The sequence below is a fragment of the Paenibacillus sp. Y568 genome (genome assembly GCF_059445545.1).
Map to the genome: position 1 here is coordinate 1 of NZ_JCAIUM010000005.1, position 57671 is coordinate 57671.

Here is a 57671-nt window from a genome sequence, read left to right on the forward strand (position 1 = left end):
CTCATTTAAAACAAACTGACGAGAAATTACTTTCTCTATCAAATGATTTCTCATTTGTTTTGACTTCACTTTCGTGAAATCTACTCACTCGTTGTTCAGTTTTCAAAGACCAATTTGTTCATTTTGTTAGTCGCCATGTAATGTCTGTGACAACTTTTATATCATAACATGTCCGGTTCGTTTGTGCAAGCTTTTTTTTCGTTTAAGTTTCATTCGAGTTTGGCTTGCCGATTCAATAAATGTGTTATTTACTGGCCGGACTTAGAATATACCATGTCTATCATTAGGTTGACAAGTTGTAAAAATTGACAGTTAACTAGATCCTTTTTAATAGTCTTACAACCTACTCTCTAAGAATAACATAACGATATTACACGCCTACGTATCTCCTATTAAAACAATATACTTTCACTTCTCTACCATACCCCTATCTGAATTGCTGGAAACTTGAAATATTCTATTCAGTCTTCTCTACCATCATCAATATCCTTCTAAGCAATACCGCAGTCTTACAACTACCTTCACTATAGCAACACCCCAAAAGTCATATCTCCACTCATATTAATCATAATAACTTCTATATAAGGGAAGACTACTTTCATATTTTTAAGTGGAGGTGTATGGATTGAATACAAACGAATCAACTGAATCGACGCTGTCGATTGCTGCCTTAGGCGGTGTTAATGAAATCGGGAAGAATATGTACGTGCTCAGATATGGTGATGATATCATCGTCATTGACTGTGGCTCCAAATTTCCTGATGAAAGCTTATTAGGGATTGATCTAATCATTCCTGATATATCTTATCTACTGGAGAACCGCGACAAAGTCAGAGCCTTAGTTGTTACTCATGGTCACGAAGATCATATTGGTGGTATTCCATATATTCTAAAACAGTTGAATCTACCCGTTTATGCAACACCATTAACTCTGGGCTTAATTGAAGTGAAGTTAAAAGAGCATAGTCTTCTAGGCAGTACAAAAATGATAACGATCAATTCCAAATCTACATTAGAGATCGGAAAGATCAGTTTAAGTTTTTTTAGAACAAACCATAGTATCCCTGATTGCCTCGGTGTCGTATTTGATACTCCAGAAGGAACGGTTGTACATACAGGAGATTTTAAGTTCGATTTAACACCTGTAAATGACGAATATCCAGATCTGCACCGTATGGCTGACATCGGTAAAAATGGTATCCTAGCTCTGTTGTCTGAAAGCACGAATGCAGAACGCCCAGGGTTCACCCTCTCTGAACAACTCGTTGGGGAGAATATTAAAGAAGCCTTTATTAAGGCAGAACAGAAAATATTTATATCAACCTTCGCTTCCAATGTTCATCGTCTACAACAAGTGATTGATGCAGCAGAGATAACTCATCGAAAGATTGCTTTGCTGGGAAGAAGTATGGTTAATGTGGTATCTATTGCTCATGAACTAGGTTATTTAAATATTCCTGAAGGCATGTTAGTCGAAGCAAATGAAGTCAGCTCCTATGATCCTCACCAGATGGTTATTCTATGTACTGGAAGCCAAGGAGAACCTATGGCTGCTTTATCCCGTTTAGCTAGTTCTGACCATCGACAAGTAGAAGTATTAGCAGGTGACACTGTTATCCTAGCTTCCACACCAATCCCCGGAAATGAGCGGAATGTGGCACGGGTAGTGGATAATCTATATCAATTAAAGGCTAAGGTTATTTACGGATCGGCTTCAGTAACAGGAATGCACGTATCGGGTCATGCCAGCCAAGAGGAACTTAAGTTAATGCTGTCATTAATGAAGCCTAAGTATTTCATTCCCATTCACGGGGAATTCCGAATGCTCCATCAACATCGTTTGTTAGCGGAATCGGTAGGCGTTGAACCAGATAACATCTTCATTATTAATAATGGTGATGTCGTCGATATTACCAATCAAAAGGCTATTCAACGTCGAAGCATACCTACCGGGAATACACTCGTTGACGGTCTCGGAATCGGTGATGTTGGAACGATCGTCCTTCGAGATCGTAAATTATTGTCCGAAGATGGCATTCTTATCGTCGTGGTCACGCTTAGCAAGAAAGAAGGTAAAATCATATCTGGGCCCGAAGTCATTTCTCGTGGGTTCGTATATGTGCGTGAATCAGAGGGTTTATTGGATGAAGTAAGCCGGATTACAGTAGAAAGCATCCATAAATTACAGGAAAAGAACATCACCCAGTGGGGAATATATAAGCAAACCATTAAAGAGTCCGTGGGGAATTACTTGTATAGTAACACTAAGAGAAGACCCATTATCCTCCCGCTTATTATTCAAGTCTAGATTGAGCTATTTAGACTCTCAGATAAAGGACACTCCAAACGGACACTACCTCATCGAGGATTGTGTCCTTTTTTTGCTAATGATCAAGTGCTATACTCAGGTATCCAGAGACTCATTCAATGAGTCATAGATGAACTTTAATCTAGTCTCGGTACTGTTTTTATTATCACCAGTGAGCGTTGGCCACTACGATTCGCAAAAATATCATAACATCTTAAGTTTCAGTTATTCCGTCTCTACAGAAACAATCTAACGTATGGTCGTTCACCATACCAGACGCTTGCATAAATGCATAACAGATGGTGGTGCCAACAAACTTAAAGCCTCTTTTTTTCAGAACCTTACTCATCGTATCTGATATAGGTGTGCTCGTAGGAACTTCAGAGCGGCTTGTCCATTGGTTTACGATCGGTTCACCATCAACAAAACGCCACATAAAGCTAGAAAAGGAACCTTCCTCACGTTCGATCTGCTGATACACACCAGCATTATGAATAATAGCACGTACTTTCAACTTATTACGGATAATTCCTGAGTCCTGAAGAAGTTGTTCCACTTTCGATTCATCATAAGCAGCTATTTTTATAGGGTCAAAATGATCAAATACCTCGCGATAATGTTCTCTTTTCTTCAAAATTGTATACCAGCTCAACCCTGCCTGCATTCCCTCTAACATTAACAATTCGAATAGTTTCCGATCATCACGTAGTGGCATTCCCCACTCCTTATCATGATAATCCATATATAAAGGATCTTGATTCACCCAGGCACAACGTTGCTTCAATTGTTCCATTTCACGCATACTCCTCTCATCGAGCTATCGCTCTATCTCAATGTATCTCATTTAGATTTGGAAAACCTTAAACTCAGATAAGACTAGACTTGCTTGGACATGATAAAATAATACTATCAAATCAAAGGAGCGATCCAATACATGAAACAAGAACTTATTGAACGATTTATTTCCTACGCCAAAGTAGATACGCAATCTAATGAAGATATGGATACATGCCCTACGACCTCTGGACAACTGACTCTCGCAAATATGTTAGTGGAAGAACTAAAGAGCATCGGCATGGAGGAAGTAACGGTTGATCGCAACGGATATGTTATGGCTACACTTCCCTCTAATACAGAGAAAGAAGTCGATACCATCGGATTCTTAGCTCACCTAGATACTGCCACAGATTTCACTGGAACAAATGTTAATCCGCAGGTGATCGAGAACTATGAGGGAGGAGATATTACTTTAAATGAATCCTTACATATTGTCATGTCACCTACAGAATTCCCTAGTCTAGCAGAATATACGGGCCACACATTAATTACAACGGATGGTACAACGCTTCTTGGCGCGGATAATAAAGCAGGAATTACAGAGATTATGACAGCTATGTCCATCTTGATTCAACATCCCGAAATCAAACACGGGAGAATAAGAGTCGCTTTTACCCCTGACGAGGAAATTGGGAGAGGACCAGAGAAGTTTGATGTCACTGCGTTTAATGCTACCTATGCTTATACAGTCGATGGAGGTCCTCTTGGCGAACTAGAGTATGAGAGTTTTAATGCAGCAGCTGCCAAGATCACTTGCAACGGAAGTAATATTCATCCAGGAACAGCCAAGGGCAAGATGGTGAACTCCGCCAAAATAGCGATGAAACTCCAAAGCATGCTTCCGGTTATGGAAGCCCCTGAATTCACAGATGGCTACGATGGGTTCTATCATTTGCTTGAAATGCAAGGTGATGTTGAGCAGACAACACTTCATTACATTATTAGAGACTTCGACAAAGAGAATTTTCAGGCTAGAAAGGCGAACCTCGAACGGATTGTAAATGAGCTTAAAGCGGAATACGGTCCAAAGAGCGTAGTGCTAGATATGAAGGATCAATACTACAACATGAAAGAAAAGATTGAGCCTGTTAAACACATTGTTGATATCGCGTATGAAGCGATGAAGAATTTAGATATTGAACCTATTGTTAAACCTATTCGTGGAGGTACAGATGGCTCACAGTTATCTTATATGGGCCTTCCTACACCGAATATTTTTACTGGAGGAGAGAATTTCCACGGCAAGTTCGAGTATATATCCGTAGATAACATGGTCAAAGCGACACAAACGGTGATTGAAATTATTAAATTGTATGAGCAAAAAGCTTAAACTAGTAATACTGCCATAGGTCACTGGTAGATCATACACTATAATTTACTTCGACCTTTCTATTCATAACGTATATTTTATATGCGGCCATCATTGGCTCAATAGAAAAAGAAGGACACGGCTCTAGTTCAGAGGCCGTGTCCTTCTTCTATATATACTCATTTAATCTTTTGACTCGGATTTATTTCCCAAGGGCTTCGTTAGTAATCGTACGATATACGATTTCAGATCCACGATACGAGTATGATCAGGCTCTTCATCGGTACCGCTAATGATCAATGGAACTAATGACTCCGTACGGTTAAGTGCCCCGTGGCCACCCCCACCTTTATGCGTAGGTGAGCTCTCACCCGCAAGTTCGTATCCCGACTTCGCTGTGACTACTAAGAAGTCTCCCTCATGGGAATTTAAAGCGCCGTACAGTCTCTTTAATGCATCAGGGTATTCTCTATATTGAACTGTGTCTTGATCTTTATCCAATTGTAGATCTAATACCTCGGGATGATTGCCTATGGTCCATGATTGTCCGTAAGCGTCTATCGTCTTCCCAGTTGGCTTATATCTGAATTCTTTCGTTGTGCCTCCCTGCAGCACTTGAATCCATCCGTTTTGTTTCCAAGCAATGAAATCGATACGTGCCTCATCTTTTAACCTATTAGCCATACTCCGGAGTGAATCTGTAGTATTCAATTTATACACATAGGCCATCGTTTCATTCACAGCCAGCGCGATTTCTGTATCCCTGGTAGTGTGTGCACCTGATTGTAAAATGGAGTAGTTATGCAATATCTGTGGCAGCTCAATAACCGGTTGTTTGCTTTTCGGCATAATAGCACTCATGCCACTGTCCCCAACAATCATGATGACGGCTTCGTCCAACGCCTCTTTTGGAGAACCAAATGAGTTCAATACCGTCTGAAGTTGCTTGTCCATTTTAATAACACCATCGAGCACTGAGGGACCCTTCTTATGTAGCTCTTGGTCTAAATCAGGTAAATAGACATACAGAAAGTCAGGCAGCTTTTCCGTCTGCACTAAATGCTTCACAACTTCTACAGCATAGTCATTATTGAATCCCATTCGCTTAGTTAACGCATCAGGTAATTCCTTTACACCTTCTAGTGGATTCGAAAAGGAACCTAACGACAGAAAATCAGGTCCTTTCACTTTTATTTCTTCGGGTAATGAGGTTGGCTCTTTAATCCACTTAGGGACAGATATTGTATGTTCCACGTTTCCTCGGTATATCAATCCATTGACAGAACCTGTTTTTAGACCCTTTTTGTTCAATTGCTCATAGATGGTTGCGGTTTGTGTATTCAGATGATCCCCGTTTAAATGAATCATAGCATCACTCATGACAGGGTCTATTCCATGTTTAAGGATTTCCATTGGCCCGGTTCCATAATTAATGACTTGATGATCTTTCGCTGAATACCAGATCAGACCAGGAACATGATGTTCGTTAGGGTACGTCCCCGTAATTAAAGAACTATCGATTGCAACAGACATTGTTGGAAAAGAACTCACGAGATTCTTATGATACTTGCCATGATCTATCAGGAATTTCAATGTAGGGAGCTTGTTTTGCTGTATTCCTTTATCAATGGATTGAGCCATTAGAGAGTCTACTAAGATCAGAATGACTTTTTTCGCTTTGTGTTCCGTTTGGGACTTCACATGGAGCAGATCGTCTTCCTTGGGCTTAGCTTTACTCCCATAACATCCTGAACAAATGATGAGCGGCACAACGATCCAAATCAAATATCTGACGATACGCACTAGTACCACACCTTTTCTGTAGTCTTTTCAACTCAGTTCTTAAGTCAATATACTTCAGTTTGTTCGTTTGTAAATTTAAGTATACAAGGAAAAGTTGGGCAGTTTATTTGGAGGGATATTCACAATATATAAGGTTATGCTAATCATAAAATTTCTAGGGAGTGAATAGATTTGGATTTTCTGAACAGCCAAGAATCATTAACAACCATTGAATGGGTCCTTCGAGGCATTATTAGTTTTGTATTTCTGCTATTGGCAAGCAAAATAATGGGCCAACGCTCGATTTCCCAATTAAGATTTCTCGATTTCATTATTGCCTTAATCCTTGGGAATATTATCGCTCACCCACTTTCAGATGAGAAGTTAGGTTTAAAGGGTTCTGTGACTACGACCATTGTTCTCATTATTTTATATGTTGTAGCGACATGGTTGAGCCTGAAATGGCCTTTATTCAAAAGATATCTCGATCCACCACCCATTACGGTTATTAACAATGGACAAATTCATTTTAAGAACCTATCCAAAGCTAGAATCTCGATTGAATTCTTATTTAGTGAACTACGCAAAGAAAAGGTAGAGAATATAGAAAAGGTAGCTCTAGCCGTTTGGGAACCCGGTGGTACCATTTCTATTTTTATGAATACGCAAAGCCAGCCACTTACCCCTGCAGATATGAAATTAAAGACCCAACCCTTTAACATCATAAGACCCATCGTCATTGATGGCGTAGCCGACTTATTCCTTCTTCATGAGATCGGCAAGGATATGAACTGGCTTGAGAAAAAGGTGTCTCCTACCCATACAAATATTCGCGATTGTGTATTAGCTACTGTTGATGAAAATGAACAAGTGAAAGTTTACTCTACTCCTACCTGAGGTCGACCTTTACTTACCTCTTATATCTGAAAAGTCAGACAACAAAAAACTAACTCGGTACGAATCATACCAAGTTAGTTTATTAAAATTTTAAATTCATTTATAGAGAGTTGAAGAGTTAGTCTCTTTAACTCGTGAAGATTGCCGTTTCTTAAAGAATAAGGAGACAGCAATCTTAGCACACACAAGCGAGAAGGCTAGAAATAATAGTGCCCAGAATACTGCAGGAACAGATGTCCAAGAGGCAAGATTAGAAGCGTCACCCGCCCTTCCCTTACTTGTAAGGGAAAGTACAACGAGATGAAAGGGCCCTACTACGGACTCTTCCAATGTAAGAAACGCAAGTAGCCCATAATATATAGTGCGTAGTGCTGGTGGTAATACCATCATCACAATGTTCAGTATGATAAACCCTACAAGCCAGAATACACCATAACCTTGGTGCACATACAAGATGAGCATGACTAAGGCAATCGTAGTTAGTAGGACTAATCCCCATTTCTCTCGGCGTTTATTCATCCAATAAAATAGTAACACCGCAAATAATGACGCTAAGGTATACCCCGCAAGTGCAACAAACATGGACATCCATTGCGATGTCGTTGTGGAATAAGTGACCCCGCTGTGGTTTGCATTCAATTCAATAGCTAGTACGCGTCCCGAGGTAAGTAGTGTCACTAATGCATGACCAAACTCATGAATCATCGTGTCTACGGTTCGAAATACATAACTAAAGGGTATAAACCTCGTTAGGATTGCCGAACCGACAAGCAATAGAATGGTCTTGAGCCATTTATTCAAATACATCCCCCTACTTTGCCTACATTAGGCAAGTGTTCTTACTCTTATATTAACAAGAATGAACGGGATTCACATCTATTACTCAACAGGAAACCAACCAGGTCTACCTACGATACCTTGCCAAAGCGGATCCGGAATCACCAGTTGCTTCTGCGCAGTAGTGCTCACAGTTGTAGCAATGTCTTCTTGACGTCCTGATTGTACTTTCTCCACCCAATCCGGCTCTACAATCAATTCTCTCCCTAGAGCAATTAAAGGGATATCAGTCTCCAATGCCTTCAAAGCCTCATCTGGCGTATGAATAGAACCTACACCCATGATAGGAACACGTTTTCCAACACGATCTCTAATGTATTCCATACGAGAACGACCATCCAATTCTACCCCACGTCTTGGCTCTGACCAGAAATCCATAAGAGAAATATGAATGTAGTCTAGATCTTTATCTGCTAAAGCATCAAGTAAAACGAGTGTATCTTCCATGGTGAAACCCAATTCCTCTGGCTCTTCTGGAGATAAACGATAACCCACCAGGAAAGGCCTATTAGCATGCTCAGCTACAACTTTCTTCACTGTATCCACGACAGCTAATGGGAAAGTCATTCTCTTCTCAAGACTTCCACCCCAACGATCATCCCGGCGGTTTGTGTGACCAGAGAAAAACTGATGTATTAGATAGTTATTCGCCCCATGAATCTCTACACCATCATATCCAGCTTCTATAGCTCTACGCGTTGTTTCTCCAAAATCATGAATCATAGCTACAACTTCTTCATCTGAAAGAGCACGCGGCGTTACTTGGCCATCATCCGTTGGTACTGCACTCGCACTGACAACATCACCATTTACAAGTTCAGGAGGACACATACGACCACCATGGAATATTTGAAGTACAGCTTTCGAACCCTTTTCCTTAATTGTAGTTGCTAGTCTTGTCAAACTAGGAATCATCTCATCGCTATAACCAGCGAATTCACCATGAAATCCTTGTCCGTTCTCGGAGACATTGGTGCATGCAGTAATAACCATGCCCACGCCACCAGCTCTACGGCTATAGTAATCAATCTCACCATCTGAGACTGTACCGTCTAAATTCGAAGACCAATTCGTCATCGGAGCCATAACAACACGATTCTCTACCTCAACACCACTACGAAAAGTAAACGATTTGAAAAGCGGTTCATATTTAGCTTCCATTTGATTAGTCCTCCATGATTATATATTTTCCATACTGTAACTATTATAATTACAATTAATTTGATTTGCAAATCTGCCGAATAATGATGATAAAAAAGAACAGAAGCTTATCGCTCCTGCTCTTACATGATTCCATTAATCTATTATTCAATTCCTGCAATCCATTTATTTACCTTTTCTTCATTAGCGTCTACCCATTTCTTAGCCGCATCTTCTTCGGACATCCCATCAGCGATATCACCCATCACAGCTTCCATATCTGCTGGTGCCCATTCAAATTGATCTAGAAAACGATACGCATTGGGTTGATCTTCTTTCAGACCTAAGCGTACAAGTGTATGGATTTGCTCGCTTCCACCGTACACCTTCTTAGGATCATCAAGGTATTTCAAATCCATATCTGCGAACATCCAATGTGGAGTCCAACCTGTAATTACAATCGGTTCTTTTTTAGCATAAGCATCCTTAAGTACCTTTACCATTGCCGCTGAAGAGCTCTCTTGAAGATTCCACTTGCTGAGATTATACTCTTTAACTGCATTTTCTGTTTGGCTCATTATGCCAGCACCCGGTTCAATCCCGGTAATTGTATAATTAACCGACTTACCTACTGCTTCTTTATTTAAATCTTCGATCGTCGTAGCATCCATGTAGGTTGGTACAACCAATCCGTTCTTGGTTCCATCTAAGTTAACGCCAAGATCTTCAAGCTTATCTTTATTGGGTTCATAATAGTTCTCACCGTGTGTGCTTGGTAACCATGCAGCGACCATTCCATCTGCACTACCATCTGCAACACCTACGTACATAGGTCCAGCATCAACCTGAAGCATCTCTACTTTATAGCCTAATTTACTTTCCAATACTTCCTTTACGACATTGGTGCTAGCAATTTCTGAATCCCATGCGACATAAGCTAGCGTAATTTTTTTATCTTTCGATGCCGTTCCGTTTCCTGCATTATTCGCGTTCTTGTTATTAGAACATCCTGCAATCACCAAAGTTATTGCCATAAACGCGACCATAAGTACACTCATTTTCTTTTTCATCATCAATTATATTCACTCCTTCTTATTTTTCTTAGCTAATTTCTGAGTCATTCGATCCAGCATAATGGCTAACACGACAACGGCTAACCCTGCTTCGGTACCCACACCAGTCTTCGCTTGCGTTACTGCTTTATAGACATCTGCTCCGACACCTTGAGCACCGATCATTGAAGCAATAACAACCATCGATAGTGACAGCATAATCGTCTGATTAATTCCCGCCATAATGGTTGGAATCGCAATGGGTAACTGTACTTTAACTAACTTCTGCATACTTGTTGAACCAAATGCATCTGCTGCCTCTACTAAATCCTCAGGAACCTGGCGAATACCCAAACTTGTTAATCGAATGGTAGGTGGAATAGAGAATATAACGGAAGCAATTACGCCTGGTACAACACCTAATGAGAAGAAAGCAACGGCTGGTAATAAATAGACAAACGCCGGCATCGTCTGCATGAAGTCCAAAAGTGGTGTGACAACACTTTGTACTTTCTTATTTCCAGCGCATAGAATGCCAATCGGCACACCTAGTACAATAGAAATGATGGAGGCAGTTAACACCAATGCAAGAGTATCCATCGTATGTTCCCAGTACCCTAAATTAAGAACTAACAACAAACCTATAAGTGTGAAAGCACCGAGTCTTACTTTTCCAAGCCAGAAGGCAAGGATTGTAAAAATTGCGATCAATACTAGCGGAGGTAAAAAGTTAAATCCATCTGCTAAACCATTGACGACATTACCTACGACTAGTTTAACGCCGTCAAAAAATGGCTCAAAATTCGTCTCTAACCAACCTTCAAGCGATTCTACCCATTCACCTATTGGGATCTTAGGTACATTCATTGAGGTTCACCTACTTCCGCCTCATTATTTCCAGTCAGTGCTGCGAGGACAGCTCCTCTGATCACGATTCCTACTAGACGGTTGCGATCATCAATCACAGCCACAGGAATCTTAGCACTACTTACAACATCGAATAGTTCTACTAAAAGAACATCCGGGGAAATCGTCGGAGTATCGCGAATGATAATCTCCCCAAGCGTCTGGCCTGATTTGATTGCAGCTAATGCATCCTCTGCTGTCACGACCCCTATTAGTTGACGAGACTTGTCTACAACATAGAGATTGGATATTCCTCGATCACGCATCAGTTGTAAAGCTACTCTTGGTCCACGGTCTATACCAATTGTCTCTGCACGAATCATGACATGTGCCGCAGTCAGTACCTTGGACAAGTCTACATTCTCAACGAATCGTTCAACATAAGCATTGGCAGGATTCATTAGAATTTCTTCAGGTGATCCAATCTGTACGATAGCCCCGTCTTTCATCAACGCTATACGATCACCAATACGTAAAGCTTCGTCGAGATCATGGGTGATGAATATAATCGTCTTCTTCATATTTGCCTGAAGCTCGAGTAATTCATCCTGCATATCTTTACGAATAAGTGGATCCAGTGCGCTGAAGGCTTCATCCATCAATAGAATGTCAGGATCGTTAGCCAATCCGCGAGCTAGTCCAACGCGTTGCTGCATTCCTCCGCTTAATTGATCCGGTTTCCGGTCTTCAAGTCCCCCTAACCCAACTAAGGCTAAGGATTCCTTCGCTTTCTTACTTCGTTCCTCTTTCCCTACCCCTTGAACCTCTAATCCATATTCAACGTTCTCTAATATCGTGCGGTGGGGAAAAAGAGCAAATTTCTGAAAAATCATACTCATTGTCTTTCTTCTGACCTGTCGTAACTCTTCCCGATTCATTCGAACGATATCTTTACCGTTGATGAGAACCTGTCCTGCAGTTGGTTCAATAAGACGGTTCAATAGTCTTACCACCGTCGATTTGCCGCTACCCGATAAGCCCATAATGACAAATATTTCACCAGCTTCAATGGAGAAGTTGACCTGATTAACCCCTACTGTTAATTTTGTCTCTTTCGCAATACGTTCCTTAGTCCAACCTTGCTGTAGCAAAGGAAACGCCCTTTTAGGGTCATTACCGAATACCTTACTTAACGATTTAACTTCTATAATCGCCATCTATATGCCCCCTTCAGTCAATCCAAATCTAATATATGGCACTTATATAGTGTAGACTTCATCAAAAATAGGGTCAAAATGGAGAATCGAGCGTATAGTACGTACAGTTTTAACTTTACGTACTATATTAACTGTATGCTCCGTTTAACTTACAATTCCTTCTTTGCTGTATTCTTTACTTTTCAAACACTTTTTTTTACAATGGATGCTGTGGATATTGTTTCCGCTCATCGCAAGCGTTATTCAAGGGAGTGTACGATATGACAACATTTGATGGATTAACTGAAGAGCAAGCTAAAGTGATCGAGAAATCGCGTCAGCGCGTTATGGATTCTATTGGAACAAATATGGATCTATATGGGGTCACAATGTCCATTGGTCATTTGTACGGAAATATGTACTTCCACAATGGTCCCGTCACGCTGGACGAGATGGGTCAAGAAATGGGCATGAGCAAAACAAGTATGAGTACGGGCATGCGTGCATTAGTTGATCTGAAAATGATAAACAAAGTATGGGGAAAAGGTTCGCGGAAAGATCTGTATGAAGTTGAACGAGACTGGCATCAGAACTTTGTTGATTTCTTCTCTATAAAATGGCGAAAATCTATGGAAATGAATATAAATTCTTTACACAAATCGTTAACAGAGCTTAGAAAGTTACAGGAACAGAACTGTGATAATGAGCAGCTGATTACCTATGTGGAAATGGACATAGAAAGAATGACCCACGCTGTTCAATACTATAAATGGTTAGGTCAATTCATCGACGCATTGGAAACCGGGAAAATATTTGATTGGATTCCAAAATTGGAGGAATAACTCCAGCTCTTTTATTCATTCCATCAAAAAAAGCCACCACTCTTGAATCATTCAGAGTAGGTGGCTTTTTATGTTTAAGTAAATCAATTCGGACGTTCAATAGAAAATAATTCACCCAACTTGGCGTATGAGGTACCCGCAAGCCGACTCACCGGTCTAAGGGAATGAGGATTAATATGCCCGTTCTCATACACCGATTCATCAATATGGAAACAGACTACACGTCCAATTAGTAGATCAGCTGTTGGAGATTCCTTCGTTCCTCCGAGTGGTATACAATGTTCAAGCGTGCACTCCATCCGAATCTTAGCCTCCGCTATGCCAGGGACCACTATCTTGTCACTTGTCACAGGAGTAAGTCCTGCCAGAACAACTTCACTCTCTTCTGGTGGTAAACTGGCTGCTGTCTCATTAATCTGGTGAATGTAGGATTCATCAGATATATGAACTACAAAGGCCCCCGCCTCTATCGCATTTCGGGCTGTATCCTTTGGTATTCCGTTCTTTCGCTGTACAGATATAGATATCAAGGGAGGATCAGCGGTGACAACATTGAAATAACTAAACGGTGCAGCATTCAAAACGCCTTTGTTTGAGAGCGTTGTTACAAATGCCACGGGTCTTGGAATAATGCTACCACTTAGTAGTTTATAGTTATCACGTTCGCTTTGTTCTAATGGATCGATAGAAATCATAATAATTCCTCCTCTCTAAATAAGGATCTCCTCATGTTTACGATACCCTCGTGGTCTTTGACTTGTCGTGTCCCCTTTTCCAATAGCAATCATTAAGGCCGGTACATACCCCTCTGGAATCTTTAGCTCTGTTCGTATCTTCTCGGGATCAAACCCTATCATAGGACAGGTATCCCACCTTTTTCCCTGAGCAATTAACATGAACATCATAGCGCTTAGACTTGCATTACGAATAGCCTCTTCCCGCTTGAATGTCTCTCCTCTCGTCTCATAGAAGGACTCAACATAGTCTACAGTCGAATCGTATTCCTGTTGATTGATAACCCCCAAATGAAGTAATCCCTCGTTCATTCTTCCAACGCCCTTATGGGCATTCATATTACCTAATACTAGAATAACAGCGGAATCCGTCTGTATTTTATATTGCTTATTAGCTGCTAAATATACCTTATTTATCATTTCAGGATCTTTAACGACCAAGTAATGCGTATGCTATTTGTATATCTCCCTTTATCTATTATCTAAGTAATATAGCGTCCAGGGAGTAATCCCCCGCACCTATGAAAGCCAACCCAATAGCAACTGCAATCAACAACACATTGTATTCATACCCATTAGCTGTAGCCCAATAGCCATTTGCACCATGTACTTTAATGATAGCTCCAAGCATCGTCGCGATGATAAGGATAGAACCAACTACGGTGAATAGCCCTGTAGCGAACAATAACCCAGCAACCAGCTCCATTAGTCCAGCCGTGACAGCCATCAGAACACCCGGTTTCATCCCCATGGATTCCATCCAGGCACCCGTTCCCTTAGGTCCATGACCTCCAAACCAACCGAACAACTTTTGTACACCATGACCCATATAACTCAACCCAACAACCAACCGTATAATCAACAACCCTACTGCGATACTCATTTGTAATTCCTCCATATTTTCGTATTTGGTTATCTGTTTAACTATCTTAATATTAAGATATATATTCAAAAAAAATGATTAAACCCTCCTTTTTTTTGGGTCAACGCCATAACTAGTTCTTGACGAGTATTCTCGTAGGATACCGCTACGATGACGGATTGTCCTCCGACCGCTGTTGCCTTCTGATTTCTTGATTGAATATGGCTTGAAGCGGTTGAAATCAGAGGGCAAGCTTATGCTTCCGATATAGCTTTCCTACGGAAAACTTATAGGCGAACGCTATCGCTTCTCCAGGACAATTCCGTCACCTTCGCTACTTCATACATTTTCCATAGTGTTCTGCAAGTACTAATAATTAAGATTTAGGACCTGTTTCTTAGCTTATTACCTCCACACATTTAATCTTAACTTAAAGATACTTTATATAAAGTTATTGGTCAACATTGTTTTATAGTTTTTTTTAAAAATGATAGTAGCCCCTTTCTCTATCAGGTGACTACTACCTTTACTCTTTATCTCATATGTAACGCTATGATATTACACTAAGATATCAATACCACCACTCGTATTCATTGTGTTGGCCGTTTTTTGAGTATTGTTGTTTGTTTCCTTCTTAGTTGTCTCCACTTGGCTACTACTCTGACTTGCGTTCGCACTCTTTTGGGCAATCTGAGCTGTAACGAGTTGAATCTGTTGTTGGATCTGAGCAACCTTCTTTTCTTTGGTTGATGCATCGTCTTTACTTGCATTCTCTGTCTTAAGCTCTGCCTGAAACGGATGAAATACTCAATGATAACTCCTCCTATAGATACTTGATGATGAACACTCTAAGTATAAAAGGAATAATTACCTCCTACCTGAATGCCCGCTGAACGAACGCTGAAAGTTATGATATTTTAGCCATGTTCCTCAGGGCTATTTATATTCCGGAATACTTCTCTAGCATGGCTTGTCAGTTCTTCTCCATCGATCCAACGCACATCCACTTTTTCCAAAAGTCTCATGACGCTAAAATGACCTTGCTCCAAAGCATGATAGATGGAATCTTTCATCCTAGCATTAAAGATAGAAACGATTGGATGTTGTATACCGTCCACTTCCACTGCGAGAACATCTTCACCCGTATAGCTTGCAACAAGTTGCTCCATGACATCCCTGCTTATATAGGGCATATCACAAGGTAATACTACATACCGATCTGCTTGAAAAGCATTCATGACAGAGTATATTCCCGCAAGGGGGCCACATCCCATATACTCACTTACATCAACGATCACGTTCAGCCCTTCTCTAAATCGCTCTAGAAACTCTGGGCGAGCTACCAATACTACTTGATCACTCACCGTCGATATAGCTTCATTGGCAATCTCATAATAAAACTTACCTTCTTGTTGCACAAATGCCTTTGGAGATCCATAACGCCGCGATAATCCACCCGCCAAGACAATACCTACTGTATTCATGATCTGCTCCTCTATGGCTATTTCATTATTAGTATTCCTTCATCCACTACTATAAAACGAACTATTCCGTTTGCAAAGTATCTACTTCTACATACTAGTGAAACAACCCATTTCATAGATTATTCTATTCATGAAAGTTTAATAACTATAGCACAATGGGTAATCTGTATAAGAGAAACTATGAATGAGTGCTCATGTGAGTGGTAAATTGGACATGCTATTACACAAAAGGGGATTACACATATGAATCGCAATAATACGATGATGCAATTTTTTGAATGGCATGTTAATGCAGACGGAACACATTGGAAACGTCTTAAGGAAGCTGCGCCCGAATTGAAGAAAAAAGGAATTAGTACCGTATGGATTCCACCTGTCACCAAGAGTCAATCTAAGGATGACACAGGTTATGGTGTATATGATTTATACGATCTCGGAGAATTCGACCAAAAGGGGTCCGTTCGCACGAAATATGGAACAAAACAGGAATTAGAAGATGCTATCACTGCCTGTCACGATCAAGGACTTGCCGTTTATATAGATGTAGTCATGAATCATAAAGCAGGAGCAGATGAGACAGAAACCTTCAAAGTTATTGAAGTAGATGGCAATGATCGTACGAAAGATATCTCCAAACCCTTTAATATTGAAGGCTGGACGAAATTCACATTCCCAGGACGAGGGGATAAGTACTCATCCTTTAAGTGGAATTCGGAACATTTCAACGGAACTGATTATGATGCGGCTAATGAGCGAAGTGGTGTTTTTCGAATCTTGGGTGAGAATAAACATTGGAATGAGAATGTTGATAATGAATTTGGGAATTACGATTATTTAATGTTCGCCAATATTGATTACAATCACCCTCAAGTGAAAGAAGAAATGATCTCCTGGGGCAAATGGCTTGCAGAAACGTTATCGTGTGATGGCTATCGCTTAGATGCGATCAAACATATTAATCATGATTTCATTAAGGAATTCGCAACTGAAATGACTAAAGAACGAGGAGACGACTTCTATATGGTGGGCGAGTTCTGGAACCCAGAGCTCTCTGAATGTCAGCAGTTTCTAGATACGATCGACTACAAACTGGATCTATTCGATGTCTCTCTTCATTATAAATTAAACGCAGCTTCAGAGGCGGGTAGTTCGTTTGATCTCAGAACTATTTTTAACGATACGCTCATTAGCTCACACCCCCAAAATGCTGTAACATTCGTAGATAATCATGATTCACAACCTAATGAATCACTTGAATCTTGGGTGCAGGATTGGTTTAAACAAAGTGCCTATGCGCTAATTTTGCTAAGACAAGATGGTTATCCAGTCGTCTTTTACGGAGATTATTATGGAATTGGTGGCGATCAACCACTGAAAGGAAAACAATCAGCCATTGATCCCTTGTTATACGCTCGTTACCATAAGGCCTATGGGAAGCAGATAGATTATTTCGATCATCCCAATACCATTGGATGGGTCCGGCAAGGTGTGCAAGAATTTGAGCATTCTGGTTGTGCGGTTGTCATCTGCAATGGCGATGCTGGAGAAAAACGAATGTGTCTTGGAGAAGATCATGCAGACGAAGAATGGGTCGACCTAACCAACTCGAGGAAGGAACGTATTACCATTGAAGCAGATGGATTTGCAACATTTCCAGCCAATGGCGGTAGCGTATCTGTATGGGCATACCCAGACAACGCATAAAAATATAAAGGGATGTCTCGTAACCTACGTAATAAGGCTGCGGGACATCCTCTTGTTCGGTTTAAATGTATTTTAATCTCTTTCACAATGGTTCCTCCAAACCTCCTCAATATTACTGGCTCCATCTTATGATAAAATACGATATTGCAACATTTTAATGTACCTTACCGTCTAAGATGATGTAAGCCGAATAGAAATTTAATCCATTATGACATTCTAAAAACCATTGGAGGAATGACAACATGAACCACATGTTAAAAGTATTAACAACAGCATCTATCCTAACAATGATAGCTATCCCGGTGGCAGCAAGTGCACAGGACGTGGCCACGCCAATTCAATATGGACAAGAATCTACAATAAAGATAGTTCCTGGTACAATGGGTCAAATAACCAATTTCGCGAACGATAAAACAGGTAAATTTATTACAGTAACAGGCCGCGGCCTTAGCTTCGCTGATCAAAACGAAATCATTCTATCCATTACAAAAGACACTAAAATTATTGATTCTAAAGGAAAAATAATACCTTTAAAAACGATTATTGATGAGAAAAAGGTTGTAAAAGCATTCTACGATTCTAAGATTACGAAGAGCCTTCCAGCAATAGGAACAGCGCTAACCCTGATTGTTAAAGACCAGAGCTTTACTGGAATTAACGGAACAGTATCTGATGTTAATGACAGTAGCATCACGGTTACAGGAAAAGATATCTATTCCGAATTGGAAGATAGTATTGTACTTCACTTTGATGACCGTGCACAGATCATGAGCCAAGATGGAAAAACCATTGAAGCAAGTTCGATCAAACCAGGTATGACTATCAAAGCATTCTATGGCCCTGCTGTGACGATGAGCCTTCCTCCTCAATCCACAACGAACTATGTCGTGGTAGACACTACCGCTGAAGAAACGGTTCCAGCGAAAGCTCCTGGTACATCTGGCGTGATAACGAATATCCAAGATAACAAGTTCACTGTGATCGGGAGTCCTATGGAGCAAGGTGGAGTGAACTATGTGATATTGAAGGTTGATAAGAACACTCAAATCGTTGACCAGAATGGAACTTCATTAACACTAGATGCATTGAAAACAGACATTCGTGTCGATGCTTATTATGGTGAAGTAATGACGATGATCTATCCAGCTCAAACGCATGCTGACAAAATAGTTGTGAAAGAAACAGAAACCAATAAAGTTGAAGGCACCATCGTTGAAACTGAGCAAACAACGAAAGGCCAAGTCTATGTTAACGTCGGTTCAGACTCAAGTATCGACAATGATGTCATTCTCAACATTACAGATGATACAACTGTAATTGCAGATATGGGTGGAAATGAATTGAGTGCAGGCACGAAAATTGTCGCTTACCATTCCCCAATAATGACTAAATCATTACCAGGGATCACAAATGCTGAAATTGTCGTCGTAACCTCTGGCAATATAAAATTGCCTCAGTAATCATGTTACATGCCAGTATATTAAAAAAACGAGCCGATCTATTGAGATCAGCTCGTTTTCTTTTTCATGTCATAACCATATAAATAATGACTATTTATTTCTTCTTAAACAGAGCAACCGTAAAGTGGATCGCTTCTAATACCTCTTTTACAAAAGGTACATTCTCAGGTTCCCACTCCGATGGACTATCCATCCCATATTCATCGACGTACTCCATTAATTGTGCCGCCGCTCCCTGTAGTTGAGCTCCCTTGACCGCAGATTTACCTCTTAATACCTGGACCGAGAGTTTCATGGCTTTGGACGTTTCCTTAATAAAAGGGAATTCATCCTTCTCCCAGGCCTTTGCATCGTCCATATCATATACGGATATCCATTTCTCTAGTAACTGTGCAGCTCTTTTCTCATCCATTCGACTCATACCATCGTTCTCCATTCTCGTGATCTATTGATACAGGATCATGTCCTTGTTTGCTTTCATCTTACCATGCTACTACCTTCGGATTCGCATTTTTTTTGCTTTTCTAGACTTTTACGGATATGGTTGAGGAGAAAGATCTATTAGATGCTATGAAGGATGGGAAATTATTGAAACAAAATATTCAACAACCGGAATTTATATATACTTTTGCATGTAGTGCAGATGAGCAATCTTTATACAGCTTGGAAATGCGCTCCCTATTTGGGATGGAAACTGATTCCTATATTATGAAGAGCTCCATGGATATCGATCCAAATCGAAGTCCATTTATTAAAGAACAAATAGAAATCATGTACGAAGGCGATCAAATGTCCGATATTCTGAAGCAAGTGGAAGAGATTGTTCTTCATGATTCGACATTCAAAGTCATATTCATTAAGATTAATGACCTTTCTTCAGCCGACAAAATATCCTACGAGGATAGACGTCTCATAGAACGCGATTTAGGCCTCCATATTGAGGGGGAAGCAGATGTACACAACCCAGATCATGTCTTTGGCATTGTTGCCTTAGGTGGTCGCTGGTATTTCGGCAAATACCGAAAAAATGATGCTCTATGGTTCCTTCATATGAAGAAGCCGCGTAACTATTCGATTGCTCTAGGTACACGTCTCGCAAGAGCTGTGGCTAATATTGCTGCTCCAGAACCAGTAGGATTGAAGGTAATCGACCCTTGTTGTGGGATCGGAACGGTGTTAGTAGAAGCTCTCTCCATGGGCATCGACATTGTAGGCCGTGACATTAATCCACATATCGTCCAAGGTGCACGAGAGAACATTGCTCACTTCGGGTATGTAGGTGAAGTCACCTTTGGCGACATTTCCGACGTATCTGAGATGTACGATGTAGCGATCATTGATATGCCTTACAATCTATTCTCTACAACAACACCCGAGGAACAATTATCTCTCCTTAAGAATGCCCGCCGTTTCACAACTAAGGTGGTTATTATTACAATTGAAACCATTGATGACATGATTAAAGAAGCAGGTTTTACAATTCAAGATCGATGTGTAGCCAAAAAAAGATCATTCTCCAGACAAATTATTGTCTGTTCCTAATGTTCTCCACCACGTCGAAATAGGATAGTTGGATGATCCAATCCCGACAATCTCCCCAATTCCTGTCCAAACCATATGCCATGAGCTTGTTGGGTCGCTTCTATCCAAAGAGAAATGTAAAGCAATCATATATTTAATTCCAATTATAGATGAACTATATAGATTATTATGATCATATTTGAAAAACGTAATCACAAAAGAGATGCCCATATCATATGGACACCTTTACTTAGAACTTATTCACTACTGCTTTCTTCCTCCTATTCACAGAAAATACGACTAGATTTTAGGATCCAACCTAGTCGTGTTAGTTATTGTCCTTAAACAACAAAAGTCCCAAATCCTTAAATCAGGATTCGGGATTTTTTATATGGAGATCATCAGCCCCTAGAATTTAATAATTCCAGCTGAATGAAGGAATACGAATACAACTAGGATCGGTGCGACAAATCGCAACATGAACAACCATAAACGAAACCATACTGCAGTGAGGCCTGCTTCTTCTGCCACACCCTTCCAGAAGTATCCTGCAAATATCGTGACCATGAGTCCTCCCAACGGTAACAATATGTTAGAAGCCACAAAGTCAATCCAATCGAAGAATGGCTTACCCCCGAAGGTTAACCCTGGTGAAACTCCCAAGGACAAGGCAGCAGGAACACCTAATATGAAGCATCCGACAATAAAGATCCATACGGACCGAGTTCTACTCCATCCAAAGCGATCCATAGCGTATGCTACCGGTACCTCTAACAATGACACTGCTGAGGTTAACGCTGCGATAGCTAGCAAGATAAAAAAGAAACCCCCAACAATGGAGCCGAAGGGCATCGCTGAAAATGCAGCAGGCAATGCAATAAATACGAGTCCCGGGCCTTGTCCAGGATTTAGTCCAAAAGAAAAAGTGGTCGGGAAAATAATCAACCCGGCGATAAGCGCATAGAGAAGATCACCTGCTCCAATAGCTAATGTTGCCGTTCCAAGTGATTGACGTTTCTCGACATAAGAACCATAGGTAATCATGGTCCCCATACCAAGGGATAATGAGAAGAATGCATGCCCTAACGCTACAAGCGTGGACTCGGTTGTTAGTTTTGAAAAGTCAGGATTAAGAAAGAATGACACACCAGAACTTGCACCTGGTAATGTTAAAGCGCGAATCATTAATGCAACTAGTAGAATAAACATTCCAGGGATTAGAATCTTGTTGAATTTCTCAATTCCCCCAGAAACCCCTTTAACCACTACAGCGCCTATAAGTACTAATACGATGGCCTGCCAAAGTATTGGCGAGTTGCTATCCATGAATCCATTGAACATGACGGTGAAATCTGTATTCGGAACTAATTTACCACTAAACGATTGCACCGCATAATGAAGAGTCCATCCTGCAACAATAGCGTAGAAAGACAAGATGACAAATGGTGCTACCACCGAAATCATGCCTAATCCGCCCCATATTTTTTTTCCGCTTAATTTAACAAAAGAAGAGGATGCACTTCCACGGCCACCTCGACCAATTGCAAGCTCTGCGAGAAGGACAGGCAGACCTACAATCACTAAACATACAATGAATAGTAAAAAAAATGCAGCCCCACCGTATTGTCCTGTAATGTATGGGAATTTCCACATGTTACCCAGCCCGACGGCACTCCCGATCGCTGCAAGTATAAATCCCGATGATGAGAACCGTTCCCCTTTACCATTAGATAAATCCTGATGATCCTGTTGCGAATTCTTCATGATTACCCCCCGATGTTATAAGCCTTAGCATAATACTAGGATCTCTCTATTAAACACACGTATTATACTAAACAAAGATACGAACCGTATACGTTGAATATTATAATATTCCTTGCTATTCTATTTTGTTTTATGCCAATAGTAAAAAGGAGTCGACCCCATGATTAGAGTTCACTCCTTCATAACTATACTCGATATGGCTCAATCGTTATTCCCTATGTCTTAAGCTTCATCTTTTTAACCAATAAAACAATCAAAAGTAAAGCTACCACAACGATAATGGTATTAAACCATAATCTCTGTTGTTGCCACCAAGCTGGATCCTTGTCTGCAGTTGCAGAAACTTGGGATTCCACTTGTTCACTTAACTTTCCAACGGCAACGCCTTCTTGCTCGATATGGATCTTGAAATTGACAATATCGTATTGGGATTCCGATGCAGAGGCATTCCCGTAAAGTAATGTATAAGGGCCTTCACCTTTATCCTCGAACACTACCTTATCAAGGATATATTCAATTACAACTCCCGTAATACTTAATGGTGCATCATCTAGATTATTAATTTGTATTGTGTAGTAAGGATTCCTGATTGAGCTCGCCGTTGCGATGGTATAATTCCTGATCCACCAGTCTTTAAATTCCATATTGTATATATTTTGTTCTCCAACCGTATCAAGCCTCATGCCCTGATCATCATAAAGTTTATATGACCTTGTGAAGTTACTATTGTCCACTCGTAATAGTGTTTCGTTAATTCGAAGACGACTCGAATTGTTTATAACGATTTGTGTAAACCCATCTTCCTGCTTCAGTTCAAAGGATGCATCGCCAACTTTCTTGTAATCCATCCATTTGAAGTCTTTCGTATTATGAATCAATTGTAAACTTGGAAAGGTTAAATTCTCCACGTTGTTCCTTACGATCAATCGATAATATTCATATTTGTAAGCTGTACCCAGTGGAATACTATCCTTCACCAATTGATCTGTTCGGTATATTTCGCTCCCATTAATATCTAAAAATTCCCACCTGTTGCCATCGTAACTGCCCTGCACCTCAATATACTTCAAGAAATCTACCTTCGGTAACTCTAATGTTAGAGTATTCCCTTGAATATCCACATTCTCTGCCTTTGGCGTGATCTTATAATCCAATATAGAATCTCCATCTTTCATGGCTGTATGGACCAATGAAGAGGAATACGTTACGGTCTTCTCCTTAGCTTCTCCATAGCCACTATCGATATAATAAGGGACGTACTGCCCCTTATGATTGACAATACGTAGGTCACGCAAATCATCATCTGCCCCAGCATACACTTCTTCATCTAGAAAAAAGGCCTGATATGGACCTTCACCCTGCATTTCAATCCCCTTCGAGTAGCGCCATTCTTGCTCCTGACCTTGCTCAGTTGCGACAATCACATCGTTGCCTACGAAGGTACATACCCAAAGCGTTACCGCCACGATGAGACTAGCTCTTCGAATCTTCTTCCACTCCTTCATTCGCATGAGTCTCCCCCATTCTGCTCGATACTTTCTGATAGCCATAAGAAATACCAAGCAATACGATTCCAAAAGTAAAATAAGCGATAATTGTACTACCCGTCGATAATAATCTCAGATCATTCAATATTAATTTCCCAGTTGCCGCGAGCGTCAATCCTAATCCGAACCGTCTAATGTACACATATCTATAACGGAATCCGAATGTAATGTACAAGATAGCCAGAAATAGATATAGCAAACTGAAGATCAACCCGATCTCTTCCATCTGAAATTGAACCACTAGGAAAGACGTTAATATACCCAGTAAATATACCCCTAGAGCTACCGGATAGATCTCAATACTCTTATACTGCTGACGAAGGAATGATATTAACACCTCACGTATGCTAAAGAATACCAATACATTAAATCCAACTAAAATCCCCAATGCAACATATTCCGTTGCAGAGTTATAAGCATAATTCGACTGTAATGCTGGGGTAGTTAATGTAACTACGATACATACCAGGTAACCGACCCCGTATAAGAACATCATGTAGTATTTCACTACGCGGTCATACAGCACCTTAACCTTAGAGAATGCGTAGGCAAGCCCAATGGTTACTGTCGCAACTAAAAGGAATTTATAGAAATCATAATGACTGAATTCTCTCGGTACCCATGTATTATACATATTCTCCATCTCATACAGGAGATAAAACCACACGTTTAGTAACGTAGCATATTTAAATACCGTAACGATCTGAGCTTCATACGGACGACTGAAGAGTCTACCCTCCCGCTGTTGCTGAACAGCATAGAATAACGTAACCACCACCATTCCTGCGGTGACGAAGCTGTATTTTATTACATAGAAGGTATCATTGTAATCAAACAATAAGACATTGCCCAATAGATCTACATAGAGGAATGCCCCTAGACACAACGTTAGAATGCCCCAGCCAACTTTCTCTAACTGCTTAAACCGATTAAGACTACCGTAGATTGTTAAAAGAACACCTTCGACAAGCCAACCCATCGAAATCCACTCTGCTCCGAACTGGAATGGAATCATAAGTACCGCAAAAGTAAGTGATGTGGCATAGAATAATAGTGTTGTTTGTTTCTCTTGCTGCATGAACTTCTCAACGAATTTACCCAACCCGATATAGACAAGACAGAAGACCAATGCTAATAATCCTTGGAAATTCTCCAAGTGCGGCTCACCAAACAAGACATACATCATCACACAACTAATGAACGTATTTAAGGCCAGCAGTGTGAAATCCCACCATGACAACTTCATCTTATACTTAAATGAGTATCCTAACGTGATACCTAGATACATCGCAAATGTAATGCCCACATAACCCATACTTATAGGATTGCTAACCGATAACCACACCAGAGCTATCATAGAAGGAACATTAAATAAGAAACTGATGTAATTGACGATGACCCAACGCTTTTTAAATGAGACAAGTAGAATGGATACGTTCAATAAGAACAAATAACCCATAGCCACGTATACTGCATTCCCCTCAAGTCCGTAAGCCCACATATATGAGAATAACGGTAGATACCCTCCTACAAGACCCAGTGAAATGATACTCCGCGAGTGATACCTTAAAGACAACAGTACTGCCGTTAACGATACTAATACAGATAACAATAGCCCCACGTTCATATCTATAATCTTGAGCAAAAAATAACTATAAAAGATCGACCCATACAATACAGAAACACCGCCACCCAATAACCCTAAGGCGAACGTCTGTCTCTGCTTACGGAATAGCCATTCTCCACCCACAAGCATGATGACACCAAGCAGGAAAAAGGCACTGCCTTTCATATAACCATTGAACCAAGTCGAATATGTATATTTAAAACTAACGCCTACAGCTAAAATAATAAGCAAGATAGCGACCTTATTTAGCCAGTTCAATCCGATTTTCATTTCGAACTGATTCTGCTTGATTCTCTTCTGCATCACTTCTTCGGTTACTTCTTCTGAAGCAAATTGATCTAACCCACCCTTTACAACTTGATGAAGTTTTTGCTCATCTTCTCGTAATCGTTCACGGTGAAGCATAATCTTATGATTTAACTCGTCAGAGATCTGCGTAAGCTTAAGCGCCATCTCTTCTTCCTCTTCCTTCAAGTGCCTGGATGTTCGCTCAAAGAGACGCTGAACCGCAGTCTTTGTCTGAAACTCGAAGGCTCTTAGACGATTCGAATGACCGTCTGCACGATTTGCAAAATAGGTATTAAACTTCTCCCGTGATACGTTAATGATATTCAATTTCTCGTTAACGATCTGCTCTGTTAAAGAAGTACGGAGCTTCACGTTCTCTTCTTCCAAATGGGTTACTTTCTTCTGTAACGTTGTTAGTCGAACCTTCTGCTGCTTATGTTGCTCCTGAAGTTGTTCATTCTCATGGACTAAATCGTGCGTCTGATATTCATCAATTAAGATCTGAACCTCTCTCGTCAATTGGTTCTGACTGTCTTGAATGTGAAATAGACGATCTTTGAACTCCTTCATGTGTTCCCTCCATTGTGGATTCATGGTAATATTTCCATTTTACTATATATAACAATCAAAAATAGAATTATTTAGGAAGTAACTATTCTTTTGTCTTGCGAGTGATGACCTCAACCAAACAAAAAAAGACGCCGTCCGTAGCTTATAAGCCTTGGACTGCGCCTTCTTGATATATAACCTTACTGAGTTGCCTTTCTAAATCCAGAAGCGACCGCTTCCTGATCTGTACAGAACATCATCTCTGCTTTGGTCTCGTTATAACTTTTACCACCGGGTACATGATATATTTTTTCATTCCGAGCATTAATATTACCTTTGATCTTAGGATTACTACAAGATTTAATCTTGTCTTGTTTACCCCATAATCCGACTTGGTTATCCTGTGCTTCACTTTTTAATAGTGAAAACCTCTTCGTATATAGAACATCAGGAGGAAGCGACATCGTATTCGCATATCCCTTAACAATCAAGGTTTCGTTGAACATGACTGAGTCACCTTCTATAAAGACAAAACGTAACAGTCGATCATACTTATCTGTGTCACTTACATCCTTGAATAAATACACGGTCTTGCTCTCCAGTTGTTGCTTGCTGAAGTCACTTGCTTCTTGCCCATAATATTGGGCTTCACCAAATACTTCAGGTGTATTCATACCAATCATGCGCACCTTCTGACCGGAATTGGTCACAAAAGTATCTCCGTCAACGATACGCTTGATAGTTGTAACCTCATACTCTTTATCTTTCAACTCAGGATATTCTCTAACAATCTCGGTAACAAATGCGTCTTCGTCATTTGCTACAGTGCCCATATTGGTACATCCTGAGATGAAGATGGAGACTAATAAACCGATATAAAGAAAGATTCTCATCGTCATTCCTCACTTATTCCTGCGATAGCTCTTCACTAATTGATGATTTATCGACTACTTATTCGCTACATGCACTTTTAATAATTTGCCCTTAATCGTTGTATTCTTCATCACTTGAATGACATGTTGACCTTTACCATTCAATATCTCAACGTAAGACACGTTATCTTGAATCGTAATAATACCGATATCATCCGCAGATACGCCTTCAATCTTAGCCATGGTACCGACGAAGTCTACCGCTCTAATCTTCTTTTTCTTTCCACCGTTGAAATATAGCTTGGTAATCCCTTTATTTAATTGCTCATTCTTATCTTGCTTCAAGATAGGCTCAATTCCAATTTTGCCTTGGAAGGCATCCTTATTACTCGCAACTTCTTCTTTCGTGGGAACACTTTTCTTAGGAATAGCAAATCCAATATAACTCTCAATCTCATGCAGAAATTTCTCTTCATAAGGAGTTACGAACGTGATGGCTTTCCCTGTTTTACCCGCGCGACCCGTTCTTCCAGTACGGTGAACATAACTTTCCTTCTCCATAGGAAGATCATAGTTGATGACATGTGTGATGTTATCAATATCAATGCCTCTCGCTGCTACATCTGTAGCGACTAAATAGCGGAATTGGCCCCGTTTGAAGTCATTCATGACTTCGAATCGATCCTCTTGGATCATGCCACCATGGATTTTGGAACACGTATAATTGGCATTCGTTAATTGCTCAGTCACCTGATTCACATGTTCCTGCGTCCGGCAGAAAATAATACAGCTATCCGGATTCTCAACAACCGTAATATCTTTCAGTAAGCCGAATTTCTCTGATTCTCTGACTTCATATAAAGAATGCTCAATCGTATCTGTAGTGAGCCCCGTAGCTTTAATCTCAATCATCATCGGATTACTCATATATTTGTAACAAAGTTTCTCTACATCTTGAGGTAACGTAGCCGAGAACACCATCGTTACTCGTTCTTTAGGAAGTTTCTCAATAATCGATCCGACCTGCTGAATGAATCCCATATTCAACATTTCATCGGCTTCGTCAATGACAAGGTATTCTAAGCGTTCTAACGCAAACGTACCACGTTCAATATGGTCCAATACGCGTCCGGGCGTACCTACAACCACATGACTTTTTTGCTTCAATTCAGCCGTTTGTTTCGCATAAGGGGTCTTACCATAAAGCGCTGTTGCTTTAATCCGTTTGTATCGACCAATATTCGTAATATCTTCTTTCACTTGCGCAGCAAGCTCACGCGTAGGCGTTAAGATTAATGCCTGTGGTTTGTTCTCGTTCCAATCAACCAAGTCACAGATCGGTATTCCAAAGGATGCTGTCTTTCCGCTCCCTGTCTGTGATTTCACAACAAGGTCCTGTCTCTTGAGTGCCATTGGAATAACTTCACGTTGCACCTCAGTCGGATTGTTATATCCTAAGCTATCGAGTGCTCGTACGATTTCTTCACTTAATGTATAGTCCTTAAAACTTTGCTCGCTCATGTAGTAACCTCATCTATTCTAAAATTATTGTTATGGAAGCTCAGCACTACAACCAGTGCTAACAAAAAGCCATCTATAATGACCGCTACGATAACGGATTGTCCTTCCGATCGCTGTTGCCCTCCGATTTCTTGATTATATACCGGTTCACGGTAGAAATCAGAGGGCAAAGGCGAACGCTATCGCTTCTCCAAGACAATTCCGTCACCTCCGCTAGGTTTCAGCATAATCCATCTTTTTGCAAGCACGAGTTATGGGTAAGAGCCCTTATGGACATATGTTTCCACGAATCATCTATCACATATTCCCCATTATACTCGAAAAGGAGAAAATACTTTAGTGATTCCATGGGAAATAGCCGAAATTAGCTTATAAGGCTACCCTCGGCTTCATCAGAAATTAAATACCGCCTATTGCAATCTAATAGATATATTTATTTCACAGCTTTATCAGTTCGAATTTCGTCAGGAATGGAATGAACCATTCCAACTAAAAAATTAGAACTATCATCTCTCATGCCCCTTAAAACATCTTTAGAATCCATTCTGCCATAGGCTACATCTTTTGAATCTCTCGCAAGATCAAAATAAATATCGATATTTCTGTCAGCGGGTCTCTTCCCATTCTCTTTTATATAAGTATCATCGTCCATCGATGCTACCCCTTCCCAAACTAAATAGCTCAAATCATTTTTAACCTCATAGTAGGAAATTAAATTACCCCATGTATGGTAGTATCTCAAGACCTCCCCTTCTCGGAAATACAATGCATGAGATGACATTTCTTTACTCGAAGAGAATTTGTTTTCTCCAATTATAGGAAGTGATAGAGCTATTTTACGAGCAGCGACTAAATCATCGCCCTTATATAGGGTAGCATAGGTATTTATCTTATCGACACTATGAATAATAATTGTGTTTGTATCTTTAACCCATTTCACTTCTGCTTTAAATGCTTCACTAATAAAACGTAAAGGAACCATAAGCCGTTTATTTCTTAATTGAGCAGGCGACTCCAAATTTATCTTATTCCCTCCAAATGTCACCTCTTTTTCGCCTACTTTAAGAACCATCTTATCCTTATTCGCCTTTGTCGTTACCGTAACCGTTTTATTTTTTGAATTCCAGTCTAAATTAAGATTTAACTTTCTCATGGAATCTAATGAGACCATTGTTTTTCCATCAATCACCACAGGTGGTGAATCTGAACTAACGACTTCACTATTAATAATAAGGCTAACCTGTGATCCTGCATATATTGGTATTGAACTACACAAAAATACTAAACACATTACTAATAAAGTACTTATCGTTTTTTTCATATTCTTTCACTAACCTCCATTTTTAGACTCTAATTATATTAGACGCAACTACATATAGAAGTGTTATACAAATCAAAATATATATTACGTACTATTAAGTCAATAGGAAACTAGGCCCCTCGTGTCTCATTTTCTTCGAGAAACGGAGTAGCCTCGTAATATTCAATTAGTTATGTAATCGGATGAGATGTTAACAACAAAGTAAAAAGCCCCACTCCGCAACCTGGGAATCAGTTGCTTTTCTAGTTGGAAAGGTAACTGAAGCAAGTAGAGGTTTAAAATTCCAGAAGATTGTCGAAGTGGTTGAAGAAAATCTAAAGTCATTTTTAATTATCCCCTAAGATACTATTTCTTTTTTTGTGGTAAAATAGTAATTATTTGAATTATATTTGATTCTCAAAGTAACTACCATTTAAATTCTTATACTATAACTAATAAATTTAACTCAGAAGCCCTCGAAAATTTATTTAAATGAGTCATACAATTATGTTGGAGACTGAATAATCGGTCTCTATCCTTTTTCAGCGGGAGGTAGTTTATGAAAAAAAGTAGAATCCTTTCAATTTCACTGATATTTTTATTGATTTTGATAGTTGTATTAGTCAGATCACAGCAAGAGATTGCTAGCGTTAGGCTTGTGTCCGAAACAACGGAAATCACTTATACTGACAGTGAAAGCATCCAAATCTTCGAAGATGCTATAAGAACTGTAAAAAAAGTACGCGGGTCTGTTGATGTGGGTGGTCCACCAGATTATCGAATGACTGTTACTTACGCTGACTCTAAGGTTGATGAATACAGCCTTTATATGGATTTTAAAACTAAAGATGGCTACCTGATTAAAGATAGCCATAGCGAAAAGATGCTGGATTTAAGAACTAAGAATTCGGCAGAACTAGCTGATCTGTTAAGTCAAGAAAAGAGAGAATAATATTTGATATATTCTTCAAAAAGCCATATGTGTACATCTTTTGTGCAGAACTAATGTGCAGAACTAAACGGAAGCTGCGCCCAGCATGGGCGCACTAAAAAGGATCCGCTGTTCACAGCGGATCCTTTGAATTATACGAATCATTGCCACTCCTCAAATTGAGGCCACACTCACTTTAACTGTCCGTTAATGCCTACCGCTGAACCGTTTGATCGCTTCCTCGGTCACCGGCGTAAAGAGGTTAACTAGGTTGCCGTCGGGATCACGAAACAGCACAGCACGGTTCCCCCAAGGCATCGTGGTTGGTTCCTTTACCCATTCGTCGATAAACGGCTTCAAGCGCTCATATTCGGCATCGACATCGTGGACACGGAACTCGAGGATAACAGTGTGATTGTTGGCCGCCACTGCAGAGCCAGCGCCGAACAGTTGCACCGTCTGGGAGTGGCCAATCGCCAGGGTGCACGATGGCACAACAAGTTCAGCAAAGACGGGCGCGGGGCGTTCCGCCGAAACACCCATGACTTTCTCGTAGAACTCGACGAGACGATCCACGTCGTCGGTAATGATGCGTACAGAAGCAAAATTCATAAGATCCATCCTTCCTATAATAAATGATACATTTCAAGTAACCTTATTGATTATATAAAAACACTACTGACAACATTATGTCAGTAGTGTTTTAACATTTTTCTGGGCTTCCTTCCTCATGAATTCGAGCCATTCGTCTTCCATGCAACAATGAAAAAACCGTGCTTTGGCCAACAAGCCAAACACGGTTTCTCTTCGATTGACTTCATATTTCAGGTTCGCCTCATATTACTCTTCAGTTTAATTTCACTTCGTAATCAACATAATCAAAGAACGCCGAAGTCTTACTATCCTCACCATTACCCGTTGCATAACATCCAATAAGTGCTCCTGTGAATCCACCATTTCGTTCTGGCGATACGATATGGGCTGATGCGCGCGCAAGCGAGATCCAGTTCGATCCATCGATGCAATAAGCCAACTCATATTCATGTTCATTCGAAAGGATTTGAAGGCAAATATGATCTTCTGCCACAGGCACCTCTCCCAGTAATGTGAGCTCCCCACGATCAACCGCGACTGCCATTAACATTCGTCTGCCATCGATTCTGCGAATTCCGAAGGTAATATGCCCTTGTTCGTTCAGCCTTACCGCAAGTCCCGCTTCCTCACCATCGGTTTGAGGTGCGAAGACTAACGCTGTTGATACGTTCGTTCTTAGATGCTGTTGCCGAACACCGACGAATAGGGAGACCTCAGCATCACGAAGCGAATGTTTATTCCCTTTTAGCGCCATATAACCAGGTCGTTGACTCAACGATACTCGTTCTTCTTGCACTGTACGGATAAATGCCCAACGAAGGTCAAGCTCCTCGCTATCGAAGTCGTCTCGCCAACCTAACTTGCCAGAACCAACAGGATCAGTATATTTAGTCGTGGTTTCCCTTATTACATTGTCCGAACTCTTTTTTCCATCTAATAAAGATTCTTCTGAATTCCGACCTAGTCCTGCTACAGTCATCTTCAACGCTACCGTTCCCTCATTATTATCAATTGTTGGCCAACCATCTTCTGTCCAAGTCACAGGTGCAAGGAATGTTTCCCTACCAAGGACGCTATATTGCCCATCAACGGGACGTATTCCAAGAAACATCGCCCACCATTGTCCGTGTAAATCTTCAACCAGTTCAGCATGACCTGTATTCTGGATGGGATGATTAGGAAGAGAATTATGTGTCAACATCGGATGCGGCATCATTTCAAATGGGCCATTCGGTGTACTCGATCTGTATACTAAAGCACGATGATCAGATCCCGTTCCTCCACATGCGCAGATGAGATAATATAAATCATTGATTTTATAAAGATGGGGCCCTTCTGTCCAGACGCCACCATCACCATGCGCAACAATAACTGGCTCAGACAAGGCTCTACCTGTCTTAATATCAATCTCATATTGAATAATGTGTGATTCTTTATCTGCACCACGTTGGGCTGTTACATATACTTTTCCATCGTCATCAAACATGAGAGAAGGATCTATATTCGCATAGGGAACTGTAATTGGATCTGACCAAGGTCCCTCCGGTTTCTCCGCTGTAATATAGAAGTTACCAATCCCATAGACATCTGTCGTAATCAGATAAAAGAGACCCTCATGATAGCGTAGTGTTGGTGCATAGATGCCTTGAGAACTTTGTCTGGTGGACATATCAATCTGACTCTTACGAGCTAGCGCATGTCCTATTTGTTCCCAATGGATCAGATCCTTGCTATGAAATATCGGAAGACCCGGGAAATATTCGAATGAACTTACTGCCAAATAGTAGTCATCGTTCACACGAATAACGCTCGGATCTGGATAAAATCCGGATAAAACAGGGTTGTTGTACGTTATAGGGTTGCTCATTATTGGTTCACTCCTAAAGGTTACTACCTATGAATGTGATAGCTATCACTTTATCAGGATATTTTCAGCACGGTAGCTACAATCCGTGTTGACTATCAAATGAAACTTATACGTTCTTATTTTTCAATAAATGATTCTACCCTGCACATCAGGCACTCCCGATTTACGATAAAAGTACGTATTGATGACATCTCGCCATTGATGAGCATGCTCAGCCTGTTCTGCTAATCGTCCAGCTACTTGACTGAATCGATCCGTGTCCACCTTGTTCTGTAGTTCAGACCACTCTTTCTGTAGCTGTACAGCTTCTTCTGCCCCTGCGAAATGAGTATCATAAATATGCTGAATGACCGTCTTACCTGAATGTAAAAGATGCGTATAAGGCACGTGGTGGAAGAACAATAACAATTCATCTGGGCATGATTCAAGAGATTCATATACGTCTGCATTCTCACTGTAATACTGTACTGCATACCCTGTGCCGGTTGCTAATGTACGATCTACTCCAATCCCGTTTCGGTCAGCGAAATGGTACGTTCCCCAGCGCGAGTATTCATATCCATCAATGTCTGGGCCGTAATGGTAATGTGGTGTGACCATCCAACCTACACTTAGAGGCGCTGTATAACTCTCATATATAGGCCAAGATTTCATTAGCATGGCACATATCACATCCACCACCTGAGGGTCATTACCGAAGGAGAGCCGTACCCACTCTTCTGCAATCCCTTCCGATGATAAGTCTGGATTCCAGATGAGTCTGCCATATCCATATAGATTAGCCTGTGCTAACGTATGACCGGTCCAGTTCTCATCGTTCCCGATATTAGAGACTGCTGCTATACCACTGTACTTCATATTGAACACTGAACCATCTACTATATGTTTCACTTCAGCACCAGGTCCGTTAGCATACGTATCGAAATCGAGGACTGTCTTCCATTGAGGAACTAAATAACAGACATGTCGCTGCTGACCGGTATACTCTTGTGTAATCTGAAACTCTAACACCTGATTTGTCTGCTTCATGGCACCAAACAATGGCGAGACCGGCTCTCGTACTTGGAAATCCATTGGACCATTCTTAATCTGTAGAAGGACATTGTCTCGGAACTTACCATCGAGTGGACTGAAATGGTCATATGCCGCACGTGCCCGATCCGTAGAACGATCACGCCAATCTTGCATACAGTTGTATACAAAACATCGCCAGATCACAAGCCCACCATGCGGTGCTAGCGCATCTGCCAGCACATTCGCCCCATCGGCATGATCGCGATCATAAGTAAATGGACCCGGTCTATGTTCCGAATCTGCCTTAACTAGGAATCCTCCAAAATTGGGAATTTCCCGATATATCGTATCTGCCGTGTCACGCCACCATTGGCTAACTCCTTCATCCAATGGATCTGCCGTTGCAAGTCCACCCACCTGCATAGGAGCTGCGAAGTTAACGCTAAGGAACAGACGAATACCATATGCACGGAACACACTCGCTACTCGAGCCACATCAGGTAACAACTCATCCGTTATGAAACGTGTCTCTATCTCATGCACATTGACATTATTCATAGATATACTGTTTATTCCAACAGAAGCTAGCATCCGTGCGTAATCTTTCACTCTCTCTAAGTGAGCGGTGATCTCTCCGTTGTGATAAAAAATAGATGTCCCCGCATATCCCCGCTCAATGGAACCATCAGCATTATCCCATTGGTTAATCATTCGAAGTTGATTCTTTGGTTCTTCTAGTACATTAATATTCTCAGGGCGAACGCCGCTTGCGATTAGACGTAACAAGTGAAATACACCATACAATACACCTGAAGCTGAACCCCCAATGAGCATCAAGTATCTACCTTGTTCTGTTGACACGTACTGTAAACTAAACCCTTCTAAAGAAAGATCACGAAGCTCACGGTCTGTATTTCCTATGAATCTCTCATCCGCGCCTAGTTCAGTCCAGTTCGTTATTTCTGTAATGGTGCCTATCCGAATATATGAGTTCTCCACAGCCTTCGAGGTCACTTCCGGTTGAATACCTAACGAAGATGAGACGCCTTCTTCCAACTCACGTATTGCAGTAACCATGACCTCCGATGATTGATCTTCTACGACCAGATTGCTTAGAAGTTGTGCATACACTGTACGTAATTCTGAGTCCTTCACTTCGGCATGTTGTAGCCATGTTTTATATAAAGTACGTTCCATGCTATAGATTCCCTCCAATGATAGTCGAATTAGATGATGCATCTGGTACAAAACAACAGATGCCGGTCACAAAGACCGGCATCTCGATTAAATACGGCTATGCCGTCCTTCTTATTTGTCCTAACTATTAAACACAACATTTAGGATGTTCCTACTTACCTCACGATACTTTGGAACGCCGGCTTCGGCTGATGTAATTCATCGAACAGGAATGGCCAATTCTTTCGACCCCGTACTGGGAAGTTATCTAACCAAGTATAATCATCTGCTGCTCCCCAGAATGTCACTGAAGTAATCTCACTATGATATTCTCTCAATAATTTAAACATCACTTCATATCGTTGTGCTTGTAACTCTAGTAATGCTTCGGGTGCTACTGTCAGATCTCTACGCTTATCATCGAAGCGGAATAGGGAAACATCCAGTTCAGTTAGCTGTAATTGCAGACCCAGTGAGGCATACTTCTCAATCGCACGACGGATGTCATCTAATAAGGGATCGTACAGATTCCAATGGGCTTGTAGACCAACACCATGCACAGGTACATCTTGTTCCACAAGCGACTTCACTAACTTGTAAATCTTATCTCGCTTAAGTGGATTTGACTCGTTGTAATCGTTATAGAATAGTAATGCTTGAGGATCGGCCTCATGTGCATATCCAAACATCTTAGCAATAAAGTCAGGACCAACAATATCCAACCACTTCGACTTGCGGAGAAGTTCTTCACCTTCATCCGCTATCACTTCATTCACAACATCCCAAGCATAGATATCTTGCTTATAGCGACCTACAACGGTACTGATATGGGACTTAATTCGCTGAAGTACCGTTTCACGATCTGCCGTCTTCCCATCCTTATCTTCGAATAACCAATCTGTTGTTTGATTATGCCAGACTAGGGTATGACCCCGCATACTCATCTCATGCTTCCGCGCAAATGCTACCAATTGATCTGCAAGTTCGAAAGTATAGGTCTCCTCCGATGGGTGAAGACTCTCGAACTTCATTTCATTCTCAGCCGTAATGCTATTGAAATGATAGGCCAGTAGTTCCTCCTGACTTACGATGGTCTTTGGATTCACTGCTGCTCCGATTAGAAAGTCCTGAGCGAATACTTCTTTTAACTTAGGTTCATTACGAGTTCCTATGTTACCCATTAACCCTTCACCCCGCCAATGGTCATCCCTTGTACAAAGTACTTTTGTAAGAATGGATACACCATAATGATCGGAACGCTGGCAACTATTGTCATCGTAGCACGAATAGATGTTGGCGTTACTTGATTAGCTTGACTTGATGTTGAGAACATGGATGAATAATCCTGAGAGTTCATAGATGCACCTGAGTTCTGAAGAATCTTCATAAGCTCATACTGTAACGTACTTAAATCTGGATAAGATGAGTTGTAAAGAAACACATCAAACCATGAGTTCCATTGGGCTACTGCCGTAAAGAGTGATACCGTTGCGATAACCGGTAGACATAACGGAAGAACAACACGGAGAAACGTTGTGAATTCCCCAGCTCCATCAATTCGAGCTGATTCTAGAATTCCCTCAGGCAATCCTTCAATAAAGGAACGGATAACGATAACGTTAAATACACCGATCAATCCAGGAATGATGTATACCGAGAAGCTTCCAATCATACCAAGTTCACGAATGAGTAGGAAGTTAGGAATAAGTCCTCCACTGAAATACATTGTCAAAATAAATGCAAGCGATACAAACTTACGTAGTACATATTCCGGACGGCTAATCGTATAGGCTACCATCGAGCAACATAATACGGAAAGTACCGTACCTATAATCGTTCTCATCGCTGATATAAAGGTTGCCTGGTAAATCGATGATTCTTTAAGAACAAACTTGTAATTCTCAAGCGTCCATTCTCGTGGCCATAAATATATTCCACCTTTAAGTGAATCAGTCGCTTGGTTAAGAGATACTGCCAGCGTATTAATAAAAGGATATAGCGTAACTACGACCAATAATAACATCATGATAATATTGAAGGTGTCAAATACCCGATCTCCAGGGGATTTGAAACGTGCATGTGCTTTTAATACCTTTGCTTTTGCCATTATAAATCCTCCCTAGAACAGTCTATCTTCGCCTAATTTTTTCGCGATGCCATTTGCACTAAATAATAGAATAAAGCTGACGACGGTTTTGAACATTCCAGCTGCAATAGATAATGAGAAGTTACCCATCTGAATACCATATTTGAGTACGAAAATATCTAAGTTCTCAGAGAAATCGATATTCATCCCGTTACCAAGTAAATATTGCGGTTCAAAGCCAGATTCAAGTAAATTACCAATATTCATAATCATGAGAATAACAATAACGGGTTTAATCCCTGGAAGTGTAATATGCCAGATCCGTTTGAAGCGTCCAGCTCCATCAATCTCAGCTGCTTCATATAGGGATGGATCTACTGATGTTATTGCTGTTAAATATATAATGGTGTTCCAGCCTACGTTCTTCCAGACTTCCGAAGCACCTAGTATTCCCCAGAAATAATTACCTTTTCCCAGCCATAGAATTGGTTCATCAATGAAACCAAGCCATATAAGTATTTCGTTAATAACTCCGCCGTCTGCTGATAGCACGGTAGTGATAATACTGGCAGCAACTACCCAGGATATAAAGTGAGGTAGATAACTTATGGTCTGTACAACTCTTTTAAACATCACTCTACGTAACTCGTTAAGTAGTAAAGCTAGAATAATTGCTGTGAAAAATCCTAATACAAGGTTTATAAAGCTCATTGCTAATGTATTTCGAAGTACTAATAGGAAGTGTTTATCTTGAAATAAGAAACCGAAATGTTCAAAACCAACCCACTTTTGATCCGTAAAACCTTTTGCCGGTTTATAATCTTGGAAAGCAATGGTCCAACCCCAAAGAGGGACATATTTAAAAATAAACAACCAGATTAAAAAAGGAACAGACATGAATACTAATGTCTTTTGCTGAGCAATTCTTTTCATGAAAAGTCTCATTCCTGTTGGTGCATTAGCTATCGTTGGCATATCATGCGGTACTATTGGAGTGCTATTGCTCACAGTATATTCTCCTCTCTATCCTCAGTAGAATCGTTAGATGATAAAGGAAGGGTGTCGACCAAATCTAGACAACAGCCCTTCCCCTCTCAAACAATCGTTCTACTTACCTGCTAATATATCTATCTTTTTGGCTACTCCAGCATTAATTATATCTTCAAATTCCTTAACATCTAGCTTGTTAAATTCTGTGTAATATTGGTCCCAAATCTTCTCGAAATCAGCAGGAGCTGCAAGAACTAGTTGTGGGAAGTATTTGCGTTGTAAGTCACTTCTCTTCTGTTCGAATACTTGCGCTTTAGATCCCTGTGGAATCGCAATACTCCATGCTGGATACCAAGGACGTTCGTCTGGTGCAGCAAAAAGTTGAGAGAAGGATTCAATATTGTAAGCCTTCAATAACTCTTTATCACCATCGGTATATGTCATTTGTGCAACTTCTGGTTGAGTTCCTGGCCCTACAGAGTTACCGTCCGGAAACGATGATCCCCCACCATACATCGGCCAGCTATAATTGAAATATTTGAAACCAAATGATTCTTGGAATGCTTTCTCATTCGTTTTTACAATTTGTTCTGCCGTTCTATTGAAACGTCCTTCTTCATTAATTTCAAACGTTTCTCCCTCAATTCCCCATTGACTGAGGACTTGGTTCTCATCGGTTAGCAAGTTATTGAAGAATTTAATAATACGAACCGGGTCCTTAGCACTAACTGTGATACCGATACCCCGATTATTTACAAAAGATGGTGGATCAATATATTGATCCTTGATGTTCTCGTCAAATACGATAGGAAGCGCCATATAATCTAGATCGTGGTTACCTGATAGTACTGCAGCTTCTCGTAGAACATTCATCCCATCTTGTGCTTGCCATTTGTAGTCAAAGAATCCAAGAACCTTACCGGAAGCAATCTTCGCGATATATTGATCTTTCGTATCTACGAAGGATGACTTATCAAAAATTCCTTCAGCATTGAGCTTATTCAATTCTTGAAGATAACGTTTCGTGCTATCTACATCGTCTCCATAATCCTTTGCTTGGTGAGTCTCCATATCAATAATAGTGCTACCATCATTCGGATAGCCTGCCAAATGCATTGGTGGATTAGTGAAAGCGAAGAACTGATCTTGTGCAGTCAGTGCCAAGTAACCAGTTAATTTTTCATCTTTATGTTTAGCTACATAATCACGAATTAATTTAAGATATTGATCATATGTCTTAATTTTTGGGTATCCAGCTTCTTTCAACACTCGACGTTGAATCCAAAATGCACCTTGTGTTATGTTTGGCTCTGGCTTAAACTCTCCTACGTTTGCACTGAATGGTAGAAAGTTGATATTACCATCCTCATCCTTCATTAAGTTGAAATAAGGCTCATATACTCGTTTAATGTTCGGACCATACTCCTCGATTAAATCATTGAGAGGAATGAACGCACCTCCATCAACAAGCTTATCAATAGACTCTCCTGGTACAATGACATCTGGAAAGTCATTACTTGCGATGAATGTTCCAATCTTGGTATTCTCATCCCCTACGAGATGCTCAATTTTCCAGTTAACACCCGTCTGCTCCTCATACTTTTTACCAATCGTTGTTTCATTTGTATTAACATCTTTACCTGCAGCAGCATTAAAGTAAGAGAATGTGACTTTATCTACCTTTTCTTCTGTTGCTACTCCAGGTTCATTGGATGAAGTCGTTTTACCGCTGTTCGCTGTATTACCATTGTTGCCTGAGCAACCTGCAAGAATAGATCCCATCATGACTGCTGTAAGACAAATAAGTCCTATCTGCTTCTTTCCCATACTTGTGACAATCCCCCTTCGAACTTTTAATTATTTTGTAAGCACTTTCATTTATATTATAAGGGAGATATCTCCCTAGTTTTACCCACCATTCTAAAGATGGTACTTAGAAAACTATAGATACCACTTTGGTATCTTACTTATGTTCATTCTTCTAATGGTATCCGAAGGATGACCTGCGTCCCTTCACCTGGTTGACTATGAATCCCTAATTCAAAGCGGCTGCCATAATACAGCTTTAGCCGATATATGACATTCTGAATACCGATTCTCTCACCCATTTCCTCCTCATTGGTGATGTAACTGTACAACTGTTCAACTTTATCTGGCTCCATACCTGCTCCACTATCACTTACAAGAATGACTAGATCATTTCGTTCTCTCTTAATATTCACATGAATGACCCCACCTCGTTTGAGAGGTTCAATGCCATGAATACTTGCATTTTCAACAAAAGTGACAATGGACATTTTAGGAATTTTCGATTTCATCTCCGCTTCTTCCGCATCAACCACATAACTAATCTTGTCACCGAAACGATATTTTTGAATTTCCAAGAAACAATGGATGAAACTCAGCTCTTCCTTCAGCGTAATCATGTCTTTATTCCAGACAAGGGAGTCTCTGAAAATTTTGGCCATGTTCTGTATAATATGAGCGGTCTCATTCTCATCTTTCATTAGGCTACGCATCCGGATGGTCTCAAGCGCATTGAATAGGAAATGAGGATTAATCTGACTTTGAAGGGCATTCAATTGAGCATGTCTGCTCTGAATCTCAAGGTCTTTCTTCTGGATATCCGCTACATATACATCATTAATTAAGGTGTTGATCTGCAATGTCATACGATTGAATTCGACGGTCAATTGGCCAATCTCATCTCGTGATTGATCATCTTTAATCATCTCGAAATGTTGATTTTTAACCTTCTTCATTTGTTTTAAGATCCGAATAATACGTACGTTCAACGAACGAGTGACCCATATAATAATTAAAGTAGGCAATAAGATGTTCATACATGTAATGATGATGACGAAATTCCGAGATTGACGTACTTCCTTAAATACTTCCTCCTTTGAAAGGGTAGCGATAATACTCCATCCATTCAGATCATTTGTCGTCTTATATTCTGTGTTGAACTCAATCGTATCCTTAGCCATCGTCAAAGTATCGAAGGGTACAGGACCCTTCTGTGCATCCACATTCACATCCGTTGTATACTCAACCTCTCTTTTATTATTCAGCAAGTAGACGTTACCTTGGAGGTTGAGATTATTAAATATTTGTTTAATAGAAAACATCTTCATATCGATCTTAAGTATTTTGTTGTAATTATTCTGTGAGTAAAAGGAATCCATCCGTCGGACGATGCTAAACGTATGGAGTGACCCACTTTTCTCCGATCGAATGAGTAATGGTTTAGCCACTCGATTCTCCTTAATTCGCTCGTACCATTCTTTTTCTTTAACACTCTCATTGATATCACTAATACCCCCAGAATATAGTAGGGTCGGATTATCCACGTAGATTGTGACCTCTTCCACTGCATTATAAACAGGTGTATTGGCATTGAGTATACGACGAAGATATGAATCATAAGCCCCTATGTATTCAGCAGGATGGGTATAATCCGTATCAACAATCTCGTTCAAAAGGGAATCGGTATATAATACCGTTGAAATCTCCATTGCCCCTTCAACTTCTTGGAAAAACTCATTCTTCACTTGTTCAATCGCGCGGTTAATATCTAGAATCAATTGCTGCTTCACATTACTCGTCGTCACGTAATAAAAAATAGCATTAGTCACTAGAATGGGGACAAAGACGCATAGGAAATACAACCCCAACATTTTGTCCCTTAGTCGGACGTTATTCAGACTAGGCTTCATTTGACCGTCCTCTCGGACTATCCCCCTTGTTTAGACTATGGCGATACTCACTTGGTGTTAGACTTTCAATCTTCTCGAATTTAGTCACGAAATAATCACTGTTACCAAATCCTACGCGCTCTGCAACCTCGTAAATGCGTAGATCGGTCTGGCGTAGCAATTTCTTCGCTTCGTTAATTCGTAAATGTTGCAGGAAATCATTGAAGTACACACCATATGTTTTTTTAAAAAGTTGACCTAGGTATACCGGATTGATATAAAATTGGGACGCAATCATCTTTAAGCTAATATTCTCCTGATAATGCGCTTCGATATAGGATCGAATCTTCTGAATATCACCACTCTGCTGATCTTTACGGAGACTCGCAATATAGCATCCACTCTCCGTAGCAAACCTTGTGAATATGCGTTTCAACTCGCTTAGTGACAAGTTCAGGTCATGCCAATCCAGAAGCATCGCTAGTGTGTTAACTCCTCGTTCTTCACCATTCATCTCATGAATAATCCTCACAACGCCAGTGACACACTGATGAATATTCATTTTCACAGCCTCTGGTGCATAGGCCTTCTCGCAGAAATGACGAAAGATCTCATCAATCGTTAACGTTAGTTCTTCAAACGCTGACTCTTCGATCTGTTCAATTAATTGTGAATACAGTCTCTCATCCAAACTTATATATTGAAGAGCCTGCATGGTATCCCCGTCATAAATCACAATGCTCTTATCATCATGTACATATTTATATTGGAGTGCTTCCTTAGCACATTTATACGATTCTCTTATATCTGCTAACCGCCCTACCTTACACCCTGCATATAGGAAGATTCGGCAATCATATTGGCTCACCAGCATCTCCAAGAGTGATTCTGCAAATCGTTGAATCTGTCCTTGAGAAGACTGGAAAAGAACACTGTCTGGCACGATAAATCCGATACGATTACGATGTTCATGCAGATAAAAGGGTTGGCTGCCCCCCGTCATCTTCTGAAGGGTTTGCTGCAAAATCTCTTTGAACCTAGAGAGGTTAGGTACTGTGCTAGATTCTTTCCAGAGATGAATATCATTCAGCTCAGCAAACATATAATAAAGGCCATCCCTATCGCTTAGCATTAACCGCTCTTCCCACTCGGATATGAATACATTGTCGGGATTGTCTAGAATAAGCTTCTCTATCATGGCTCCACTCAGTAAATTCTCCTGCAAACTACGGTCTTCTCGATCGCGTTCGAGCTTATCTTTTAAAGTAAGAAGCGTCTCTGTTAATTCAATCTCATCAATTGGTTTAAGAATGAAGTCATGTACTCCGTATCGTACGGCTTTCTGAGCGTAACTGAAATCATCATATCCACTGATAATAATAAAGGCTGGGCAAATGTCACTTTCCGTAGAGATGCTCTTAATTAACTCAAGTCCATCGAGTACTGGCATACGAATGTCGGTAATGACTAGGTCTGGTTGAATGTTCTTAATTAATTCCAATGCATCCTCGCCATTATCGGCTTCCTGTACAATCTGATAACCACAAGCCTCCCAGTCGATTAATTTAATCAACCCTTTACGAGTATAAATCTCATCATCTACTAAAATCACCTTATACACAGTTAGCTCTCCCTTCCTTTTCATGGTGCTCTTTACCCTATGAGAAAACCCTTACAATACCCTTTTATTGTTCCTTCACTCACAGATTATGTCAATCTAAATATATTGATATCTATTCTAGCTTTTCAAAGTATTCCCTATAGTTTGTATGGTACCCCGCATCAATTAGCTGTGATAGCATAATCAGATAGAAGATTACAACCTACCATTTACACATGAAAAGAGGGATGCCTCATGCTCGATAATACGTATATTTGTTCCACGATGAAGAGCGGTGATTTTCAAATGGTTCATCAAGGGAGAGTTGCTTCTCTTTGCGTCTCCTTGAATGAGAAATCGGGAATCGTCCGCGCAGCAGAAGACCTATGTCGAGATATAGAACGTGTCACGGGAGACACACCCTTGCTAAAGAATGATCTCTCATCCCTTTCTGGACATGTCATTCTGATCGGTACTATTGGGGAAAGTCCCCTCATTGATCAACTCATGTCAGAAGGGAAGATCGATACAAGTGGCATTACTGGGAAATGGGAATCCTTTGTTATACAGACTGTAGCTAACCCACTGCCCGGCACAGATATAGAACAGGCCCTTATCGTTGCTGGAAGTGACAAACGAGGAACGATCTTCGGAATCTATGACATCTCGGAGAACATCGGTGTCTCTCCTTGGCACTGGTGGGCAGATGTTCCTCCTAATCAACATGCCAACCTCTATGTCACACCAGGTACCTATAAACAAGGAGAGCCATCCGTTAAGTATCGCGGGATCTTTCTAAACGATGAAGGTCCATCACTTATGGCTTGGGCACGCTCTAATTATCAAGAACTGAATCATCACTTTTACGAGAGTATATTCGAGCTTCTTCTCCGTCTTAAGGCAAATTATCTATGGCCTGCCATGTGGGATAACACTTTTCATGAGGATGATCCATTTAACCCTATAGTCGCTGATGATTATGGAATTGTTATTGGAACTTCTCACCATGAGCCCATGCTTCGTCCACACGGAGATTGGAAGAAGCACAAACAAGGTCCTTGGGATTATTCAATCAATGATGAAGTGCTGTATCGTTTCTGGGAGGAAGGTATATCTCGTAGTCGGGAATACGAGACCATTGTCACACTTGGTATGCGTGGAGATGGTGATGAAGCCATGGGGGGACATTTATCGTTCGAGGAGAAGATCGACCTTCTTCAGCATATCGTTGAAGACCAACGGAAGATTATCACGGAAGCAATGGCTACCGATGTTACACACGTCCCACAATTATGGGCGCTGTATAAAGAGGTTCAAGACTATTACGAGCATGGAATGAGAGTACCCGACGATATCACGTTGCTATGGTCGGATGACAATCACGGTAACTTACGCCGAGTACCCACAGAAGAAGAGAGAACCCGCTCTGGGGGAGCCGGAATCTACTATCATCTAGATTACGTTGGTGGCCCCCGCTCATACAAGTGGCTTAACACCGTACCTATTCAGAAAATATGGGAACAAATGCATAAGGCCTATGCCTATGGAGCAGACCGGATCTGGATTCTGAATGTTGGGGATCTGAAACCTATGGAGTTCCCCATGGAGTATTTCCTTCGTATGGCATGGAATATAGATCGTTGCACGAAGGATCACTTTCATGCGTACACACTCCAATGGGTAGTTCGTCAGTTTGGAACTGAACATGCTGAGGAAATAACGGATATGATAGAGCGTTACACCCATTACAATGGACGTCTTAAGCCTGAGTTAATCAATGCCGTCCAAGGCTACAGCCTTACGGATTATAAAGAAGCGGATAGTATCATTGCAGAGTTTCGTGACATTACCATCCGAGCAGAACAGTTATTTAAACAACTCCCTGAACAGCTCAAGGATGCATTCTTTCAATTGGTGTTATACCCTGTGAAGGCATCCGCACAAGTACTTGAGCTGCACATTCGCGCTATGACAAGCCAGCTGTATGCAGAGCAGGGTCGGACGATGGCTAATGTAGAGGCACGCGCAGCTGAACTTCTATTCGTTGCCGATGCCGAGCTCACATTTGACTATAACAAACGGCTATCGTTAGGCAAATGGGATCATATGATGGACCAGACGCATATCGGATATACGTATTGGAATCAACCACCTCATAACATCTTGCCTGAGGTGGGTCATGTTACCGCGCAGGAAGGTTCTGAGATGGGTATTGCTATAGAAGGTTCAACCAACGTATGGCCTGATAAAGCAACCCTATGCCAGCTGCCTGAATTCGACGTGTTCACGCAGGAGAAACGCTATTTCGAGATCTTCAATAAACGTTCATCTCCCTTCGAGTACGCCATCCACGTAGATGTCCCTTGGATTAAAGTATCTTCTTGCGAAGGAACGATTGTTAAGCAGAAGCGGATCTGGGTCGATATCGATTGGGAAGCAGTCCCTATAGGAGAGAACATAACTTCATCCATTGTTGTTATGGGCGCAAATAGCGCTAAAGTCGATATCCAAGTGAGCATCTTCCATCCCTTGCAACCCCAGCGTGAGACACTTGTCGGGCATATCGAGACCAATGGTTATATTTCTATTGAAGCTAAGAACTATACTCGGATGCAACCTGCAAATGGCGTGGAATGGCATACTATTGAGGGTTACGGACGCACCCTGTCCTCCATGGGAATCTTCCCTGTCACCACGCCCTGCTGCAATCCACCGGAGCCAGAGAACTCTCCACGTCTGGAATATCAAGTCTATGTGGTTCAACCTGGGGAAGTAACAGTGACTCTATTCCTTGCGCCATCCAATGACTTCGTTCCTGGGATGGGGCTACGCATAGGTGTCTCCTTCGATGATGAACCTGTCCAGGTATGTGACGCTATTGTGCGGATGCCGGATGGATCATTCCATGAGAGAGAGTGGGAAGAAGGCGTCATTACCAATGTACGTACTGCCATGAGTGTACATCCGAGGCTCGAACGCGGCTATCATACACTAACCGTGTGGATGGTTGATCCTATCACTATTCTACAAAAGATCGTTGTAGATCATGGTGATCTAGCACCTAGTTATCTTGGTCCTCCTGAAAGCTACTATGGCGGGAAGTCCCCTGTATCATCATCCGTATGGTTGGACCATTCATTCGATCCTGTATCCGTGCCCGGTGTTATGACACTAACGGGATCGGTCGATTCTCAACAACGTGTAGAAGTATTCGTTGAACATAGTGGAATATATGAATTGAGGTCTACAGCACTGACTGATGCAGGTACTAATGCTGTGATGTGTATAAAGTGCGATGGAATCGAACTGCCTGGCTCTTTGATTCTTGCGGATCTAGAGAGTGCAGCTAAGAGCGAGAATAAGGATACCTACTCACCTCAAAGGATGGCCTTAGCATCTGGCGAACATATCCTGGAATTCTTCATCATGGAGGGAGCTACCCCCTCTCCTATGGAGATAGAACTAGTAATAATCTCAGAAGATGCTCTTAGCGTACGACCGTCGTTACGTAGGGGCAACCTTCTTCCTGATAAGCCACTTCTCGCACAGATCGGCGTAATTAACAAGGACCCCATGTGCAGTCACCCCTATGTCATGGCTGTTAAGTTGTATGATAACGGTGGTTCACTTCTAGATCAGGCCACACTTACTAATATTGTATCTGTGCGTGGGCAGGAGATGCATCAACTATGTTTGTCTGAGTCAGTCAATAGCACCGTATACTCCATGAAGGTTAGCGTTATGGTTGATGGGCTAACACGGGAATACGTGTCGGATTGGAAACTTTAAGGATTCATAATATAAAAGGTAGGTCAAGAATAGCTTTAACTATTTCTTGGCCTACCTTTTATGCTCATATTATATAGAACTTTTCCATCTTGCTTCAGTAGATCACCTTTTTAACACTTCATGTCTTGTTATTCTTGTTCCGTTAACCGGTTCAAATCAGCAATAAGCATCTCCAATTCTGCGAAGCTATTTACAATTTGATTAACCATTGTACTTTGCTCCTCAATGCCTGCGAGAATTTGCTCTGTGGCTGCGCTCGATTCCTCTGTTACACCTGAAATGGAAGCAACCTCCATAACAATATTGTCAGATGAGCGTCCTAGTTCAGTTGTCTTACCCTCTACTTCTTCCGCTTGAGCAAGCACTTGATTCGCATTCCCGGAAATTTGTTGGAAAATAATCTCTGATTGTTGGGCAGATGCAATACTTTCATCCAACGCCCGTTTCCCTTTGGATACCTGAGCAGTTAATTGCTCCGTACGATCTCTGATACTGCTAAGAATGGTTGTAATCTTAACCGCAGATTGCGAGGAATTCTCCGCAAGCTTGCGTACCTCAGAAGAAACGACAGCAAATCCCCTACCATGCTCACCCGCGCGTGCTGCTTCAATCGCAGCGTTTAACGCCAACAGGTTGGTCTGAGTCGCCATTTCCTGAATCGTCACCAGAATTGTGCTAATTTCCTCATTCTGATGATTTAACATAAGCATATCCTCCACGATTGTTCCAACAATAACATTCGCATGATCAATACGCTGAGTAAGCTCATTTAACTGCTCATTTCCTTGTATAGCTACCAATTGCGTATCTGAAGATACGGCACGCATCTTTTGTGAATTCTCTGCAACCTCTTGAATACCCTCATTTGACTTCTGCATCATCTCGTTAATATCGGACACACTCGTAGCCTGAGATTCAATCCCTCGCGCTACTTCATTAAATCCAAGACTCACTTCATGGGTCATCTTCTGCGTAGTCAACACCTTGTCCTGAAGCTGTGCATAAAACGCACTTAGACTCTGAAGTGCTCCGCGAACTTGTCCCAGTAGTTCTTCGGACTTCTTATGGGCAACCTGTGCATCCTCACTATGCTTCACTACATTAGCTAATACCTTTTCATTAATACGAACTAATGTAATAATTACGGCTCCGATTACTATATATCCGAACAATCCGCTAGAAAGAAATTGACTGGGTAGTAACGGCTCTCCCTTACCAAAGGCCACCTTCTCAATAAACAAAAGTGACGCTGTGATGGCTACCGGACGAAATGTAGGATATAGTGCGGTAAGAGTAACTAGCATGACAGGCAAGGTAGCATCTGCTTCATCGATCACAGACAGCATGGCATAGAACACGACAAAAATCCCAACAATAATATATGGCGTCAACAATGCGAACCGCTTTATTCTCGAAAGTACCGTAATTATTGCACCTAGGATAACCATTGGAATACCCGTATTCTTCAGTACTGTCAAGTCACCATCAAGTGCAGAGTACAGGCCAGGTACCAGAGCAAAAATCCAGAAAAAGATGACAACTGTCTTGCTTCTGTAAAAATACAATTCACTTATTTGTTCTGTTGTCATTTTATTCCCCCTGTGTGTAAAAATTCATAGTGTATATTTTCTATTTCGGCATGTTTAGTCCATATCTTTATATTAAAACGAAATCAGAGGGGCTTTTTAAATAAACCAATGAAATAAAGGCATAGCCTGCCTAGGGTTAACAAAATACCACTCTAATTTAGAGTGGTATTTAATTTATATAAATGCATTCATATTCATTTATTTAGTTAAACCTTTGCTACAATGTCACATTTACTATTTCAGAATTGTTACATAGGAATACAAGAAGTCTCCTTGAAAGGTTACCGCATGATGGATCTATAAAATTGCCTATCACCATTGTTTGAATATGATCAGAAGCTGCCACTGTAATATTCGGGCAAGAAGCGATCAATACTGTTAAACATCGGGGTTCTACTTACGCGACCACGCAAGCACTTTTACCCCATCTTCTTGGTGTAATGAGCCACCCTACGCTTACCAAATTAGGAGACCACAGACAAATCAAGTTTCGTGAAGTTTACATATAAAGATAATGACATGATTTATCTACTAACCATTAGTGGAAGCGACCAATCTACCGTGAAGTTCTTAGATAGCAGCCCGTCTTCACGCAAGTTCATGATGCCGCTGGAACAAAAGTATACAATTATATAGATCCGGACAAGAAGGAGGATAATCTCCTTGTATGGAACCGTCAGGTTACAGGAGGGAGCTTATTCTATTCTTTGACGAACACACCTGTCGATACCACAAAACAAATCACCTTCGCTAAATCCATCATTACCGCACATCCTTCGGATGAGTAAATATGCCCTATAGAATAGACACTTTAAAAGGCTTTATTCTATAATGTGCTTTTCTCTATCATTAGAAAAACATACATCAGAATACATCAGGACTTCTTTGTTTTACTCTTGAAGTGTTCAATTAAGTGGTATAAATCCATCTTCCAAACATTATTTTCTTTTTTCAATCCATATACTGTGGTTGCCGTAAAACTACCTATACTTGCCGTAACGCCCATGGCTATCTCGTTCTCCTTAACCATTCCCTCCTGCGCTTCGATGGAATCATAATATCTATAATCTAAAGCAACCTCTAGCTCCGAACTCATTAAATTTTCATTATATTCTTGTCTAAAGGTATCTGCATCCGGTAACTTCCCATTATCATAAGTGAGTGCATAAATACTTTCTACATCACCCATACTGGCTAAATGAAGGTAGATTAATAGAATCTCTTCTGGAGTGAATCCTTCTAAATGATGAATATTTTTGTCACTCACAAATAGTTCATATGCCTTCAATCTCTCATTCGGCAGTTGATCTATATACACAAATCCCTCCTTTTCCTCTTCTGGAATTGTGGTAGTCTTCACTTGAATGACAGGAGCTACCGTTGGCATTGTAACCGCATCATGTACAATTAAATTATTCTCAGAACACCCCACCAGTACTGAGGAAAAAGAAAGTACCGTCACAAAGGTAATAACAATCGTCTCTTTTATTCTCATACATCCTCCATTCAATAACCTTTTTATATTCCCGTACATTAATTAAGAAGCACACAGTAACTTAAACGTAAGCGAAAGAACTTAGTTACACAGATTGAATAATAACCTTTTGATAAACTCTTTCCATTAAGTCTAGTTCTCTCCCGAGAAATAATCCTTCAACGCTCTCTCCGCTCGATAATCAGATAGATTGAATGACGGCCAATCCTGATCTCTTGTGGACAGGTCCCTCCGTCGTTCTTCCAACTGCGCGTCCATCATAGATTGTTCCTTGAGACTAAACTGAATGAGTGTAGGAATGGCATCCGTAGATAAACTAGTCAAATAGAATTCATCTACAATACCACTTTCTTTATACCGTTCTATGTTCTTCTTAGCAATCATGATATCCATATCCACATAGTTCATGATCACATACGACACTAGACCTAATACGATATATAACTTCGCGAGAGGAATACTTACAAAGTGGATTCTAAGTCCCGCAATGATCAACAATACCCCTAGAAAAATCATAAACGCATGAACGAGAAAACGAATATACGTATAGCCATATGCTTCCTCATACAGAACTAAGCGCATATAGGCCGAATATAGCATGACACAAGAACACACCACCAATATATACAGCATCACATTATTCACCTGCTGTAAGAACCCTCGTTGCTTCACACTAAACATAAGCGTACCCATCACTAGAACCAAATTAATGGCCGTAACGACGATGAGCTCAAGGAATCCACTTCTTGCATATTCTGCGTAAGAGGCCCCCTCTGGTAATGTCCCTTCTCCTGCACCAAACAAGTAAGTGAACTGTACGATGACAAAAAGGACATACACCATATTGATAGCTACTAACACCGTAGCTGTAATGATTGGATCTAACACAATCTTGAATGGTTCTGTTGTACGATGTTCCCCAGTAACTGTTGCCCGATCGATCTTGCAATCCAATGGTTCATGTTGCCCCCACTCGTACTTCTTGGAGTCAATAAAACCCCATAGATATCCAAATAGTAATACACAAACAATACACACCCATATAAACCGAAAGATACCATCACCAATCGATAAGTTACCTAGTAGATCGGGAATTTCCGACAAGATATGGTCGAATACTCCGTCTGCGGAAGACAGCAGGGCAATGACAACCATCAATAATGGCATGGCAATCGCAAGTCCGATAAGAACTTTTCTTACGACTGCTTTGCGACGTTCCTCCATCGTACCAAATGCTGTAGTCTTCACCGTTCGAAATGCGGTTGGAACATGTCGCAAACTTTGAACGATCAGATGATCCAATGCGACTCTTATGATCTGCGGCTTATACCAAGAAGGCCTCTCGTTACTCAACATATATGCCATATGTACAAAGATTAGCAAAGGTATGGTAATAAAATTCAGCCTATGAAAAAAGGGGTTCTGAAATAGGCCATAGGTTAATGAGAGAAGCATAATAGCTCCGAACAGTAACCATCCAAACCATGTTGCTGGCTTCACTTGATCCTTCGCATGATAGAACACATACACATAGAAAAGTCCTATAAAGATAGGATACGACACACCCAGTGCATTCCCATAGAACAAATACTGATGAGCAATAGCTATGATGAACGCGCCAATCAGGGCAACAAGAGGTCTGTCTATTCTCGATGTTTTCTTATTAGCCATAGGTAATCCCTCCATATCTTACTTTCTAAACCCTATTCTAGATGATAAAATAAGAAGATAAAGAGAAATAAATAATATAAAATTTCCTATTTTAGAGGTGGATCGTTTCTATGAAGCTACATAATCAATTTCTACGTCTTTATTCGCATTATGGTACCTCACAGGAAGTCCAGATTACATTGGATGAGTTAGCTCTAGCCTTCAATTGCACGCATCGAAATGCTTCGATAATCATAGGTAACATGGTAGAACACCAATGGATTCGTTGGGAGCCAAAGCGTGGACGTGGGCGCCGCTCAACGCTACAATTCCTGATACAACCAGAGGAGATTGCTGCCCAATCGATGGTGCAAGCGATCAGTCGGCAAGATATTAAACAGGCGATTGATCAGATCAGAGTCCATGCCAGATCATCTAAGATGCAGGATCGACTACAAGAATGGCTACTCACCTACTTTGGTCACCATTCTGAGATTAGAAGTAACAAACAAATTGATACCCTTCGATTGCCGATTCGTGAGCGACTTCACACCCTTGACCCTATATATATGAATTTGTTGGCTGAGACGTTTGTATCCAGTCATGTCTTTGACGGTCTTACTAGAAGAGCGAATAACAGCAATGAGATTCTTCCCAATCTCGCTCACGCTTGGGATATCGACCCAAGTCGTACACTGTGGACCTTCTATCTACGCAAAGAAGTGTTATTCCATAATGGCACGCTACTGACGGCCCAAGATGTTGTGTTTACATTTGAGCGATTAATCGAGACCTCTCAAAGAACGTTGTATAGCTTTATTTTTAAACAAATTAAATCTGTTCGAGCTATTAATCCTACAACGGTAAGTATCGAGCTAAAAGAACCTAACGAGCTATTCCTATCCTTCTTATGTACTAGTCGGGCTGCAATTGTTCCGAGAGCGTTAGATCAACTAGGGGAAGCTAGCTTCGGCACCAAACCGATAGGCACTGGACCGTTCAAAGTTACGGAAATGAATGAGAGTATGTGTGTGTTAGAGGTGTTTACTCATTATTTTCAAGGAAGGGCACACCTAGATCGCGTGGAGATTGTTTCTGTCCCGTGGGAAATACCTGCTGACTCCATCGACAACAAGCCTAACTCTTCACACATGTCTGACATGTTATCTCCCTTTCATATTATTCATAATCCCTCATTAGCTGAGGGTGCATCCTGGAGCCAGATTCATTCCGAGGCTTCTGTTAGAAAATTTGTAACCTGCAACACCAAAAAAACCGGACCCTTAAATGATCCAGTTGTTAGAGCTCATATTTTATCCTGTTTACGTGGGAAAGAAACCTCCTTAAATGATACCGATTCCTCGAGTCACAGAGAGTCCAGCAAGCACCATTGCTCTCTCCAGATTGCGACCATTCCACAATATAGACAGGATGCTGACTTCATAGCTAGAACATTGGCTCCATATGGTTATGAGTGTGTTGTCGTGTCAGCTTCCGTTGAAGAGTTCAAGGGGTCCATTCGCTTAGAATCAGATCTGATTGTCTTCTCCCTATTCCGTGATCAAGATGAGCAACTTCGCTTATTTGATCTCTATGTAACCATGTCTGAACACGTTGAACCCCATACCCGCGTAGATATCGATACGTTACTTCACAGTATAACTCGGGAATCTGATTCTCAAGCACGTTCACAATGGTTTGATCAGATTGAAGCACGTCTTATTCAGGAACATCAATTACACATCCTTTATGAAAAACCTGTTCAGACCGCCTATCTCCCATCTGTTCGGGGTGTGTCTTTTAATAGTCAGGGCTGGGTTGATCTGAGGCATATATGGTTTCCACCTGTCTCCCAGTAAATAATGTAAAAGAGTCACCTCTTAAAACAGAGGCCACTGAAAAACTACGTTTTTAATTTGTTGAAGACATGTTTTAAATCAAAAAGGTGATATTCCGTTCATACTCGAACGCAATATTGCCTTTCTTTTTATTTTATTCACTTTGATTCTCTTATGAGTGTAATGATTCGCTTGAGATTAACAGAAAATATTGCCATGGCACCTTGCATTTACATGCCAATTAGACCCGAGGAGGAGGCCACATCATACCGTGTCTGCGTTTGGGTTCACTATTTTTGCCTCAATTTTATAACGCTCCTTCGATACATTATAAAATGTGTGCTTCTGACTCCACTTCCCTGCTACTGAAATGCCTTTCTTTGAATCCAGTTATAACGGTAAGATTAAAGAAAGAACATCCTTGTATGTGACCTGTGACCCGAAAGATGAACACTTAGAAAGATTGATTACATCTTTTTGGGTATTTTGCATTTATAATGAAAATTGTGATAAAAGCGAGGTGCACGTTTTGGTCATATTTACGACCTAGGATAATTAATATGAAGATCTGTCGCCTCGTAAAGAAATACAATTTAAAGCGAGTGTGCGCATAATGTTACACAGCACATTAATCATACATTTGAACCACCAATTTGGCACGGGGAAGCCTGATAATGTCTTTCTTACCGCCGTGTCATATCATTATTTGATTCAACAAAACCAAACATAAGGAGGAAGTTAATTTTGGTCTTCAGTTCAGTCATATTTATATTATTCTTTTTACCACTTGTTCTTACACTCTATTTCTCTGTTCCGTTCAATTGGAAAAATACTATTCTATTGATTTTCAGTTTAGTCTTCTATGCCTGGGGTGAACCGAGGTATGTAATTCTAATGATATTATCCATTATCATGAACTATGGTTATGGGATTTGGATCGATAAGAAGGAAAATAACGAAAAAAAGAGGGTCTTGCTATTAACGTCGGCAATCGTTGTTAATATCACCCTTCTGGGCTTCTTTAAATATGCTAATTTCTTTATTGATGTAATGAATGCTGCACTACAAACGAATCTTCATTTGGAGCCTATACCATTACCCATAGGAATTTCCTTTTACACGTTCCACGCGCTCAGTTATTTAATTGATGTCTATAGAAAAAAAGAAAAAGCGCAACGAAATCTCTTTAGCTTGGCGCTTTACATTACATTCTTCCCGCAGTTAGTAGCAGGTCCCATTATTCGATACAATGCTGTCGCCGAACAACTCAGTAAACGCATATTTTCTTCTATCCAATTTGCTGAGGGCATCAAACGTTTTATTCTAGGTTTATCAAAAAAAATGCTATTAGCCAACCCCCTCGGCTCCGTTGCAGACACTGTGTTCGCTACTTCTATAACGGATCTTTCAACCGGAAGCGCTTGGATTGGAATTATCGCATATACGCTACAAATCTATTATGATTTCTCAGGTTACAGTGATATGGCGATCGGTTTAGCTAAAATGTTTGGCTTCGAATTTGCAGAGAATTTTAATTATCCCTATATTTCAAAGAGCATTTCTGAATTCTGGAGACGTTGGCATATCTCCCTTGGTAGCTGGTTCCGAGATTATGTATATATACCGCTTGGCGGAAGCAGAGTTACACCATGGAAGATCTATCGCAATTTATTTATTGTGTGGGCATTAACGGGATTCTGGCACGGAGCCAGTTGGACATTCATTGCATGGGGTTTATACTACGGGGTCCTTATCGCTTTAGAAAAAGCTGGACTTGAAAAGACCCTTTCCAAGATGTATCCGTTAAACCATGTTGTTGTGTTGCTGCTTGTCATGATTGGCTGGGTGTTCTTCCGCGCTGACAACTTTACTTACGCTACTGATTTCATTTCTACCATGTTCTACTCGAGTGGGAGCCAAATATTCGATTCCCTTGCACTCTCGTTGTTATCTTTGAATTGGTTCCAATTTACCATTGCTATCCTTGTTGCCATGCCAGTATTTCCGAAGCTTCAAAAGCTGCAGCTCAGTAAATCGATAACAAATGTAAAAACTGCTATTGCATTACTGTTCTACTTCTTCCTATTCGCCGAAGTTATCTTGTATCTTATTAATTCAACCTATAACCCTTTCTTGTATTTTAGATTCTAATCTTTCAAAAGGAGTAACGAAGTGAATAAACCTATTTCAATCATTTATATAGTCGTCTTTTCAGCCATTATATTCATGTTCGCAATTACTAGCATCATTCTGCCGGATAAGGAAATCTCTACTACTGAAAATAGAACTTTAAGCAAGTTTCCAACTATCAGCGCCAGTGCCGTTGTATCACGTAGTTTCTTCGAAGATATGAATCAGTATTTAAATGATCAACTCGTGTTTCGTGACCAAATGGTTCGGATTTATCATAATCAGCAAAACTCTAAGATATTTAACTCTATGCTGTTCGAAAATATGTTTTACGCTAAAGAACCACTGAAACCCGAAGACGGAACGGAAGTAAAAGATTCACGTATTGTGTCCAAAATTGTGATAACAAATAATAAATGGATGCTGCCGGTTACCAACAAAGTCGTTCATACAAATAGAATCGACGCGTCGACCGCCACATTAAACGAAACGGTTAAATTTGCCGAAGATCAACAAACAGAAACGTTTTTCGTATTTAATCCATCGAGAACGAAGGCATTGATGCATTTGTATCCGGAATATTTGGCAACCGACGCTTATGCCGAATCGAAAACATATTTCTTATCTAAGCTCGATAAAGATATGAAAGTCGTTAATATCGGAAATAAGTTCGATACCTTTACCAAAGCGGAGCTGGAAGACCTTTACTTAGAAACCGACCATCATTGGAATATCAAAGGCGCCTTTACAGCTTATCAGGAAATGATTAATCAAATATCAACAAAGTCGACCAAATTCAAAGGCGAGCCTATGTCATTAAGTGAGATCAATGTGTCTAATTTAACAACGGGTGTCTTCCAAGGTAGTTATAACATTCAAATCAATTATGCTGTAAATCCAAAAAAAGCAGATAGAACAATTATTTACGAACCAAAAATACCATTCACA

41 protein-coding genes and 2 pseudogenes (1 of these 43 running past the window's edge) are annotated in these 57671 nt (G+C 40.7%); 12 read left to right on the forward strand and 31 right to left on the reverse strand.

The window, feature by feature from the left end:
- Positions 1-625: 625 nt before the first annotated feature.
- Positions 626-2308, forward strand: coding sequence for a ribonuclease J (locus AC1D7X_RS08635; protein ID WP_495456396.1), 1683 nt, complete (start codon positions 626-628; stop codon positions 2306-2308).
- A 214-nt stretch (positions 2309-2522) separates the two neighbouring features.
- Here the strand turns inward: AC1D7X_RS08635 and AC1D7X_RS08640 are convergent, their stop codons facing one another.
- Complete coding sequence (locus AC1D7X_RS08640; RefSeq protein ID WP_495475020.1) at positions 2523-3101, reverse strand: DNA-3-methyladenine glycosylase I; 579 nt, start codon at positions 3099-3101, stop codon at positions 2523-2525.
- 141 nt (positions 3102-3242) lie between these two features.
- On the opposite strand from AC1D7X_RS08640, the gene pepT reads away from it, so the two are divergent.
- Positions 3243-4475, forward strand: coding sequence for a peptidase T (gene pepT / locus AC1D7X_RS08645; RefSeq protein WP_495475021.1), 1233 nt, complete (start codon positions 3243-3245; stop codon positions 4473-4475).
- A 162-nt stretch (positions 4476-4637) separates the two neighbouring features.
- Here the strand turns inward: pepT and AC1D7X_RS08650 are convergent, their stop codons facing one another.
- Positions 4638-6257, reverse strand: a complete 1620-nt coding sequence (locus AC1D7X_RS08650; protein WP_495475022.1) for an alkaline phosphatase family protein — start codon at positions 6255-6257, stop codon at positions 4638-4640.
- A gap of 171 nt (positions 6258-6428) precedes the next feature.
- Between AC1D7X_RS08650 and AC1D7X_RS08655 the strand changes: the two genes are divergently transcribed.
- Entirely contained in the window at positions 6429-7133 is a 705-nt protein-coding gene (locus tag AC1D7X_RS08655) for a DUF421 domain-containing protein (protein ID WP_495475023.1), read from the forward strand.
- 96 nt (positions 7134-7229) lie between these two features.
- Here the strand turns inward: AC1D7X_RS08655 and AC1D7X_RS08660 are convergent, their stop codons facing one another.
- The 5 genes from AC1D7X_RS08660 to AC1D7X_RS08680 form a co-directional block, all read right to left on the reverse strand.
- Positions 7230-7934, reverse strand: a complete 705-nt coding sequence (locus tag AC1D7X_RS08660; protein ID WP_495456401.1) for a M50 family metallopeptidase — start codon at positions 7932-7934, stop codon at positions 7230-7232.
- A gap of 78 nt (positions 7935-8012) precedes the next feature.
- Entirely contained in the window at positions 8013-9131 is a 1119-nt protein-coding gene (locus AC1D7X_RS08665) for an NADH-dependent flavin oxidoreductase (RefSeq protein ID WP_495475024.1), read from the reverse strand.
- A 143-nt stretch (positions 9132-9274) separates the two neighbouring features.
- Positions 9275-10183 (reverse strand): glycine betaine ABC transporter substrate-binding protein, encoded by a 909-nt coding sequence (locus AC1D7X_RS08670; RefSeq protein ID WP_495456403.1) that lies wholly within the window; start codon positions 10181-10183, stop codon positions 9275-9277.
- Between the two features lie 9 nt (positions 10184-10192).
- Positions 10193-11029: an ABC transporter permease gene (locus AC1D7X_RS08675; RefSeq protein ID WP_495456404.1), complete on the reverse strand. Its 837-nt coding sequence runs from the start codon at positions 11027-11029 to the stop codon at positions 10193-10195.
- Positions 11026-12225: a quaternary amine ABC transporter ATP-binding protein gene (locus AC1D7X_RS08680; protein WP_495475025.1), complete on the reverse strand. Its 1200-nt coding sequence runs from the start codon at positions 12223-12225 to the stop codon at positions 11026-11028. The genes AC1D7X_RS08675 and AC1D7X_RS08680 overlap by 4 nt, the downstream gene beginning before the upstream one ends.
- Positions 12226-12485: 260 nt before the next feature.
- Between AC1D7X_RS08680 and AC1D7X_RS08685 the strand changes: the two genes are divergently transcribed.
- Positions 12486-13046 carry a GbsR/MarR family transcriptional regulator gene (locus tag AC1D7X_RS08685; RefSeq protein WP_495456406.1) on the forward strand — a complete coding sequence of 187 codons (561 nt, stop codon included), beginning with the start codon at positions 12486-12488 and terminating at the stop codon, positions 13044-13046.
- Positions 13047-13129: 83 nt separating this feature from the next.
- Here the strand turns inward: AC1D7X_RS08685 and AC1D7X_RS08690 are convergent, their stop codons facing one another.
- The 4 genes and pseudogenes from AC1D7X_RS08690 to AC1D7X_RS08705 all read right to left on the reverse strand — a co-directional run bounded on the left by AC1D7X_RS08690 (position 13130) and on the right by AC1D7X_RS08705 (position 16126).
- Positions 13130-13741, reverse strand: coding sequence for a flavin reductase family protein (locus tag AC1D7X_RS08690; RefSeq protein ID WP_495475026.1), 612 nt, complete (start codon positions 13739-13741; stop codon positions 13130-13132).
- A 15-nt stretch (positions 13742-13756) separates the two neighbouring features.
- Positions 13757-14233 (reverse strand): annotated as a pseudogene (locus tag AC1D7X_RS08695) (nitroreductase family protein); the annotation flags it as partial.
- A gap of 25 nt (positions 14234-14258) precedes the next feature.
- Positions 14259-14663, reverse strand: a complete 405-nt coding sequence (locus AC1D7X_RS08700; RefSeq protein ID WP_495475027.1) for a DoxX family protein — start codon at positions 14661-14663, stop codon at positions 14259-14261.
- 896 nt (positions 14664-15559) lie between these two features.
- Positions 15560-16126 carry a molybdenum cofactor guanylyltransferase gene (locus AC1D7X_RS08705; protein WP_495475028.1) on the reverse strand — a complete coding sequence of 189 codons (567 nt, stop codon included), beginning with the start codon at positions 16124-16126 and terminating at the stop codon, positions 15560-15562.
- Between the two features lie 243 nt (positions 16127-16369).
- Here AC1D7X_RS08705 and AC1D7X_RS08710 point away from each other — a divergent pair, with 243 nt between their 5' ends.
- Positions 16370-17830 carry an alpha-amylase gene (locus tag AC1D7X_RS08710; protein ID WP_495475029.1) on the forward strand — a complete coding sequence of 487 codons (1461 nt, stop codon included), beginning with the start codon at positions 16370-16372 and terminating at the stop codon, positions 17828-17830.
- A gap of 242 nt (positions 17831-18072) precedes the next feature.
- On the forward strand, positions 18073-19290 hold the full coding sequence (locus AC1D7X_RS08715) for a peptidase (protein WP_495475030.1): 1218 nt from the start codon (positions 18073-18075) through the stop codon (positions 19288-19290).
- 94 nt (positions 19291-19384) lie between these two features.
- On the opposite strand, the gene AC1D7X_RS08720 is transcribed toward AC1D7X_RS08715, so the two are convergent.
- The gene (locus tag AC1D7X_RS08720; RefSeq protein ID WP_495475031.1) at positions 19385-19711 is read right to left on the reverse strand and encodes a hypothetical protein; all 327 of its coding nucleotides are present in this window, start codon (positions 19709-19711) and stop codon (positions 19385-19387) included.
- Between the two features lie 167 nt (positions 19712-19878).
- Between AC1D7X_RS08720 and AC1D7X_RS08725 the strand changes: the two genes are divergently transcribed.
- Positions 19879-20832 (forward strand): TRM11 family SAM-dependent methyltransferase, encoded by a 954-nt coding sequence (locus AC1D7X_RS08725; protein WP_495475032.1) that lies wholly within the window; start codon positions 19879-19881, stop codon positions 20830-20832.
- A 387-nt stretch (positions 20833-21219) separates the two neighbouring features.
- On the opposite strand, the gene AC1D7X_RS08730 is transcribed toward AC1D7X_RS08725, so the two are convergent.
- The 6 genes from AC1D7X_RS08730 to AC1D7X_RS08755 form a co-directional block, all read right to left on the reverse strand.
- Complete coding sequence (locus AC1D7X_RS08730; RefSeq protein WP_495456412.1) at positions 21220-22575, reverse strand: sodium-dependent transporter; 1356 nt, start codon at positions 22573-22575, stop codon at positions 21220-21222.
- A 215-nt stretch (positions 22576-22790) separates the two neighbouring features.
- Positions 22791-24080, reverse strand: coding sequence for a DUF3999 family protein (locus AC1D7X_RS08735; protein ID WP_495475033.1), 1290 nt, complete (start codon positions 24078-24080; stop codon positions 22791-22793).
- Positions 24049-26607, reverse strand: a complete 2559-nt coding sequence (locus AC1D7X_RS08740; protein WP_495475034.1) for a DUF2339 domain-containing protein — start codon at positions 26605-26607, stop codon at positions 24049-24051. The genes AC1D7X_RS08735 and AC1D7X_RS08740 overlap by 32 nt, the downstream gene beginning before the upstream one ends.
- Before the next feature lie 179 nt (positions 26608-26786).
- A complete protein-coding gene (locus AC1D7X_RS08745; protein ID WP_495475035.1) occupies positions 26787-27479 on the reverse strand; it encodes a thermonuclease family protein in 693 nt (230 codons plus the stop codon).
- Positions 27480-27533: 54 nt separating this feature from the next.
- Positions 27534-28979: a DEAD/DEAH box helicase gene (locus tag AC1D7X_RS08750; RefSeq protein ID WP_495475036.1), complete on the reverse strand. Its 1446-nt coding sequence runs from the start codon at positions 28977-28979 to the stop codon at positions 27534-27536.
- A 433-nt stretch (positions 28980-29412) separates the two neighbouring features.
- Positions 29413-30300, reverse strand: a complete 888-nt coding sequence (locus AC1D7X_RS08755; RefSeq protein WP_495475037.1) for a copper amine oxidase N-terminal domain-containing protein — start codon at positions 30298-30300, stop codon at positions 29413-29415.
- 538 nt (positions 30301-30838) lie between these two features.
- Between AC1D7X_RS08755 and AC1D7X_RS08760 the strand changes: the two genes are divergently transcribed.
- Positions 30839-31231, forward strand: a complete 393-nt coding sequence (locus tag AC1D7X_RS08760; RefSeq protein ID WP_495475038.1) for a YhfM domain-containing protein — start codon at positions 30839-30841, stop codon at positions 31229-31231.
- A 186-nt stretch (positions 31232-31417) separates the two neighbouring features.
- Here AC1D7X_RS08760 and AC1D7X_RS08765 read toward each other — a convergent pair whose 3' ends face one another.
- The 9 genes from AC1D7X_RS08765 to AC1D7X_RS08805 form a co-directional block, all read right to left on the reverse strand.
- Complete coding sequence (locus AC1D7X_RS08765) at positions 31418-31822, reverse strand: VOC family protein (RefSeq protein WP_495456419.1); 405 nt, start codon at positions 31820-31822, stop codon at positions 31418-31420.
- Between the two features lie 235 nt (positions 31823-32057).
- On the reverse strand, positions 32058-33671 hold the full coding sequence (locus tag AC1D7X_RS08770) for a glycoside hydrolase family 43 protein (protein ID WP_495456420.1): 1614 nt from the start codon (positions 33669-33671) through the stop codon (positions 32058-32060).
- A gap of 123 nt (positions 33672-33794) precedes the next feature.
- On the reverse strand, positions 33795-35882 hold the full coding sequence (locus AC1D7X_RS08775) for an alpha-glucuronidase family glycosyl hydrolase (RefSeq protein ID WP_495456421.1): 2088 nt from the start codon (positions 35880-35882) through the stop codon (positions 33795-33797).
- 155 nt (positions 35883-36037) lie between these two features.
- Complete coding sequence (locus tag AC1D7X_RS08780; RefSeq protein WP_495456422.1) at positions 36038-37042, reverse strand: endo-1,4-beta-xylanase; 1005 nt, start codon at positions 37040-37042, stop codon at positions 36038-36040.
- Complete coding sequence (locus tag AC1D7X_RS08785) at positions 37042-37968, reverse strand: carbohydrate ABC transporter permease (protein WP_495456423.1); 927 nt, start codon at positions 37966-37968, stop codon at positions 37042-37044. Before AC1D7X_RS08785 ends, AC1D7X_RS08780 begins: the two co-directional genes overlap by 1 nt.
- A 12-nt stretch (positions 37969-37980) precedes the next feature.
- Complete coding sequence (locus tag AC1D7X_RS08790) at positions 37981-38922, reverse strand: ABC transporter permease (protein WP_495456644.1); 942 nt, start codon at positions 38920-38922, stop codon at positions 37981-37983.
- A gap of 132 nt (positions 38923-39054) precedes the next feature.
- The gene (locus tag AC1D7X_RS08795; RefSeq protein WP_495456424.1) at positions 39055-40764 is read right to left on the reverse strand and encodes an ABC transporter substrate-binding protein; all 1710 of its coding nucleotides are present in this window, start codon (positions 40762-40764) and stop codon (positions 39055-39057) included.
- Between the two features lie 146 nt (positions 40765-40910).
- A complete protein-coding gene (locus AC1D7X_RS08800; RefSeq protein ID WP_495475039.1) occupies positions 40911-42653 on the reverse strand; it encodes a sensor histidine kinase in 1743 nt (580 codons plus the stop codon).
- Positions 42643-44277: a response regulator transcription factor gene (locus AC1D7X_RS08805; RefSeq protein WP_495475040.1), complete on the reverse strand. Its 1635-nt coding sequence runs from the start codon at positions 44275-44277 to the stop codon at positions 42643-42645. The genes AC1D7X_RS08800 and AC1D7X_RS08805 overlap by 11 nt, the downstream gene beginning before the upstream one ends.
- 210 nt (positions 44278-44487) lie before the next feature.
- Between AC1D7X_RS08805 and AC1D7X_RS08810 the strand changes: the two genes are divergently transcribed.
- A complete protein-coding gene (locus AC1D7X_RS08810) occupies positions 44488-48021 on the forward strand; it encodes a glycosyl hydrolase 115 family protein (RefSeq protein WP_495475041.1) in 3534 nt (1177 codons plus the stop codon).
- A 128-nt stretch (positions 48022-48149) separates the two neighbouring features.
- Here the strand turns inward: AC1D7X_RS08810 and AC1D7X_RS08815 are convergent, their stop codons facing one another.
- The 3 genes from AC1D7X_RS08815 to AC1D7X_RS08825 form a co-directional block, all read right to left on the reverse strand.
- Positions 48150-49610 carry a methyl-accepting chemotaxis protein gene (locus tag AC1D7X_RS08815; protein ID WP_495456428.1) on the reverse strand — a complete coding sequence of 487 codons (1461 nt, stop codon included), beginning with the start codon at positions 49608-49610 and terminating at the stop codon, positions 48150-48152.
- A gap of 874 nt (positions 49611-50484) precedes the next feature.
- Positions 50485-51105: a hypothetical protein gene (locus AC1D7X_RS08820; RefSeq protein ID WP_495456429.1), complete on the reverse strand. Its 621-nt coding sequence runs from the start codon at positions 51103-51105 to the stop codon at positions 50485-50487.
- Positions 51106-51237: 132 nt separating this feature from the next.
- The gene (locus AC1D7X_RS08825; protein WP_495475042.1) at positions 51238-52776 is read right to left on the reverse strand and encodes a DUF4153 domain-containing protein; all 1539 of its coding nucleotides are present in this window, start codon (positions 52774-52776) and stop codon (positions 51238-51240) included.
- A 110-nt stretch (positions 52777-52886) separates the two neighbouring features.
- Here AC1D7X_RS08825 and AC1D7X_RS08830 point away from each other — a divergent pair, with 110 nt between their 5' ends.
- Positions 52887-54614, forward strand: a complete 1728-nt coding sequence (locus AC1D7X_RS08830; protein ID WP_495456431.1) for an ABC transporter substrate-binding protein — start codon at positions 52887-52889, stop codon at positions 54612-54614.
- Between the two features lie 137 nt (positions 54615-54751).
- Here the strand turns inward: AC1D7X_RS08830 and AC1D7X_RS08835 are convergent.
- Positions 54752-54929 (reverse strand): annotated as a pseudogene (locus AC1D7X_RS08835) (IS5/IS1182 family transposase); the annotation flags it as partial.
- Between the two features lie 408 nt (positions 54930-55337).
- On the opposite strand from AC1D7X_RS08835, the gene AC1D7X_RS08840 reads away from it, so the two are divergent.
- Both AC1D7X_RS08840 and AC1D7X_RS08845 read left to right on the forward strand, forming a co-directional pair.
- A complete protein-coding gene (locus tag AC1D7X_RS08840) occupies positions 55338-56744 on the forward strand; it encodes an MBOAT family O-acyltransferase (protein WP_495456432.1) in 1407 nt (468 codons plus the stop codon).
- 21 nt (positions 56745-56765) lie between these two features.
- Positions 56766-57671, forward strand: partial view of a DHHW family protein gene (locus AC1D7X_RS08845; RefSeq protein ID WP_495456433.1) — the 5' portion only. Its footprint extends 381 nt past the window's final position; the window shows 906 of its 1287 coding nt (coding positions 1-906); its start codon is at positions 56766-56768; the stop codon falls past the right edge of the window.

What these genes read in the sequence shown, in the direction of transcription:
- AC1D7X_RS08690 (WP_495475026.1), bottom strand. Translation starts at nt 13,741, where the DNA reads ATGATTTCTATCGATCCATTAGAACAAAGCGAACGTGATAACTATAAA.
- AC1D7X_RS08665 (WP_495475024.1), bottom strand. Translation starts at nt 9,131, where the DNA reads ATGGAAGCTAAATATGAACCGCTTTTCAAATCGTTTACTTTTCGTAGT.
- AC1D7X_RS08720 (WP_495475031.1), bottom strand. Translation starts at nt 19,711, where the DNA reads ATGAGTCGAATGGATGAGAAAAGAGCTGCACAGTTACTAGAGAAATGG.
- AC1D7X_RS08770 (WP_495456420.1), bottom strand. Translation starts at nt 33,671, where the DNA reads ATGAGCAACCCTATAACGTACAACAACCCTGTTTTATCCGGATTTTAT.
- AC1D7X_RS08780 (WP_495456422.1), bottom strand. Translation starts at nt 37,042, where the DNA reads ATGGGTAACATAGGAACTCGTAATGAACCTAAGTTAAAAGAAGTATTC.
- AC1D7X_RS08700 (WP_495475027.1), bottom strand. Translation starts at nt 14,663, where the DNA reads ATGAGTATCGCAGTAGGGTTGTTGATTATACGGTTGGTTGTTGGGTTG.
- AC1D7X_RS08800 (WP_495475039.1), bottom strand. Translation starts at nt 42,653, where the DNA reads ATGAAGCCTAGTCTGAATAACGTCCGACTAAGGGACAAAATGTTGGGG.
- AC1D7X_RS08735 (WP_495475033.1), bottom strand. Translation starts at nt 24,080, where the DNA reads ATGAAGGAGTGGAAGAAGATTCGAAGAGCTAGTCTCATCGTGGCGGTA.
- AC1D7X_RS08740 (WP_495475034.1), bottom strand. Translation starts at nt 26,607, where the DNA reads ATGAAGGAGTTCAAAGATCGTCTATTTCACATTCAAGACAGTCAGAAC.
- AC1D7X_RS08675 (WP_495456404.1), bottom strand. Translation starts at nt 11,029, where the DNA reads ATGAATGTACCTAAGATCCCAATAGGTGAATGGGTAGAATCGCTTGAA.
- AC1D7X_RS08815 (WP_495456428.1), bottom strand. Translation starts at nt 49,610, where the DNA reads ATGACAACAGAACAAATAAGTGAATTGTATTTTTACAGAAGCAAGACA.
- AC1D7X_RS08785 (WP_495456423.1), bottom strand. Translation starts at nt 37,968, where the DNA reads ATGGCAAAAGCAAAGGTATTAAAAGCACATGCACGTTTCAAATCCCCT.
- AC1D7X_RS08795 (WP_495456424.1), bottom strand. Translation starts at nt 40,764, where the DNA reads ATGGGAAAGAAGCAGATAGGACTTATTTGTCTTACAGCAGTCATGATG.
- AC1D7X_RS08705 (WP_495475028.1), bottom strand. Translation starts at nt 16,126, where the DNA reads ATGAATACAGTAGGTATTGTCTTGGCGGGTGGATTATCGCGGCGTTAT.
- AC1D7X_RS08730 (WP_495456412.1), bottom strand. Translation starts at nt 22,575, where the DNA reads ATGAAGAATTCGCAACAGGATCATCAGGATTTATCTAATGGTAAAGGG.
- AC1D7X_RS08680 (WP_495475025.1), bottom strand. Translation starts at nt 12,225, where the DNA reads ATGGCGATTATAGAAGTTAAATCGTTAAGTAAGGTATTCGGTAATGAC.
- AC1D7X_RS08755 (WP_495475037.1), bottom strand. Translation starts at nt 30,300, where the DNA reads ATGAAAAAAACGATAAGTACTTTATTAGTAATGTGTTTAGTATTTTTG.
- AC1D7X_RS08685 (WP_495456406.1), top strand. Translation starts at nt 12,486, where the DNA reads ATGACAACATTTGATGGATTAACTGAAGAGCAAGCTAAAGTGATCGAG.
- AC1D7X_RS08750 (WP_495475036.1), bottom strand. Translation starts at nt 28,979, where the DNA reads ATGAGCGAGCAAAGTTTTAAGGACTATACATTAAGTGAAGAAATCGTA.
- AC1D7X_RS08830 (WP_495456431.1), top strand. Translation starts at nt 52,887, where the DNA reads ATGAAGCTACATAATCAATTTCTACGTCTTTATTCGCATTATGGTACC.
- AC1D7X_RS08670 (WP_495456403.1), bottom strand. Translation starts at nt 10,183, where the DNA reads ATGATGAAAAAGAAAATGAGTGTACTTATGGTCGCGTTTATGGCAATA.
- AC1D7X_RS08810 (WP_495475041.1), top strand. Translation starts at nt 44,488, where the DNA reads ATGCTCGATAATACGTATATTTGTTCCACGATGAAGAGCGGTGATTTT.
- pepT (WP_495475021.1), top strand. Translation starts at nt 3,243, where the DNA reads ATGAAACAAGAACTTATTGAACGATTTATTTCCTACGCCAAAGTAGAT.
- AC1D7X_RS08765 (WP_495456419.1), bottom strand. Translation starts at nt 31,822, where the DNA reads ATGAATTTTGCTTCTGTACGCATCATTACCGACGACGTGGATCGTCTC.
- AC1D7X_RS08825 (WP_495475042.1), bottom strand. Translation starts at nt 52,776, where the DNA reads ATGGCTAATAAGAAAACATCGAGAATAGACAGACCTCTTGTTGCCCTG.
- AC1D7X_RS08640 (WP_495475020.1), bottom strand. Translation starts at nt 3,101, where the DNA reads ATGGAACAATTGAAGCAACGTTGTGCCTGGGTGAATCAAGATCCTTTA.
- AC1D7X_RS08745 (WP_495475035.1), bottom strand. Translation starts at nt 27,479, where the DNA reads ATGAGAATCTTTCTTTATATCGGTTTATTAGTCTCCATCTTCATCTCA.
- AC1D7X_RS08805 (WP_495475040.1), bottom strand. Translation starts at nt 44,277, where the DNA reads ATGAAAAGGAAGGGAGAGCTAACTGTGTATAAGGTGATTTTAGTAGAT.
- AC1D7X_RS08775 (WP_495456421.1), bottom strand. Translation starts at nt 35,882, where the DNA reads ATGGAACGTACTTTATATAAAACATGGCTACAACATGCCGAAGTGAAG.
- AC1D7X_RS08715 (WP_495475030.1), top strand. Translation starts at nt 18,073, where the DNA reads ATGAACCACATGTTAAAAGTATTAACAACAGCATCTATCCTAACAATG.
- AC1D7X_RS08820 (WP_495456429.1), bottom strand. Translation starts at nt 51,105, where the DNA reads ATGAGAATAAAAGAGACGATTGTTATTACCTTTGTGACGGTACTTTCT.
- AC1D7X_RS08790 (WP_495456644.1), bottom strand. Translation starts at nt 38,922, where the DNA reads ATGCCAACGATAGCTAATGCACCAACAGGAATGAGACTTTTCATGAAA.
- AC1D7X_RS08710 (WP_495475029.1), top strand. Translation starts at nt 16,370, where the DNA reads ATGAATCGCAATAATACGATGATGCAATTTTTTGAATGGCATGTTAAT.
- AC1D7X_RS08760 (WP_495475038.1), top strand. Translation starts at nt 30,839, where the DNA reads ATGAAAAAAAGTAGAATCCTTTCAATTTCACTGATATTTTTATTGATT.